The organism is Micromonospora sp. WMMD735, from assembly GCF_049178995.1.
GTDB classification, from domain to species: Bacteria; Actinomycetota; Actinomycetes; order Mycobacteriales; family Micromonosporaceae; genus Micromonospora; species Micromonospora wenchangensis.
The window spans coordinates 2,367,595-2,425,265 of the sequence record NZ_JBMHMJ010000002.1 but is presented as its reverse complement, the minus strand read 5'-3'; the positions used below and the strand labels follow the sequence as shown (position 1 = coordinate 2,425,265).

At 68.5% G+C, this 57,671-nt stretch carries 40 protein-coding genes and 4 pseudogenes (2 of these 44 only partly in view); 27 read left to right on the top strand and 17 right to left on the bottom strand.

Annotated features, from left to right (window positions below; translation table 11 throughout):
- Window positions 1-148, bottom strand: the 5' portion of a protein-coding gene (locus ACN268_RS10325) for an Imm1 family immunity protein (protein ID WP_421482951.1). Its footprint begins 263 nt before the window's first position; the window shows 148 of its 411 coding nt (coding positions 1-148); the start codon lies at window positions 146-148; its stop codon lies off the left edge, out of view.
- Window positions 149-224: 76 nt separating this feature from the next.
- The gene (locus ACN268_RS10320) at window positions 225-596 is read right to left on the bottom strand and encodes a DddA-like double-stranded DNA deaminase toxin (RefSeq protein ID WP_421482950.1); all 372 of its coding nucleotides are present in this window, start codon (window positions 594-596) and stop codon (window positions 225-227) included.
- A 39-nt stretch (window positions 597-635) separates the two neighbouring features.
- Between ACN268_RS10320 and ACN268_RS10315 the strand changes: the two are divergent.
- Window positions 636-1,280: pseudogene (locus ACN268_RS10315) on the top strand (WD40 repeat domain-containing protein); the annotation flags it as partial.
- On the opposite strand, the gene ACN268_RS10310 reads toward ACN268_RS10315, so the two are convergent.
- A complete protein-coding gene (locus tag ACN268_RS10310) occupies window positions 1,275-1,574 on the bottom strand; it encodes an NIPSNAP family containing protein (protein WP_421482949.1) in 300 nt (99 codons plus the stop codon). The pseudogene ACN268_RS10315 and the gene ACN268_RS10310 sit on opposite strands and share 6 nt — an antisense overlap.
- Before the next feature lie 381 nt (window positions 1,575-1,955).
- Here ACN268_RS10310 and ACN268_RS10305 point away from each other — a divergent pair, with 381 nt between their 5' ends.
- From ACN268_RS10305 to ACN268_RS10290, 4 genes are all read left to right on the top strand, one after another.
- Window positions 1,956-3,131: a hypothetical protein gene (locus tag ACN268_RS10305; protein ID WP_421482948.1), complete on the top strand. Its 1,176-nt coding sequence runs from the start codon at window positions 1,956-1,958 to the stop codon at window positions 3,129-3,131.
- 1,188 nt (window positions 3,132-4,319) lie between these two features.
- Complete coding sequence (locus ACN268_RS10300; RefSeq protein WP_421482947.1) at window positions 4,320-4,535, top strand: DUF6244 family protein; 216 nt, start codon at window positions 4,320-4,322, stop codon at window positions 4,533-4,535.
- 92 nt (window positions 4,536-4,627) lie between these two features.
- Entirely contained in the window at window positions 4,628-5,116 is a 489-nt protein-coding gene (locus tag ACN268_RS10295) for a DddA-like double-stranded DNA deaminase toxin (protein WP_421486851.1), read from the top strand.
- A complete protein-coding gene (locus tag ACN268_RS10290; protein ID WP_421482946.1) occupies window positions 5,113-5,526 on the top strand; it encodes an Imm1 family immunity protein in 414 nt (137 codons plus the stop codon). The genes ACN268_RS10295 and ACN268_RS10290 overlap by 4 nt, the downstream gene beginning before the upstream one ends.
- A gap of 124 nt (window positions 5,527-5,650) precedes the next feature.
- Here ACN268_RS10290 and ACN268_RS10285 read toward each other — a convergent pair whose 3' ends face one another.
- From ACN268_RS10285 to ACN268_RS10275, 3 genes are all read right to left on the bottom strand, one after another.
- On the bottom strand, window positions 5,651-5,887 hold the full coding sequence (locus ACN268_RS10285; protein WP_421482945.1) for a hypothetical protein: 237 nt from the start codon (window positions 5,885-5,887) through the stop codon (window positions 5,651-5,653).
- Window positions 5,888-6,045: 158 nt separating this feature from the next.
- Window positions 6,046-9,240, bottom strand: a complete 3,195-nt coding sequence (locus ACN268_RS10280) for a tetratricopeptide repeat protein (protein ID WP_421482943.1) — start codon at window positions 9,238-9,240, stop codon at window positions 6,046-6,048.
- Window positions 9,237-9,746 carry a hypothetical protein gene (locus tag ACN268_RS10275; protein ID WP_421482942.1) on the bottom strand — a complete coding sequence of 170 codons (510 nt, stop codon included), beginning with the start codon at window positions 9,744-9,746 and terminating at the stop codon, window positions 9,237-9,239. Before ACN268_RS10275 ends, ACN268_RS10280 begins: the two co-directional genes overlap by 4 nt.
- Before the next feature lie 301 nt (window positions 9,747-10,047).
- Between ACN268_RS10275 and ACN268_RS10270 the strand changes: the two genes are divergently transcribed.
- Window positions 10,048-13,401 carry a tetratricopeptide repeat protein gene (locus ACN268_RS10270; protein ID WP_421482941.1) on the top strand — a complete coding sequence of 1,118 codons (3,354 nt, stop codon included), beginning with the start codon at window positions 10,048-10,050 and terminating at the stop codon, window positions 13,399-13,401.
- A 106-nt stretch (window positions 13,402-13,507) separates the two neighbouring features.
- Window positions 13,508-14,074, top strand: a complete 567-nt coding sequence (locus ACN268_RS10265; RefSeq protein WP_377682128.1) for a GNAT family N-acetyltransferase — start codon at window positions 13,508-13,510, stop codon at window positions 14,072-14,074.
- Here ACN268_RS10265 and ACN268_RS10260 read toward each other — a convergent pair.
- Window positions 14,057-15,697, bottom strand: a complete 1,641-nt coding sequence (locus ACN268_RS10260) for a hypothetical protein (protein ID WP_421482940.1) — start codon at window positions 15,695-15,697, stop codon at window positions 14,057-14,059. The genes ACN268_RS10265 and ACN268_RS10260 overlap by 18 nt on opposite strands.
- A 261-nt stretch (window positions 15,698-15,958) precedes the next feature.
- On the opposite strand from ACN268_RS10260, the gene ACN268_RS10255 reads away from it, so the two are divergent.
- From ACN268_RS10255 to ACN268_RS10205, 11 genes and pseudogenes are all read left to right on the top strand, one after another.
- Window positions 15,959-17,191, top strand: a complete 1,233-nt coding sequence (locus ACN268_RS10255; protein ID WP_421482939.1) for an FAD-binding oxidoreductase — start codon at window positions 15,959-15,961, stop codon at window positions 17,189-17,191.
- Window positions 17,188-17,877, top strand: coding sequence for an N-acetyltransferase (locus ACN268_RS10250; RefSeq protein WP_421482938.1), 690 nt, complete (start codon window positions 17,188-17,190; stop codon window positions 17,875-17,877). Before ACN268_RS10255 ends, ACN268_RS10250 begins: the two co-directional genes overlap by 4 nt.
- A 231-nt stretch (window positions 17,878-18,108) precedes the next feature.
- Complete coding sequence (locus tag ACN268_RS10245) at window positions 18,109-18,384, top strand: hypothetical protein (protein WP_421482937.1); 276 nt, start codon at window positions 18,109-18,111, stop codon at window positions 18,382-18,384.
- A complete protein-coding gene (locus tag ACN268_RS10240) occupies window positions 18,381-19,838 on the top strand; it encodes an APC family permease (protein WP_421482935.1) in 1,458 nt (485 codons plus the stop codon). The genes ACN268_RS10245 and ACN268_RS10240 overlap by 4 nt, the downstream gene beginning before the upstream one ends.
- Before the next feature lie 21 nt (window positions 19,839-19,859).
- Complete coding sequence (locus tag ACN268_RS10235; protein ID WP_421482934.1) at window positions 19,860-20,873, top strand: hypothetical protein; 1,014 nt, start codon at window positions 19,860-19,862, stop codon at window positions 20,871-20,873.
- On the top strand, window positions 20,870-22,132 hold the full coding sequence (locus tag ACN268_RS10230; protein ID WP_421482933.1) for a histidine decarboxylase: 1,263 nt from the start codon (window positions 20,870-20,872) through the stop codon (window positions 22,130-22,132). Before ACN268_RS10235 ends, ACN268_RS10230 begins: the two co-directional genes overlap by 4 nt.
- Window positions 22,133-22,249: 117 nt before the next feature.
- Window positions 22,250-23,374 carry a class II histone deacetylase gene (locus tag ACN268_RS10225; protein ID WP_421482932.1) on the top strand — a complete coding sequence of 375 codons (1,125 nt, stop codon included), beginning with the start codon at window positions 22,250-22,252 and terminating at the stop codon, window positions 23,372-23,374.
- Between the two features lie 92 nt (window positions 23,375-23,466).
- The gene (locus ACN268_RS10220) at window positions 23,467-24,570 is read left to right on the top strand and encodes a hypothetical protein (protein WP_421482930.1); all 1,104 of its coding nucleotides are present in this window, start codon (window positions 23,467-23,469) and stop codon (window positions 24,568-24,570) included.
- A gap of 25 nt (window positions 24,571-24,595) precedes the next feature.
- The gene (locus tag ACN268_RS10215; RefSeq protein WP_421482928.1) at window positions 24,596-26,632 is read left to right on the top strand and encodes a Helicase associated domain protein; all 2,037 of its coding nucleotides are present in this window, start codon (window positions 24,596-24,598) and stop codon (window positions 26,630-26,632) included.
- Between the two features lie 2,069 nt (window positions 26,633-28,701).
- Window positions 28,702-29,138 (top strand): annotated as a pseudogene (locus ACN268_RS10210) (IS5 family transposase); the annotation flags it as partial.
- A gap of 263 nt (window positions 29,139-29,401) precedes the next feature.
- Window positions 29,402-30,802, top strand: a complete 1,401-nt coding sequence (locus tag ACN268_RS10205; RefSeq protein ID WP_421482927.1) for an IS1380 family transposase — start codon at window positions 29,402-29,404, stop codon at window positions 30,800-30,802.
- 321 nt (window positions 30,803-31,123) lie between these two features.
- Here the strand turns inward: ACN268_RS10205 and ACN268_RS10200 are convergent, their stop codons facing one another.
- Window positions 31,124-31,918: a DUF6338 family protein gene (locus tag ACN268_RS10200; protein WP_421482926.1), complete on the bottom strand. Its 795-nt coding sequence runs from the start codon at window positions 31,916-31,918 to the stop codon at window positions 31,124-31,126.
- A gap of 900 nt (window positions 31,919-32,818) precedes the next feature.
- Between ACN268_RS10200 and ACN268_RS10195 the strand changes: the two genes are divergently transcribed.
- Genes ACN268_RS10195 through ACN268_RS10185 form a run of 3 tightly spaced genes read left to right on the top strand, consistent with a single transcriptional unit; the run spans window position 32,819 to window position 42,870 of the window.
- Complete coding sequence (locus ACN268_RS10195; protein ID WP_421482925.1) at window positions 32,819-33,874, top strand: trypsin-like peptidase domain-containing protein; 1,056 nt, start codon at window positions 32,819-32,821, stop codon at window positions 33,872-33,874.
- Window positions 33,875-33,877: 3 nt separating this feature from the next.
- Window positions 33,878-34,963, top strand: a complete 1,086-nt coding sequence (locus ACN268_RS10190; RefSeq protein ID WP_421482924.1) for an effector-associated domain EAD1-containing protein — start codon at window positions 33,878-33,880, stop codon at window positions 34,961-34,963.
- Window positions 34,960-42,870, top strand: a complete 7,911-nt coding sequence (locus ACN268_RS10185) for a CHAT domain-containing protein (RefSeq protein ID WP_421482923.1) — start codon at window positions 34,960-34,962, stop codon at window positions 42,868-42,870. The genes ACN268_RS10190 and ACN268_RS10185 overlap by 4 nt, the downstream gene beginning before the upstream one ends.
- Window positions 42,871-43,248: 378 nt before the next feature.
- Here ACN268_RS10185 and ACN268_RS10180 read toward each other — a convergent pair.
- Window positions 43,249-44,417, bottom strand: a pseudogene (locus tag ACN268_RS10180) (IS3 family transposase).
- Window positions 44,418-44,482: 65 nt separating this feature from the next.
- On the opposite strand from ACN268_RS10180, the pseudogene ACN268_RS10175 reads away from it, so the two are divergent.
- Together ACN268_RS10175 and ACN268_RS10170 are read left to right on the top strand one after the other, a co-directional pair.
- Window positions 44,483-44,782, top strand: a pseudogene (locus ACN268_RS10175) (IS701 family transposase); the annotation flags it as partial.
- 222 nt (window positions 44,783-45,004) lie between these two features.
- Window positions 45,005-45,897, top strand: a protein-coding gene (locus tag ACN268_RS10170) for an IS5 family transposase (RefSeq protein WP_377683343.1) whose coding sequence is annotated in 2 segments (ribosomal slippage) — window positions 45,005-45,349 and window positions 45,352-45,897 — 891 coding nt in all. Because the reading frame shifts where the segments join, the coding sequence is not laid out codon by codon here.
- Here the strand turns inward: ACN268_RS10170 and ACN268_RS10165 are convergent.
- Window positions 45,894-46,823, bottom strand: a complete 930-nt coding sequence (locus ACN268_RS10165) for a hypothetical protein (protein ID WP_421482922.1) — start codon at window positions 46,821-46,823, stop codon at window positions 45,894-45,896. The genes ACN268_RS10170 and ACN268_RS10165 overlap by 4 nt on opposite strands.
- Window positions 46,824-46,942: 119 nt before the next feature.
- Here ACN268_RS10165 and ACN268_RS10160 point away from each other — a divergent pair, with 119 nt between their 5' ends.
- A complete protein-coding gene (locus tag ACN268_RS10160) occupies window positions 46,943-47,338 on the top strand; it encodes a transposase (RefSeq protein WP_421486850.1) in 396 nt (131 codons plus the stop codon).
- On the opposite strand, the gene ACN268_RS10155 is transcribed toward ACN268_RS10160, so the two are convergent.
- The 7 genes from ACN268_RS10155 to ACN268_RS10125 form a co-directional block, all read right to left on the bottom strand.
- Window positions 47,331-48,554 carry a beta-ketoacyl-[acyl-carrier-protein] synthase family protein gene (locus ACN268_RS10155; RefSeq protein ID WP_421482921.1) on the bottom strand — a complete coding sequence of 408 codons (1,224 nt, stop codon included), beginning with the start codon at window positions 48,552-48,554 and terminating at the stop codon, window positions 47,331-47,333. The genes ACN268_RS10160 and ACN268_RS10155 overlap by 8 nt on opposite strands.
- On the bottom strand, window positions 48,551-48,790 hold the full coding sequence (locus ACN268_RS10150; protein WP_421482920.1) for an acyl carrier protein: 240 nt from the start codon (window positions 48,788-48,790) through the stop codon (window positions 48,551-48,553). The genes ACN268_RS10155 and ACN268_RS10150 overlap by 4 nt, the downstream gene beginning before the upstream one ends.
- A gap of 96 nt (window positions 48,791-48,886) precedes the next feature.
- Window positions 48,887-49,294, bottom strand: a complete 408-nt coding sequence (locus ACN268_RS10145) for a nuclear transport factor 2 family protein (RefSeq protein WP_421408767.1) — start codon at window positions 49,292-49,294, stop codon at window positions 48,887-48,889.
- On the bottom strand, window positions 49,284-50,414 hold the full coding sequence (locus tag ACN268_RS10140; protein ID WP_421482919.1) for an SDR family oxidoreductase: 1,131 nt from the start codon (window positions 50,412-50,414) through the stop codon (window positions 49,284-49,286). The genes ACN268_RS10145 and ACN268_RS10140 overlap by 11 nt, the downstream gene beginning before the upstream one ends.
- 85 nt (window positions 50,415-50,499) lie before the next feature.
- Window positions 50,500-50,775, bottom strand: a complete 276-nt coding sequence (locus tag ACN268_RS10135) for an acyl carrier protein (protein WP_421482918.1) — start codon at window positions 50,773-50,775, stop codon at window positions 50,500-50,502.
- A 44-nt stretch (window positions 50,776-50,819) separates the two neighbouring features.
- Window positions 50,820-53,801: a cytochrome P450 gene (locus ACN268_RS10130; protein WP_421482917.1), complete on the bottom strand. Its 2,982-nt coding sequence runs from the start codon at window positions 53,799-53,801 to the stop codon at window positions 50,820-50,822.
- A gap of 40 nt (window positions 53,802-53,841) precedes the next feature.
- Entirely contained in the window at window positions 53,842-54,771 is a 930-nt protein-coding gene (locus tag ACN268_RS10125; RefSeq protein WP_421482916.1) for an LnmK family bifunctional acyltransferase/decarboxylase, read from the bottom strand.
- Window positions 54,772-54,980: 209 nt separating this feature from the next.
- On the opposite strand from ACN268_RS10125, the gene ACN268_RS10120 reads away from it, so the two are divergent.
- The 3 genes from ACN268_RS10120 to ACN268_RS10110 form a co-directional block, all read left to right on the top strand.
- Window positions 54,981-55,196, top strand: a complete 216-nt coding sequence (locus ACN268_RS10120; protein ID WP_421482915.1) for a hypothetical protein — start codon at window positions 54,981-54,983, stop codon at window positions 55,194-55,196.
- A 580-nt stretch (window positions 55,197-55,776) separates the two neighbouring features.
- Window positions 55,777-57,564, top strand: coding sequence for a putative bifunctional diguanylate cyclase/phosphodiesterase (locus tag ACN268_RS10115; RefSeq protein WP_421482913.1), 1,788 nt, complete (start codon window positions 55,777-55,779; stop codon window positions 57,562-57,564).
- Window positions 57,565-57,590: 26 nt separating this feature from the next.
- Window positions 57,591-57,671: the 5' portion of a VOC family protein gene (locus ACN268_RS10110; RefSeq protein ID WP_421482912.1), read on the top strand. 627 nt of this gene lie beyond the right edge of the window; 81 of the gene's 708 nt are visible here — the first part of the coding sequence; the start codon lies at window positions 57,591-57,593; its stop codon lies beyond the right edge, outside the window.

Genomic DNA, 57,671 nt, shown 5'->3' with positions numbered 1-57,671 from the left:
CGTCAGCCCCGCTCGGCGCGAACCAGAACGCGTGCGCCCGGGTGCCGTGCGGTCCGATCATCAGCGTCTGTTTGTCGAGGAACACCCGGGTGGCCTCCGCGTCAGGTAGCTCCTGCTTGCAGATGTCGAACACCACGCGGTACGTCATGACCTGACCCTCTCACCCGTGCCTGTGTAGGTCGTGGTCCACCAGGTTCGTCCGCCGTCCTGCGTCGCCCAGACAGTCAGGCGGGCACCGGCGGGCAGGACCGGGGGAGGAGTTTGTCGCAGGTCAGCGGCCAGTCCCGATCGAAATCCCGAGTCCCACATGTGGTCTTGTTCAGCACCAACTCACCTTCGTCGAGTTCGTCGCGACGCATCCGCGCCGCGACGTGGCTCTCGACGTGGCTGACCAGGACGCGTGGCCACCCGCCGCCGGCGAAACGGGTGCAGGTCCGCGACAGAGGCGTCATCGTCCCGGCTGACAATGGTTTCGCCGTTGAATACCCCAGCGGTCGGGTCCGTCCGCTTCTTGCGAACCGGCAGACTCCGACCGGTTGCTTCGACGTGTACGGGTGGCTGGGGTGACGACGATCCCTGCCCGGGTACGTCGCCACCCGCGGTCATTTTCCCGCGTCACCGGCTGCCCGCGCCTCGGCTGCAAGGACAACTCCGTGCGGGTGTGGGACATCCACACGCGCAGTTCGGCAGGCGTGCTGCGTGGCCACGCCGACTGGGTTAGCGTCCTGGCGTGGTCACCGAGCGGTCGTTATCTTGCCTCGGGCTCCGACGACCGAACCGTGCGTGTCTGGGACGTCGAACAACCCGGTGACAGCACCATCCACTCTGGGCACCCAAACTACGTCGACGGACTCAGTTGGGCACCGGACGGGCACTGGCTCGCCACCTGCTCTGCCGACTGGACGATCCGCGTCTGGGATCTCATCGGCACCGACCGGCCACTGGTGATCAGCGGCGATGAGAAACGGGTCCGTGCGGTGGCCTGGGCACCGGACGGCCAACGGTTGGCCTCCCGCTGCGACGACCGTACCGCTCAGGTCTGGGAGGTCGACCACAACCAGGGCGAGGTGATCGGTGTCCACCGCGACGGCGTAACCAGCCTGGCATGGCTACCCGACGCACGACACGTCGCTACCGGTTCGGCCGACGGCACCGCCCGCGTATGGGCCGACTCCATTGACCCGGACGAGCTGACCACCCGAGCCCGCACCCGCGTGTTCCGTGCACTCACCGACGACGAACGGCGAACCCACCTGCTCCCGGGCGGCGGGAACTCATAGCGTCTGCTCTACCTCACGGGTTTCCTCATCCACCAGATAGTCGCCCGGCTCCAGCCCCAGCGTCTTACGGCGATCCGAAGCCCAGTAAGCGGCATTGGCCTCCTCGAACGACTCGGGCCCGTCATGGGAGATCACCCAGATGTGCTGACTGCGCGCGGCGTCCTTCCAGGAACCGTGGATACCGAAACCGAGATCGAGCCGCAGCGGCACAACCAGGCGCTGCCACTTGTCCACCCACTCGTCCAGCAGCCCCGCCCGGACGGTGTAGATACGGATCTGTACCGTTCTCGCCACAACACCACCCCACATAGCCGTGCGAACCCTCCGTCGCCGACCATAACCAAACCATCGATCCGCTGGGGGTGACGGTCGATCCGGTGGCGGCGTCGAGGTGGCGGAACCTCGGCAGTCCGGCGAGGAGGTCGGTGACGCCGTGCTCGTGACGGCAAGTCCTCGACGGCCTCGGTCGACGTGGCACTGCCACTCGCGGGCACCAGTAGCTTCCGCGTCCGTACCTACCCTCGATGAAATTCAAGGAGGCATCCTGACTCGGCCGGGCCGCACCGAGGGCATGATGTTCGTCTATGACGGCGGCACTCTCGATGAGGTGGGCACGGCCGATACCTGGAAGAGGCCGCCGCCTTGGCCGGATTCTCCGCCTCGACGCTGAGTCGGATGGAAACCAAGCGCAACCGCCACTGGGACGTGCGCGACCTGCGTCGCCTCGCCGAAGTGTTCGCCATCCCGGCGCACCTGTTCGGGCTGTCGCGATCGACCATCGACACCAGCGCCGTTAGCCTGGGCGCTGATGTCGATGAGGATGGTGACCCGATGCGACGACGCGAGCTGATCGTGACGACCGCCGCCGCGGTGACGGCAACGATGGCTCTGCCTCTCGACCGGGCCACCGCCGCGCACGGCATGGCCGACACCGTCGAGGACGTGCTGTTCCGCCGGGTCAGCGTCGCACCGATTCCGGGCAATCAGCTCGCCGCCCAGCTGTCCGCCGCCCGCGCCGACTTCCGGGCCACCCGCTACAGCCAGCTCGCCCGCCGCCTGCCCCGGCTGCTGTCGCAGGCCATCGCCGGCCACGACACCGCCGCTGTCAACGAGGCGTCGCGGGCGGCCAACCGCCTGGCTCAGGCGTACAACGTGGCCACCCAGCTGCTGATCAAGCTGCACGACAACGGCATGGCCTGGGCCACCGCCGATCGTGCGGTGCAGGCCGCCCGCAGTGGCGACGACCCGATGGTGCTAGCTGAAGCGGGCAGGCTCGCCGCCACCGTCATGCGCCGCACCCAGCACCGCGACGGCACGCAGAAGCTCATGCTCGACACCGCCCGAGCGCTGCAGGCCGACACTGGCCTGTCCGATCCAGCCCACAGCTCACTGTATGGGCAGCTCCTGGCCGCAGCCTCCTACACCGCCGCGATACGCGACGACCGCGACAGCGCCTGGACCTTCCTCAGTGAGGCCGAAGACGCCGTCCGCCGAGCCGGCGCCACCAGATCCGACCACTTCAACATGCTCGACCTCGCCGTCTACAAGATCAGCGTGTCACGGGTACTCGGCGACTACGGCAGCGCCGTCGACTACGCGCGGCTGGTCGACCCGACCCGGATTATCTCGCCGGAACGCCGTGCCCGGTACTGGGAAGACACCGCCCTGGCACTGCACGGCCGCGGACGCCCACAGGCCACATTCCAGGCTCTGCTGGCAGCCGAACGTGACACCCCACAGGAAGTCCGGTTCCGGCCCTGGGCACAACAGCTCACCACCGACCTGCTCTCCCGCAACAGCCAGAGCCTGCCAGGCATACGCGACTTCGCCGGCCGCGTCGGGTTGCTCTGACCGACCCTGCCTTCCGCCATGACGTCCGTGTCGTACACGTCTCGACAGATCTGAGCGGCTGTGTCTCGGCGGCCTGCCACGCCCGCCGCCTCGTCCATACCTGCCCACCCTCGGCCAGGAACAAGCCACTGGGCAGGTACGGCAGACCGTCGAACGGCAACATCGATGCCCGACCATTAGGCCAGGCCAACACGGCTACGGTGCTCGCGCTACCGCAGTCGATCGACAGCCGCGCCCCCGGCCCCCACGCAGGTAGTCAAACATGAATAACCATTCAAGTCACCTTCGATCAATCAGGAGAGTCGATGACCTCTAGCGAATAGCCCGTTCCGGTAGGAGTCCTCAGTTGTGAGGCGGGGCTGATCCTCGCCAACGCCCCCGGAGCAGCTCGGCTAGAGCCTTGATGATGTTGGGCCTGTCCTTCGGGTTGGTGCCACGAAGGGCCAAGGCGGTGATGATGATTCTTCCTGCGGCTGGCACGGCGACGGCGATCACGAGCCACGGGCCGGCGCCGACGCACGGCTCAAGATACGTGAGTCCCACGGCTTCTCCTCCCACTACGGCCGAGTGAGGGTGCGCAGCACGGCTCAGCTCGACCAGTCGCAAATGACATGACTGGTTTTCGCTGAGTCCGCGCTACCGGCAGAGCGGGGTTCTCAGAGTGACCAACCAGGGTGGGTTGGTCGTGATCTTGAATCGTCTTTATTCGTCTTTGGCTTGCCGAGTTAGATGCCGGTGAAAAGGATCTAGCACCAGGCGTCATTAGTTCGAATTAGGCCTGGGTCCGCCGTGTGGCGGTACGCAAGAAGCGTACCCGACCGGAGCAATCGATGCGACGACCGCACATGGAGTGGCCTGATGCCGCCGCAGAGCCGCCATGCGAGGGCCATGATCGATTAGGTTGTGCTGTGCCGGTACCCGTCTTTACGCTGCCACGGTTCTCCCTAACCCCGGGCCGGAGGGTGGCGTGATGTCGCTGACCGACACCATTGGTGCCGACGTGCAGGCGATGGCGGCGGGTGTGGACCGGGCGCAGCAGGAGACTGCGGCTGTCGACCAGGCGATCGAGCAGATCAGCGCCCGGTCGGTGGCTTCCCGGCTTCGCCGGCATCGCGGTGGGCTTGGCTCGCGTTCGGGAAACCCTCGCGCAGGCCCGCTCTCGCCTGGCGCAGGTGGACGGGGTGCTGGGTGAAGCGTCGCGGTCGTTGGGGGTTGTGCCGCAGCAGTTCATCGCCGCAGGAGACGATCGCCGCGCTCACACCGGTCCTGGCTGCGCTGACCGCTCTCGACGGCCATGTCTCTGCGGCGGGGTCTGCGGTCGACGCCACGCGACGTCTGCTCGCGGCGGCGTTGCAGGGGGGACAACCCGGTCCCACGCTGGCGCGGTTGCAACACGTGCTGTAGCTCCTGACGACCCTACGGGCTCGCAGGATCGAAGCCGGGCAGCACGTCGAGGCGGCGTTGGCGCAGGCTCGGCAGGTTGGTGAGCTGGGAAACTGATCCCGGGCGGCGGTAGCGACAGCGGCCGACCGCCCGCCATACGTGACACGTCCGAGAGCGCAACGGAACCGCAGGCTCCCACGGGGCTGTCGCCCGAAGGGTTGGCGGAAGCCGCCCGCAGTCTGCCGCGACGGCGAGTAAAGGACCCGACGTCCGGTATGGCGTTCGTCGGCGGTGAGTGGATACCCATGAGGTCGGGCCGTGATCCGGCTGCCGCCGCCGACCTCAAGCCGGCCTACCAGCTCATCGTCACCACGACCGACCACCTGGAGGCCAAACTCGCCGCCCGGATGCGCCGCGACCACCTCACGGAGGCAACGGTGGTGACGAACAACCCACCCTGCGACTACACCCCCTACGGCTGCGAGAAGATCCTTTCCCGGCTGCTGCCAGCCGGCACGCAGCTGGCGGTCTACGTACGCGACGATGACGGGCAGGTCCGCCACTGGCGCACCTACACCGGGAACGGAAAGGCGATCGCATGAAGGTGACCTGGACCTACGACCGGGGCGACCAGCGCGACAACCACGAGGTCGAACTCAGCGACCCGGACGCCTTGGAGGCGCTCCTGCGCGAGATCCAACAGGCCGGCGAACCCGTCGTGCTGACCATCTTCAGCGACACCGCCGTCGACCCCGACGACCTGCCACCCGGCATCCAGATCGGCCTCGGCCACCCCACCCATGCCTTCGCGGTGCACATCGCTGACGACGGCGGCTACCTCACCGACCCCACCGCAGAAACCCCGGCCGCAGGGCTCCGATTCGACTTCGGCGGAGTACCCACGGAATACCCGGCCGAGCACCTGCAACTACGGCCAGAGACGGCCATCCAACTGGCGGTCGCCTTCCTCAGGACCGGCGGCGAGCCACCCCGCCTGACTACCGCAGACTGATCGCCCGCGCATAACAGTAGCCTCCTCGCTTGCCGTCCTGCTTCCCTCTCTGGTGACGTTCGAGCTGGGAGGACTCTGCTGTTGGCCTATTGTGTCGATGAGGTCGGCCACACCGTAGTGGTTCCTACGCACCCTGGTCGGCCAGCGCGTCAAGGGACCAGCATCCCAGACCGACCTGAACATCCGTGAGCGCGCTATGCACCCGGGCCAGGCGCGCCGTGACTCCGAGGAGGCCGGCGCTCGCGGCGTGCAGCGCTACCTCCTGCGCCTGCCGGTCGGCGGCGGCCGTTGACCCCTGCGGCCGTTCGACGCCGGCCACCAGGGCGCGACGTTCTCCGGTGATCTGCTCGGTGTGCGACACGGAGGCGGTATCCCATTCGATGACGGCGAACGGGTGTGTTCGACGGCATCCCGGCACCCCAAAGTCGCCAGAGACAGCAGCAGTAGCCGCGACACAACGCGGACAGGTGCGCCGGCTTGGCCGTCGGCGGTGAGGTCGCGCGTCATCATGCTTCCGGTCTACGGCCCACTGGTTACCTCGTCGAGCTGCCTGCGTAGATCTTCTGCCTCATCGCTTCGACCGAGTCCGTCGAGGACATCGGCGAGCGTCCGGTACGCCGAAAACAGTTGTCCACCGAACCTCTGTGGTAGCTGCTCGGCGAGGGGATGGTAAAGGTTGATGGCCTCGGTGATGGAGTCCAGGGCCTGCGGCAGGCTGGTCTGCACGTTCACACAGACCCAGGCGTACGCCCCTAGCGACATGGCGAGGTCGGGTAGGTAGGCGTCGGGGTTGGTTTCGGCGAGGCGGCGGTAGATGTTGGTGGCTTCGTCTGCTGGGGTGAGGGCTTGTTCGCGTTGGCCCAGTTCCGCCAGGTGGATGCCGAGGTTGTTCAACGATCCGGCGAGGTCGGGTAGGTAGGCGTCGGGGTTGGTTTCGGCGAGGCGGCGGTAGATGTTGGTGGCTTCGTCTGCTGGGGTGAGGGCTTGTTCGGGTCGGCCCAGTTCGGCCAGGTGGTTGCCGAGGTTGTTCAGCGATGTGGCGAGGTTGGGTAGGTAGGCGTCGGGGTTGGTTTCGGCGAGGTGGCGTCGGATGCGGACGGCTTCTTCTGCTGGGGTGAGGGCTTGTTCGGGTCGGCCCAGTTCCGCCAGGCGGGTGCCGAGGTTGTTCAGCGATGTGGCGAGGTTGGGTAGGTAGGCGTCGGGGTTGGTTTCGGCGAGGCGGCGGTAGATGTTGGTGGCTTCGTCTGCTGGGGTGAGGGCTTGTTCGCGTCGGCCCAGTTCCGCCAGGCGGGTGCCGAGGTTGTTCAGCGATGTGGCGAGGTTGGGTAGGTAGGCGTCGGGGTTGGTTTCGGCGAGGTGGCGTCGGATGCGGACGGCTTCTTCTGCTGGGGTGAGGGCTTGTTCGCGTCGGCCCAGTTCCGCCAGGTGGATGCCGAGGTTGTTCAGCGATCCGGCGAGGTTGGGTAGGTAGGCGTCGGGGTTGGTCTGGGCGAGGCGGCGGTAGATGTTGGTGGCTTCGTCTGCTGGGGTGAGGGCTTGTTCGCGTCGGCCCAGTTCCGCCAGGTGGCTGCCGAGGTTGTTCAGCGACATGGCGAGGTCGGGTAGGTAGGCGTCGGGGTTGGTCTCGGCGAGGCGGCGGTAGATGTTGGTGGCTTCGTCTGCTGGGGTGAGGGCTTGTTCGCGTCGGCCCAGTTCCGCCAGGCGGTTGCCGAGGTTGTTCAGCGACATGGCGAGGTCGGGTAGGTAGGCGTCGGGGTTGGTCTCGGCGAGGCGGCGGTAAATGTTGGTGGCTTCGTCTGCTGGGGTGAGGGCTTGTTCGCGTCGGCCCAGTTCCGCCAGGCGGTTGCCGAGGTTGTTCAGCGACATGGCGAGGTCGGGTAGGTAGGCGTCGGGGTTGGTCTCGGCGAGGCGGCGGTAAATGTTGGTGGCTTCGTCTGCTGGGGTGAGGGCTTGTTCGCGTCGGCCCAGTTCCGCCAGGTGGCTGCCGAGGTTGTTCAGCGATCCGGCGAGGTCGGGTAGGTAGGCGTCGGGGTTGGTCTGGGCGAGGCGGCGGTAGATGTTGGTGGCTTCGTCTGCCGGTGTGAGGGCCTGTTCCCGTTGACCGGCGTTGGCGAGGCGCCAGGCGTGGGTGGCGTGCAGGTGGGCTCGTTGGGCGGGGTCGGTGGTGTGGGTGAGGCGGTGTCGGGTGAGCGTGTCGATGATGGCGGCGGCGGCGATGTCGAGGTCGATGTGCCGGCCAGTGGGAAGCAGGGGTTCGAGGGTTTCCAGGATCGTGAGGTCGATGCCGGGGATGCTGGCCAGGCGGGTCAGGGTTGCTCCGCCTGCGGTGATCGTCAGTTGTGGATGCGTCTGGATGAGTGGGTAGAGCACGGTGGTGGCCAGGTGCGGCCAGCGGTGTGCGGCCTCGACCAGCACGGTGATCGCGGACCTGGTCCAGACCGGTGGTGTCGTGCTGGTGGTGAGTAGGGCGGTGACCGCCTCGGAGGTCCAGTCCCGCTCCAAGCGGGTGCTGCTGTCGTGGCCGGGTGTAGACAGGGCGATGAGGTCTTCACCGAGCCGGTCAGGATGCAGCGACTCGAACACAGTACAGGCGTCCAACGGTGGATAGCAGGTGCTGTGGTCGTCGATGAGCCGATCCGCGGCCGGGCCGGTGTCGGCGAAGCCGGCGTCGGTCAGGGCGTGGCGGGCCTCGCTGCGGGGTCGGGCTCCGGTCAGGGTCGCTGCGACGACAACCCGGTGCATCACCTCGGGCGGGGTCTGCACCGGCGCCTCAGCCCGGGTGTGCAGCTGCTGCCAGTACGCCTGTTCCCGGCCCAGCAGATACGACGACACCGCATCCGGGCCGCCGGGCAGCACCTCGCCGCGCCGGGCTGCGTCCACCTCGGCCAGGGCCGCCATGTGTACGGCCAGAACCTGCCCGAACCTGCCTCCGGTCAGATCCGGCACCGGCCAACCCTCGGCCGGAGTGGCGACATCCAGGACAGCCGCGAACCGGCTCGCGGCGGCGGCAAACAGACCCGGCCGGTCATCGACACTGTCAGCAGACAGGGCGGGCAACGGGAACTGGTCTACCTCGATGCGAAGGGTGCTGTCGGCCCGGTCGGCCAGTGCTGGCCACCAGTAGCCGTCCGAGCGGGCCAGCATCAACACCCGCACCCGGGCCCCCGCTCGTACGTGCAGATCCCGCAACTGGGTGAGCAGCGCCAGCAGCGCGGAGGCCGGCCACCGGTCGGCGTAGTCCACGACCGCCAGCACCGCACCACCGGGCAACGCGGCCCGCGATACCTGCGTGGACCCGGCGATCGGGGTCGGCGTATAGGTAACCTGCCATGCCGCCCACCCCACCGCCGAGCACGAGGCACTGACCTGCGCGGCGAGGCGAGTTTTGCCCTGACCACCCGCACCGTGCACCAGCAACGCCGCCACCGGCTCATCCCCACCGACCCAGGCGGCGAGCCGGTCCAGGGTGCGGTCACGACCGGTGAACGGCACGATCTGGTGACGGGCCAGCAGCAGTCGGCTCGGCTGTGCCCGCGCCCGCGCCGCACTCAACGGCACCGGTGCGTCGTCGGCGGTCGTGACCTGGTAGGGCGGTCGGTCCAGGCTGACGGTCACGTCTCCGTCGACGCCGGCGATCTGCACGGTGTCGCCGAAGACCACGCTGCCGGTCACCGCCTGTCCGGCCACCGGGGGCGGCCCCCACCAGCGGGTCACCGGTCAAGCTCGACGTCGCCGCCGACCCCGTCGATCTGCCGTACCGGACCCGCCGTCGACGACCCCTCCACCACCTGCCCACCACCCTGCGAAGGAGACGACATCTGTGGCGAGGACCCGGGCGGCACCGGCAGCACGGGCGGCGCAGAGGCCGGGCCGATGCGCACACTGCCGCCCACCCCACGTACCTGGGTCACCCCACCGCCGATCGTCGAACCGGTCACCGACTGCCCACCGGCCTGTCGGCGAGCCCCGACCGCACCAGCCACCGCCAGACCCAGGCCCGCCAAGCCGACGAACAACCCGAGCACGCTGCCCCACTTGTCCGCCTTGTCGAGACCCTGGATCGCCAAGAACGTGCCCAGCCCTGCGACCAGAACCCCGACGGCGAATGCCACCGCCCATCCGCGAAGCCGACTACCAAGCGTCATCACGCCATCATGGACCGGTGCGGCAACGGCGGCATCACCGCCCCGGCCATCGCCGCGCTCATGATCGGCGTTCATCGGTTACCACGATCAGTCGGCCTTCACGCCCCTTCTGGATCCGCGTCGCCTGTACGGCGAGGTCAGGCCCTATCTGAGCCCTCGCCTTCGACCTCGGCGGCTGCGCCGGTTGATGACTGCCAGCTCCTGCTGAGTGTCGGGTAGGCGACCCGGCGCGAGGGTGCCGTGACGGGTGTGGCGGTCGATGATGGGCGGGTGACGGGTGGGAACTGGGTGAGGGTGTTCGGCGGGGTCGGAGTGACGTGCACATCAGTTCGTGACTGCGCCCGTGTGGCCGTCGCCGGGGTCGGTGCCTGAGCCGGTGGGCGGGTTTCGGTCGGCGGGTGGTCAGCGGCTGGACAATGTGGTCGCGTTCAGTGATGTGATCATGGTGTCGGGGGTAGGTGGCGACGTCACGATCACCACCGCTCGGCCGCCGTACCGGGTGGAGGCTTTCCCCACAGTGGTGGAGACGGTGGCCGTGGAGCAGGCGCGGCAGCGTCCGAGCCAGCTGTTGTTGGCCCAGCACCGGGTGGTGCCGTTCGTCGGGCGTGACGGCGACCTCGCCGAGGTGGCGCAGTGGATGGGCCGGCCGGGTGGGGTGCTGGTGCGGCTGATCCACGCCGCCGGGGGGCAGGGAAAGACCCGACTGGCGGGACATGTCGCCGACGCGTGCGCGAAGTCCGGGTGGACGGTGTGGCGAGTGCTGCACGAGCCGGAGTTCACCGGCGGCTACCGGATGGACCTGCCTGCCGGCGGTGGGCTGCTGGTCGTCGTCGACTACGCCGACCGGTGGCCGGTATCCCATCTACAGAGCCTGCTGACCCACCTGACGAGCATGAACGTGCAGGCCGGTGTCACGGTGCGGGTGTTGCTGCTGGCCCGCTCCACCACGGCATGGTGGCCGGCGTTACGTACCCGGCTGCGCAGTGACCACCAGGTCGAGGCTACCAGCCAGCCGCTGCCGCCGTTGGGGGAGCAGGTCGACCGGGGGGTGTTGTTCCGGCAGGCCCGTGACCGGTTCGCCACCGCGATGGACGTCGCCGACGCCGACCGGCTCCGACCGCCGCCGAACCTGACCGACGACGCGTTCCGGCAGGTGCTGTCCGTGCACATGGCGGCCCTGGTCGCCGTCGACGCCCACCGCCGCAACACGGCAGCGCCGACCGGCCCGCACGCGTTGTCGTCGTATCTGTTGGAACGCGAGCGTGACCACTGGTACGCGCTGCACCACCGTTCGGTCGAGCCGCGTCAGACCCCACCGGAGGTGATGGGTCGTACGGTGTATCTGGCCACGCTCACCGCCGCCGTGCCCCGCGACACCGCCACCGACCTGCTGCACCGCGTCGGGCTCACCGCACCCGCCGCCACCACGATCATCGACGACCACCGGTTCTGCTACCCACCCGAGGACCCCCGCACGGTATTTCAGGCGTTGCAGCCCGACCGGCTCGGCGAAGACCTGATCGCCCTGTCCACCCCCGGCCACCGGCACGCCGGAGACGAGGACGGGTGGGACAGCGACGACTGGGCCGTTACCGCCGTCGGGCAGTTGCTGCGCTTCGACACCGAACCGCCGCCGTGGGCAGCGCACGCCGTGACAGTGCTGGTGGAGACTGCCCGCCGTTGGGACCACGTGGCCACCGACATCCTGTACCCCGTCCTGCGTACGCATCCGCACCTGGCTCTGGCCGCCGGCGGCACCACCATCACCCGCCTGGCCACCATCCCGTGCATCGATCCCGATGTCCTCGACGCCATCGACGCCGTCCTGCCCACCCACCGGCACGTCGACCTCGACATCGCCGCCGCCACCATCACCACCGCCCTCACCCCACACCGACTGGCCGCCACCACCGACCCCGCCGACCACGCCCGCCTGCACACCATCCACGCTCGGCGATTGGCCAATGCCGGTCTCCGCGACCGAGCCCTACCTCTCGCTGAGGAATCGGCCGGTATCTACCGGCGGTTGGCCGGGGCGAATCCGGCTGTTTACCTGCCCGCCCTCGCGTCGTCGTTGAACGACCTGGGCATCTGGCTGTGGGGGTTGGGTCGGCGGGAGGAGGCGCTGGCCCCGAGTGAGGAGGCCGTCGCCATCTACCGGCGGTTGGTGGAGGCCGATCCCGCTGTTTACCTGCCCGCCCTCGCGATGTCGTTGACCAACCTGGGCATCTGGCTGTCGGGGTTGGGTCGGCGGGAGGAGGCGCTGGCCCCGAGTGAGGAGGCCGCCGCCATCTACCGGCGGCTGGTGGAGGCCAGTCCCGCTGCTTTCCTCCCCGACCTCGCGATGTCGTTGAACAACCTCGGCGCGGTGCTGTCCGAGTTGCGTCGGTGGGAGGAAGCCCTACCTTCCACCGAGGAAGCCCTCATGATCCGCCGGCGGTTGGTGGAGGCCGATCCCGCTGCTTACCTGCCCGCCCTCGCGATGTCGTTGCACGAAGTGGGCGTCTGCCTGTCGGGGTTGGGCCGGCGCGAGGAAGCCCTACCTTCCACCGAGGAAGCCCTCATGATCCGCCGGCGGTTGGTGGAGGCCAATCCGGCTGCTTATCTACCCGACCTCGCGATGTCGTTGAACAATCTCGGTGACGTGCTGTCGGGGCTGGGTCGGCGGGAGGAGGCGCTGGCCCCGAGTGAGGAGGCCGCCGCCATCTACCGGCGGTTGGTGGAGGCTAACCCCGCTGCTTACCTGCCCTACCTCGCGGGGTCGTTGAACAACCTGGGCATTCGGCTGTCCGAGTTGGGTCGGCGGGGTGAGGCGCTGGCCCCGAGCGTGGAAGCCGTCGGTATCTACCGGCGGTTGGGGGAAGCTAACCCTGCCGCCTACCTACCCGACCTCGCGATGTCGGTGAACAACCTCGGCGTCCGGCTGTCCGAGTTGGGTCGGCGGGAGGAGGCGCTGGCCCCGAGCGTGGAAGCCGCCGCCATCTACCGGCGGTTGGTGGAGCCTGATTCCGCTGCATACCTGCCCGACCTTGCGAGGTCGGTGAACAACCTCGGCGTCCGGCTGTCCGAGTTGGGTCGGCGGGAGGAAGCGCTGGCCCTCAGCCTGGAAGCCGCCGGTATCTACCGGCGGTTGGTGGAGGCTAACCCCGCTGCCTACCTGCCCGACCTCGCGGCGTCGTTGAACAACCTCGGGATCATGCTGTCGGGGTTGGGTCGGCGGGAGGAGGCGCTGGCCCCGAGCGCGGAGGGCACCGGAATCTACCGTCGGTTGGTGGAGGTTAACCCGGCTGCTTACCTGCCCAACCTCGCGATGTCGTTGAACAACCTCGGTATCTGGTTGTCCGAGTTGGGTCGGTGGGATGAGGCGCTGGTCCTAAGCAAGGAAGCCGTCACGATCCGCTGGCGGTTGGTGGAGGCTAACCCCGCCGTTTACCTACCCGACTTCGCGGCGTCGTCGTTGGCGTACGCGCGGGTGTGTGTGAACATGCAGGCCAACTTCGCCGAGGCCCTGGAAGCGGTCACTGAGGCGGTCACCATCTACAAGCGTCTGACCGAACAGTTGCCGGCCGTGTTCGCCGAGCGGCTGTTCGCCGCCCACCAGACTCTCGCCGATGTCCTCGACGGACTGGGACGGGCCGACGAGGCCGCAGAACTGCGCCGGCAGCTCGACGAGGCTACGGCGGCGGCACGGACCCAGGGTGACGGTTGCCTCAGGAAAGGTCCTGAATAGCCTGGCACGGCGCTGAAGCTCGGCGAGAGTCGTCGGTGCTTGCTCAGCGTAGTTCCCCGTGGCACGGGGAAGGGTGGGGCGTGGGGGCGTCCGTAGGGTGGTGGGCGTGAGTGATGTGACGTACGCCCGCCTTGGTGCTGAGGCTGCTGGCGGGTTGATGGACGAGTTGTGTGAGGTCTATGCGGACGCCTACGGGCAGGTTCCCGGCGAGGATGCGACGGTCAAGGTCGACGCGTTCCGGGGGCGGGCCACGGCGGCTTTGGGTGCGCGGAACTATGAGCTTGTCGTTGCCCGGGTAGGGGATGAGCTGGTGGGGTTCGTCTTCGGGTACAGCCTGCGGCAGGACCGGGACTGGTTCGCGGGGCTTCAGCCGGCTCCGGAGGAGGGGTTCACCGACGAACGGGGTGGTGAACGCACGGTGGTCCTGGCCGAGATTGAGGTACGCAAGGCGTGGCAGGGGCGGGGGATCGGGCGCGGCCTGCACGATTCGTTCCTGAGGGGACGCCGTGAGGAGCGCGCGACCTTGACGGCCAACCCGGTTGCCACCTCAACCCATGCTCTGTATCAGGGGTGGGGCTGGCAGCGGGTAGGCAGTATTCCCGGCCGACCGGGGGCGTACTACCGGGAGTACGCGATGTTCGTGCGCCCGCTTCCACTAACTGACGGGCGTTGAGGACCGGTAGGCAGCGATTGCCTGGTCGAGCTGTTTGACAGCGCGAGTGCGCTTCCACGGATCGAGCCCTCGGCGCATCTCCTGCAAACGCTGCTCGATGCGGCGAGTCGAGTTCACGGACGTCAGTTCCACGACTTCGATGGTGGTTTGGCAGGCCAGGCCGATGTTCTGCTGACGCACGAAGGCATCCGCGCGGTAGAGAAGGCGGAACGACCGCTCATGAATGTTGCCGTTGTCGCTGAGCCTCAACGCCCTCTCTGAGGCTGCCATGATTCGGTCGACGCCGTCGAACTTCAACGCGTTCTGTGCGTTGGTGCTCCAGTAGAAGGATTCGTCGTAGAAGTACCACCAGGACTTGCTGGGGCTCTGGTCGGCTAGCGCTGCATGTAGGGCGGCGTACTCGCGGTCGAGGGCTTGTTTGGATTGATGGTTCTGGTTGTCGGCGGTGAGGGCGCGGACGGCTACGTCGGCGGCGTAGGCGCGGGCGTAGGGGCTGCCGCTTTGGTCGGCCCAGGCGGAGGCTGCGGCGGCGTGGTCGATGCCGATGCGGGGTTTGCCTTGCCAGGTGGCGAGGTGGCTCATGGTGCAGAGGATGTAGGTGACGAGTTCGACGGCGCGGGCGTCGTGGGCGGCGGTGCGTGCGTCGTCGTAGAGGCGTTGGGCGGAGTGGTAGTCGCCCATGTTGAAGCAGAGCCAGCCGGCGAGTTGGGTGAGTTCGGCGTAGGTGGCGATGGCGCGGTCGCGGTGTGGACCGTGGGGTGCGGCTTTGGCCTGTTGTTCGGCGATGCGCCGGTAGGCCAGGGCGGTGGGCAGGGTGGCGGCAGCGCCGAGGACATCGCCCTGCTTACGCAGGTTGGGCATCATGGCTTCGCAGTGCGCGAGGGTGGCCGGCTCGAACCGTGCGGGATCGGTGAGCGTGGGTGCGGCGGTGGCGCTGTCGGTGAAGCCTGCGAGATCGGTCAGTGGTGCTGTTGCGGCGACGGCGAGTGCGGCGGTCAGCTTGGTCAGCATGTCGCGTCGGGTCTGGGGGTGGGGTACTCGTTGCATCCACATGGTGATGACCTGCGCCAACTCTGCGAAGTTGACCTCCTCAGGTCGGCGGTACAGGCCGGCGGTTTCCGCTTGTGGCGGGGCGTCCGCGTCGGCGCCGGGACGTCGACCGAGCAGGTCACGAAGCAGGATCTCTGCCTCGCTCGGCACCATGATTTCACCTTGCAGGCCGGGTTTCACCCCCTCGGGCGTGACGGGGGTCGATGCGGTGGCGGAGTCGAGGTGGCGGAAGCTCGGTAGGTCGGCCAGGAGGTCGGCGACGCTGCATTCGTAGAGTTCGGCGAGGCGGGCCAGGTTGTCCTGGGAGGGTGAGTAGCCACCCTTGCCGGGCCAGATCTCCCAGTACGAGAAGCTCTTGAACGACTTGGGTTCGTTGGGCCAGCGCTGGTTCCATTCCTCGGCGGCCTTCGCCTGGCTCCATCCGCGCACGACACGCAGCGCGACGCGGGGGTTGAGGCGGAACCTGTCGCGGAAGACCTCGGCGGTCTCGACCCAGGTTCTTCCCGCTGACCGTAGTTCGGCGGCGAGGCGCGTTTGTTGCTGCCGCAGGCTCTCGGGATTCCCGTCGGTCATGTGCGGCCCTTCCCCGTCAGCCGTGCCCATCGATGGTGCTGCACCACCGTACGCAATTCGGGCCGTCTATGTAACTTCCCCGCGACACGGGGAATTGCGGGGAAGGAAACCTCCCAATGATCACAGGTGGCGGTGTCCGTGCCGCGTCAATGATCGTGGACGCAGTTGCCGGGCGACCGCGTTCCTGCGCCTTCTTCGCATTGCGAAGGATGTGGACCAGTGATGCCCGGAAGGCGTTGTCCGATGGCGGTGTCGAGAGGGGTGGACGTGACGATCCACCGGAGGAAGTGGTTCATGTCCGCGCCTGATCTTGAGCAGTCGCTGACCCCTGCTATCGCTGATCATGAACGGGCGGCGGCGTACTTCTGGTCGTTCATGGTGGATCGGAGTGTGCGGTTTCTGCCGGAGCGGCTTGCGCCGGTGTTCTTCTCGACGTTGGTGGAGGCGATCGCGCACGGGGCTGATCCTGCTGCTTATCGGGCTGGTCTGGTGGTGTTGGGTCGGTTGTACCGGCGGTTCGACCTGTTTCCGTATCACGGGACGGTGATTGCGGCGGCCGTGGTGGACACGGTGCGGCGGTTCGCGGGGGAGTCGTGGGGGCCGGAGCTGGTCCGGGTGTGGGAGCAGGGTTGTTTGCGGGTGTTGCGTCTGGCCGAGCAGTGCGCCGAGATGCTGGGCGATGGTCCGCGGGTGTCGTTTGGTGTGGTGGAGTCGGTGGTGTCGGCGTCGGGGTGCGTTGCGGTGGTGACGGTGCGTCCGGTGCGGCGTCTGGTTTATGTGCCGGGTGATGCTGTGCCGGTGTGTTCGCCTCGGTTGCCGGGGCGGTGGCGGTGGTTGTCGCCGGCGAATGCTCCGCGTCCGGACGGGACGGTGGAGTTCCATGTCAGTGTGGTTCCTGGTGGTGTCGTCTCGCCTGTGCTGGTGAGGCATGTGGTGGCGGGGGAGTTGCTGTGGTTGGGGCCGCCGTGTGAGGTGGGGTTGTCGTTGGCGGCGGCCGGTGATGCCGATCTGTTGCTTGTTGCTGGGGGTACGGGGCTTGCGCCGTTGCGGGCGTTGGTGGAGCAGGTTGCGGCCTCGCCGGGTGGGCGGCGGGTGACGTTGGTGGTGGGTGTTCGCAGGTTGGGGGTTCTGTATGACGCGGCGGCGTTGGACGAGTTGCAGCGGGAGCATGGTGAGTGGTTGACGGTGGTGGTGGTGCTCTCGGGCGACGGTGGTGCCGATCCGGTTGCTCGGGGGAGTTTGCTGGGGTCGGTGCTGCACCACTACGAGGCGGGGCAGGCGGTGTTGGTGTGTGGTCCGCCGGAGTTCGTCCGGGAAGCGCGGACGTGGCTGCCGATCGGCGGTGTCGAGCCTGACGACCTGCACGTGGCGGTGACGTTCCAGCGGGGGTTCGACGTGGATGCGTGGGCGTCGCGACAACGTCACACCGACACCGCGGTTGTCGAGACGTCCGAGGACAGCGGCGCTGACGGTGGGTCGGGGGTGGCGTCGTGACGCGGACGGAGGTGGTACGTCGCGCCTCGGGTACGGACCTCGACGCGCTGTCGGTGGTCGTCGCGGAGGCGTTGTCGGATGGTGCGGTGGGTGGCTGGTTGGTGCCGGATGCCGCCGAACGACCCGAGGTGCTGCGCCGGTATGCGCGGCTGCTGATGTCATGGGGGCTGGAGCGCGGCCAGGTCGACACGACCGGGGACCGGTCGGCGGTGGCGGTGTGGCTGCGACGGCCGGAGGTGCCGGTGCCGTCGGCGGCGTGGATGTACGACCTGCACCAGGCCCTCGGCCCGCACGCGTCCCGGTTCGCCCTGTGGCACGCCTACCTCGACGCCGTGGTCCCGCACGTCCCCCACGCGTACCTCGCGCATCTCGCCGCGCGTCCCGGCCGTGACGACACCGCGCGGGCGTTGCTGGCCGCCCACCATCGGGTCCTCGACGCCGAGGGTCTTCCGGCGTACGCGGAGGTGCCGGGTGGTCGTCCCCGGGAGGGCCTGCTGGCGGCGCTGGGGTATGAGCCGAGGTCACCGATCCTGCTGGAGCCGGGCGGTCCCGCGCTGTGGCGGATGTGGCGGCCCGGCCCCGGCAGCGGCCGGTCGTGTGGCGGGCTTCCGCCACGGGCCCGGTTGCGGCGTGGGGTGACCCCGTCGCGTGGCCGGCTCGTCCCGGCACCGCCGCGTTCTCCCTGACCGTTCTTTCTGACCGGGCCCGGTTGGGCGTCACCCCTGATCAGTAGCTGGCGGAGGCCGTGTGGCCCGCCAGTCACCCCCGTGCACCCACTTTCCGAAGAAAGGGCTTGTCTCATGTTGACCGTTGTCGAGCGTCCGTTGGTTATGGTTCCGCCGCGCAGGCGTACGGCGGGTTGGTGGTTGCCGCCCTGGCTGACTCCCACCCGTACCCGCCCCACCACCCCCGGCCGCGTGGACGACGCGGGCACCGCACCGCAGGTGCACCTGTGGGGGTATGCGCTCCGCCGGGAGTGGCCGGACGGCACGCACGACCTGTTCGGGTTCACCCCGCGCGCGGATGTGGCGTTGCGGCGGCTCGACCGCGACCGCAGCTACTGGCGCACCGGCCCGGTACGACCGACGGCGGTGTATCTGGTGCCGGTGCACGCCGCCGACGTCACCACCCATCCGGTACGGGACTGCCGCAGGCCGTCGTGCCCGGATGCCCCGCAGCGGGGGCAGCGATGAGCATCCACACGCAGGTGGCTCTTGCCCGCCGGACGATGACCCCGACTGGCCTGTCGATCTTCGGTGCGGCGGCGTCCGCGCCGATGGTGGTTCTCGCCGGTGGTCTGGTCACCACCTACGCCACGACCCGGGTGACTGCCCTGCCCCTCACCTTCGTCCTGGTGACCGCAGTGGTGGCGTTGCTGATGGTCGGCTACACGGCGCTTTCCCGGCAGGTCGGGCATCCGGCGGCCTATTACGGCATCCTCGCCCACGGCGTCGGCCGTGGTTGGGGTGTCGCCGCCGGCCTGGTCGCGCTGGTCGCGTATACGGCGATCCAGACCAGCCTGTACGGGCTGTTCGGGGCGACCCTCGCCGCCCAGCTCGGCGGCACCTGGTGGGTGTGGGCCGGTATCGCCTGGGCCGTCGTCGGCGCGCTCGGAGTGCGGGCGATCGCCCTGTCGACCTGGGTCCTCGGTGGGGTCCTCGCGGTGTCGCTGCTGATCGTCGGCCTGTTTGTCGCCGCCGGCCTCGGCTCCCCGGCCGGCGGGACGGTGTCGTGGGAGGGATTCGATGCCTCCGGTCTGGCGGTCGGGGGGATCGGTGGGGCGGTGGCGTTGTGCGTGGCCGCGTTCATGGGCGTCGACGCACCCGGTTCGTTCGTGGAGGAAGCCGTCGACCGGCGGTCGATCGGCCGGGCCACCATCACCGCCGTCCTGGTCCTGGGTGGCGTGTATGCCGTCGCCGCGTGGGCGATGGGCGTGGCCGTCGGCCCGGACACGGTCGCTGTCCGCGCGGCCGATCCGTCCTCCGGCCTGCCGTTCACGATCCTCGAACCCGCCGGCCAAGTGTGGGTGGGTGTTGCCGGGGTGGTGCTGGTGTTCGCGATCGTCACGTCGATGTTGGCGTTCCACAACGTCATCGCCCGGTACGTGTTCGCCATGGCCCGCGAAGGTGTCCTCCCCACCGGCCTCGCCCGCACCGACAGCACGACCCGGGTCAGCGCCCCGCGCGGCGGCTCCCTCACCCAAACCGGGACGGCGGCACTCGTCGTCGCCGCGTTCGCCGTCGTCGGGGTCGACCCGGTGGCGGTGATGTTCACCTGGCTGTCGACCCTCGGCGCGTTGGGCCTGCTCTGCCTGCTCCTCGCCGCCTCGATCGCCGCGCTGACCGCCCCAACCGCCGTGCGAGGTCAACATCCCGGAATCTGGCAGTGGAGGTTCGCACCGGTGCTGGGGGTGCTCGGCGGGTCGGTGGTCCTCGTCGCGATGGTCGGCAACGTCGGCTCGCTACTCGGGGCCGCACCGGGATCGCCGTATCCGCTGCTGCTTCCGGCGATCCTCGCCGCGACCGCCACCGCAGGTGGCATGTGGGCTGCGCACCTGCGTCGCACTCGACCCGATGTGTACGCGGGCATCGGTCATGGCACCCCGAAGACGCATGCCGTGCCCGATGCCCTGCACATCTCCATCTGAACCCCGAGGAACACCCCGATCATGAAGACCTACACCGCCCAGACGCCAGCGGCACCGGGCTACCGCAACAGCAGTGATCCGCTGGACCCGGCCTGGCGACCCGAACCCCGGCCGACGCCACCACCGCCCGGCCCCCGCCGACCGGCGGACCACCAACCCCCACCGGGTCCCCGCCTGATCCAACCGCCGCCACCGGACTACCAGATGCCCGACGAGCGACCGTACCGCCGGGACGTCCCCGTCCATGCGGCCCCGCCCGAGCACATTCCGTCGCCCCCGCAGCCGGGGGAGTCCGACGGTGGGGTGTCGGTCGAGGCCCGGTGGTGGGCCGACCTGCGGCAGCAGATCGTCTACCGGGCGAAGCGCCTGAACACCGGCCACATGATCGAAGCCGACCAGCGCTACGGGCAACGTGACGCGCTCGGCCCGCACGGGGTGATGCTGTTCTTCGTCTCCGAGGCTGCGGCCCAACCCCACGGCTACCAGTTGCACACCGCCTACCGGTTGTGGCTGGCCTCCCCGGAATCCCAGCACCTACCCCGCCTTCTGGCCGACCTGACCGAGGTCGTGGGGGACAGCATCACCCGGGCCGGGGCGGCGGGCCGCCGGTGGCATCCCCTCGGCCCGCAGGGGTCGATGGTCAACGGCGGCGACATGACCCTGCCCGCCGGGGCCGTCTACGTGGGAGTGGGGGTGACCACCCTCGACTCCGACCAGGGCCGCTGGCAGCAACTCGCCCGGACCCTACGCGCCTCGGGCGACGACCGTCGCCGTTCGGTGTTCGACCTCAAGGGCCAGTGCTTCGTCCTACTCACCGACGGCACCGCCCTGCACGTCGACCGCGACCCCCACGCCCCGATCGGCGCGGACGGCGTCCGCTGCACCAAACCCCTCGACCCCGACCGGGTCATCCACTACAACCCCCACGCACACCTCACCGAACAGGGCGACACCGTCACCCGCGACACCTGGACCCAGCTCACCCGACTGCACCACACCCTCGCCGGGCACCTCCTCGCGGGGCGTCCGGCATGACCCACACCCCCGCGCCCGCTCAGCGGTGTGGTCTGGCGGAGGCCGCGGACCTCGGCCGTACCCCGGTCGACGTCACCGCGGTCCTGGACCACCTGGCCGCCGAGGCCGACACGGCCGCACCGACGAGCATCGGCTTCCCCGGGGCGGTCGACCTGGACCATCGGGAGGTGATGGCCCGCCTCGGTCACCGCCTGTGGAACAACATCGGCGACCCCACCGACACCGGCGGCACCCCGCACACCCGCATCCTCGAACAAGCCGTCATCGCCTGGCTCGCCGACACCCTCCACATGCCCGCCGACGACCGGTGGGGCTACGTCACCACCGGCGGCACCGAAGGCAACCTCTCCGCCCTGCACGCCGCCCGCCGCCGCCTCCCCACCGCCCGCATCTACTACTCCACCGCCGCCCACTACTCCATCCCGAAGATCATCGAGATGCTCGGAGCACGCGGCGTGGTCGTCAACGCGGGCGCGGACGGGGAGATGGACTACGACCACCTCGCCCTCCGCATACGCCGGCACCGGCGGTGGCCGGCGATCGTGGTGGCCACCGCTGGGACCACCATGACCGAAGCCGTCGACGACACCACCCGTATCCGGGCCGTCCTCGATGCCCATCAGGTGCAGGGCCGGCACCTGCACGTCGATGCGGCCCTGTCCGGGATTCCCCTGGCCCTCGACGGGCGGCTCCGCCTGGACGACGACAGCGGCATCGGCAGCGTCACGGTGTCGGGTCACAAGTTCCTCGGGGTACCGACACCCTGCGGCGTGGTCCTCATCCGCGACAGCCTCCGCCGCGAAGGCACCCCGGTCACCTACACCGCAACCCTCGACACCACCGTCACCGGATCCCGCTGCGGACTCGCCGCCGCTCTGCTCTGGCACGCCATCGCCACCCACGGCCGGGAAGGACACCGATGGCGGGTCAGCGAAGCACGCCGTCTCGCCGCCTACACCGTCGACCAGCTCACCACCGCCGGCTGGCCCGCCTGGCGACACCCCCACGCCTTCACCGTCGTCCTACCCACCCCACCCACCGCAGTACGGGCGAAGTGGCTCCTGGCGACCGACGCCGAAGTCAGTCACCTCATCTGCATGCCCGGCATCACCCACGGGCAGATCGACGCCTTCGTCGCCGACCTCACCGAAGCCACCGCGCCGGGTTCAGACCCAGGCCCGGATCACCCACATCTGCCGAGGTCGATCCCTCGTCCCCGGCGAGCGTCTTCACCCACCGCTGGCGTCGGCACCCCCTGACGGGCTGCTTGCCGCCCCGCCGCCCTGGCTTCCCAAGCGCCTGCTTGCCCGCGTCGCGGCGCACCTGCTCACCGCTGCCCGAACCCTGTCTGCCAACCCCCCTGCGAGGCGATCACCGTGACCACCGGCTACGTCTTCCACCCCGAGTACCTGTGGCACGACACCGGCACCAGCGCCGGCCTGCTACCCGCCGACCCCACCGCAGGCGTGCAGCCCGCCGTGCACATCGAGAACCCCGAGGCGAAACGCCGCACCCACGAACTCATCCACGTCTCCGGGCTCCTGGCCGAGCTGCTGGTCATCGAACCCCGGCGAGCCACCATGACCGAACTGCTCCGCGTGCACACCCCCGCACACGTCCAACACATCCGCGCGCAGAGCGACCGGCGCGGGGGAGGGGACGCAGGCGACGGGTACTCCCCGGTCGGGCACGGCAGCTACGACATCGCCCGCCTCGCCGCCGGCGGCCTACTCGCCCTCGTCACCGCCGCCGCCGACGGCGACATCACCAACGGGTACGCCCTGACCCGCCCACCCGGACACCACGCCACCGCCGACACCGGCATGGGCTTCTGCCTGTTCAACAACCTCGCCATCGCCGCCCGCCACGCCCAAACCCTCCACGGCATGACCCGCATCGCGATCGTCGACTGGGACGCCCACCACGGCAACGGCACCCAAACCATCTTCTACCCCGACCCCACCGTCCTGACCATCTCCCTACACCAAGCCAACTGCTTCCCACCCGACTCCGGATGGACCCACGAAAACGGCATCGCCGACGGCACCGGACACGCCCTCAACGTGCCCCTACCCCCTGGCAGCGGCCACGCCGCCTACCTCCACACCATGCGGCAGGTCGTCATCCCCGCCCTCGACCGCTTCCGCCCCGACCTGATCCTGCTCGCCAACGGCGTCGACGCCAACGTCTTCGACCCCATGGCCCGACAGATGCTCACCACCAGCACCTACCGCGCCATGACCCGCCTACTCGTCGACGCCGCCGACCGGCTCTGCCACGGACGACTCATCGCCGCCCACGAAGGCGGCTACAGCCCCTTCTACACCCCCTACTGCGTCCTCGCCGTCCTCGAAGAACTCACCGGCACCACCACCCGGGTCGCCGACCCCTTCGCCACGGTCGTCGCCGGCTATACGGCCGAACCGCTGCGCCCCCACCAGCAGGACATCATCGACGCCGCCGCCGCACTCGTGCCCCGCATCACCGCGCCCACGCCCTGACCACCAGCCGGCCTGGTGATCGCTGCGGCCGGCCCGCCAACGCCCTGCTTGCTTCCCTGCCCGTTCGTCTTGCCGAGGGACTGACCTTCCTGATGGCCCTGCCCCGCACCTACACCTCCGACGTCATCACCGACGCCGTACGCCAGGTCGAAGCCGCCCGCGCCGCCGGACGACGCGGCCCGATCAGCGCCGTCGCCCGGGAACTCCACCTCGACCGCCGCCTCCTCCAAACCTGGGTCACCACAGCCCGCACCCACGCCACCGCCGCAGCACCACCGCCCAACGCATCGAGCACCCACACCGGCGTCGACCCGGTCCTGCTGCCCGACGGGCTGCTGCACTGCCGGTTCTGCCAACACCCCATGACGGCGGTGTTCACCTGGGCCGGTCTCGTGTATGACTGCCCACCACCGTGCCGCCGACCCGTACTGAACGCGGCAGCAGTCGCCAGCGCCGTCGGCGTGGTGGTCCTGCGGCACGCCGCGCACCTCGTACCCGCGCTCACCCAACCGAAGGCGGCGAGTATCGCCGCCGGCCACGCCGACCGGCTGATCACCCGGATCACCGCCGGCACCCACCCCACCGACCTGCGCATCACCTGGCCCACCACCCGACCACCCCGACCGGTTCCGCCCGGACACCTCCACCTCGCCCGCAACCTAACCGGCACCGATCCGCAGCGTGCCCGCACCATCCTGCGGAACATCCTCGCCGGCATCGACCCCACCACCACCGCCACCGATGTCGTTCACGCCGATGCCGCGCACCTGCTCGCCCCACTACTGCACGGCCAGGCAGCGGCCCGCTGGGCGGACTACGCCCACCGCAGCCTCGCCTGCCTCCACGGCCCCACCCACCCGCACACCCTCGCCGCCGCCCATACCCTCGCCACCGCGCACCGCCAGGTAGGCCACCCCCAACGCGCCTACCACCTCCTGCGGGAACTCGCCGATCACCTGGCCGCCACCGCCGGACCCGACGCGCACCCCACCCTCGCCGTCCGCGCCACCTCCGCCCTCGTCCTGCACGACCTCGGTCACCACGACGCCGCCCGCACCCTCCTGACCGACACCATCGACCGCCACCACCGCGCCCACCCCGGGCATCCCGCCACCGCCCGTATGACCGCACACCTCAACCAGTTGCGGCACCACCACACCACCCACCACGACAACAGCAGCCAGGAGCAGCCGTGAACCCTCCCGTCCCGGTGGTGCGGGCGTGACCGCCCCGGACTTGGCCGCAAGCGGCAATGCGGGCGGACAACGACCCGACGCCCCCGACCGGCGATCCCTGCCGGCGGAGGCGTTGCCGCCGCTGCGCGGATATCAACAGGAAGCAGTCGAAGCGATCGTCCAGGGTGCCGCCCGCGACGGCAGGGGACAGGTCATCGCCGCCTGCGGGACCGGAAAGACACTGATCGCCGCACACGCGGCAGTACGGTGCTGCCCCCGGGGCCTGGTGGTGATCGTGTGTCCGTCACTGGCCCTGGTCGGTCAGACCCTGCGGGTGTGGCGGCCCCTCGCCGCCTACACGGCGGCGGTGTGCAGCGACGACTCCGTCGCCGACGTCGCCGGCCACACCGACCCGACGAACTGCCCGGTGCTGACCGACCCCGACGAGATCACCGCCTGGCTCCACCACGCCCCGCACGGGCGGATGCGGCTGCTCGCGGTCACCAACTCCTCCGCCGACCGCGTCGGCACAGCACTCCTGGCCGCCGGTATGACCGCCGACCTGCTGATCATCGACGAGGCACACCGCACCGCCGGTCTCGTCGGCAAGACGTTCGCCCGCGTCCACGACGACACCCACCTGCCCGCCACCATCCGGGTGAACATGACCGCCACACCCCGCATCATCACCACCCACCACCGCAAGGGACAGCCGCACGAGGTGCTGTCGATGGACGACCCGAGCGTGTTCGGACCCGTGTGGCACCGGTACCCGTTCGGCCAGGCCATCACCGACGGCTGGCTCGACGACTTCCGCATCGTCGTCGTCGGCATCCGCACCCACGACGCGCTGCGTGTGCTTCAAGACGTCGACGACGACCGTGTCACCGCCATCGGCGAGGCCCCACTGCGCACCGCCGTCGTCCAGACCGCCCTGCTGCGGGCCGCCGCCGAATTCGGACTACGCCGGGTCCTCGTCTTCACCCCCCGCGTGGCAGACAGCAGAGAATTCGCCTCCACCCTCGCCCGAACAGCAGCCCGCCTCCCCGCCAGGCAGCAGCCGAAAGGCCGGCTGACCACCGGCCACGTCGACGGCCAGCAAAACCTACGCCAACGACAGATCCACCTCGACCGCCTCGCCGAACCCCCCGACGACGGATGGACCGTCATCTCCTCCGCCCGCGCCCTCACCGAAGGCATCGACGTCCCCGCCGTCGACGCCGTCGTGTTGACCCGACCGATGCGCTCCACGGTGCAGGTCGTGCAGACCGTCGGACGGGCCCTCCGCCGCAACCCCCACGGCACCGGCATCGCGACCATCCTGGTTCCTCTGCTGCTGCCCGACGACCCCACCCGGCTACCGCACGCCGACGACGAGTGGATGGCCGCCCTGCAGGTGCTGTGGGCGATGCGCGCCCACGACGACACCCTCGCCACCGACCTCGACACCCGCCACCACCACGCCCGCACCAGTGCCGGCAGCCGGCAACCACGACTCCCCGAACGGGTCCTGCTGCGGATGCCCGACGGGTACCTCACCGACAGCCTCCTGCGGGATATCACCATCCGCATCCTCAACCACGCCACCACCGGCAGAACACCCACCCAACCCACCGCCGACTGGACCGCAGGCATCACCGCCGCCCGCACCTTCCGACACCGCGAAGGCCACCTCGACGTACCCCGCCACCACCGCGAAAGCGACATCGACCTCGGCAGTTTCATCCACAACTGCCGAGGCCGCCACCGACGCAGCGAGCTGACCCCCGACCAGATCCTCACCCTCGAACAGCTCGGCATCACCTGGCGAGTCTTCGACGCCCGCTGGCAACGACACCTCGCCGCATTCACCACCTTCCACCACCGCGAAGGACACCTGCGCATACCCCGCCACCACCGCGAAGGCGACATCAACCTCGGAAGCATCGCCCACAACCTCCGCAACCAACGCAAACGCGACCTCGTCCCCCGCGACCGCATCGACGCCCTCGACGCCCTGGGCTTCCCCTGGACGCACTCCACAGTGATGCCGCCGGCATCACCAGCCACCGCCCGAAACACCGCACTCGGGAGCAGCCGATGAGCGTGGAACTCGACCTGTCCCTGTTCAACTTCGAAGCCGGCGGACTCCAACCCGACGGCACCTACAACTTCGTCCCCCTGGCCCGTGCCTTCCTCGACGGACCCCACCCCGACCTACTGATGCTCTGCGAAGCGAAGTTCTGGCATGCCCGGGGCAGACGACCCCTGCACACCGCGATAGCACATCTCGCCGAGGTGACCGGCCGCCCCTACGTCGGCGAGCTGCACACCGGAGTACTCGCCACCGTGGTCATCTACGACCCGCGTTACGCCTTGACGCCGCAGAAGAACCCGAGTTCCCCGACAAACGCAACCTCGCCCGATTCAGCCTCCGCGCCGACCCCACCTACCGCCTCCACGTCTACACCGAACACTGGCCCTACGCCGACCCAGAACAACGCCTGGCCCGCGCCCGCCTCCTCGCCACCTCCGGCACCAGCCCCACACCCACTCTCATCGCCGGAGACCTCAACTCCACCAGCTCCGGCCCCCACCTACCCACACCCGACTGGACCCACATCCCCACCAGCACCCGCGACCACAAAGCCCACCACCACAACGGAACCTGGCACGCCGACACCCGCGCCATCGACCGACTCATCGGCACCTGGGACACCACCACCAACCACCGCGTCAACAGCTCCGGGTTCCACCACCTCGCCGAGATCGACCCCTACACACCCACCCCACTCCCACCCACCACCAACGGCCCCCACGGCCTACACATCGACTACATCCTCGCCAACCACGCCCTCCTCACCACCGCCACCGTCGTCCCCGGCACCTACCAAATCCACATCCCACCCGACAACGACCCCGCCACCTGGCCATCGGACCACCGCCGCATCAGCTGCACCCTACGCATACACCCCACCTCACAGCACAACCCGCAGGAGCAGGCATGACTGATATCCCGCACTTCGGCGGAGGTGGGATGCTGAATCCCAGAGGCAAGCTTCAAAGCGAGGGAGCCTGACCAACTGTCGACGCCGGCTGAACCACCTCGAACCGCAGAAGACCCCCGCGCGTGCTGGGACGACAGGGCCGTCCAGGCTCGGGTGCCGACCTCCCGCGGAAGACCCCCGCGCGTGCGAGGACGACACGGTCTGCCAGTGCTCGGCCAGGCCGTTGCGGGGAAGACCCCGGCGCGTGCGGGGACGACGCGGCGCCGGGCGGCGAGGTCGTCGTCGGCGGGGGAAGACCCCCGCGCCTGCAGGGACGACTCCGTGGTGGTCACGTACTCGTCGTACGTGTTGGGAAGACCCCCGCGCGTGCGGGGACGACATGATCTACGGGGCCGCCGCCCTGGTGCAGTTGGGAAGACCCCCGCGCGTGCGGGGACGACGTGGCGGTAGGGGTCACCCGTCACCCTACCCACGGAAGACCCCCGCGCGTGCGGGGACGACGGCTGGCCCCGCTGGAGTAGAGGGGTCAGGGTGGGAAGACCCCCGCGCGTGCGGGGACGACGTCCTCGGGTCGAACGCGATCGGCACCCGGATGGGAAGACCCCCGCGCGTGCGGGGACGACACTTGCTGACCTGGGGATTTATCGCATGGGCATCGCAGAATCATTCAGTTGGTTCATCGGTTAGCTTTGTGGGTCTCGGTGTCATGGTGGTGGGCTGGGCCTTCTCGATCGTCGTGTGGCTCAATCCTACGGAGCACTCGGAGCACTGGTCACCAGCGGACGCGACGCAGGGTCTTGTCCCTCGGTGTCGTACGGCTGGTTCGCTGGACGGGGATTTCGCGAGCACGGAAATGAATCCGGGTGGGTCAAAGTCGACTTGTGTCGGGAAGGCGACTCAACAGGTGCAGACGGTGAGGATTTGTCGGTGGTGGCTTCTACAGTCGCCGCCATGTCGTCGGACCATGCCCGTGCACTTGCCGCCTTGTGGGGGAAGTCGAATGCTGGCGGGTATCCCAACCTGCTGCTGCAGCATCGGGCCTGTGTCGAAGTCGGTGTCGGGGCTTGAGCTGGTTTAAGGATCTTCGCGTGTCGGAGATCGCAAAGGAGTGAGGTCTCCGGTAGATGGTTCAGCGACCAAGCAGAACCTGAAAACCGGAGACCTCGTGGACACCCTAGCGGTGACGAGGCGGTTCGACCTGACCGACGTGCAGTGGGCGGTGCTGGAACCGTTGCTACCAGCGCCGAAGCGGCCAGGTCGACCGTCGTCATGGACCAGGCGGCAGTTGATCGATGGGATTCGGTGGCGGATTCGGGTGGGTGCCCCGTGGCGGGATGTGCCGCCGCAGTACGGGTCCTGGTCGGTGGTGTATGCCCTGTTCCGCCGCTGGCAGCGCGATGGCACCTGGCAGCAGGTCCTGACAGGGTTGCAGGCTCTCGCCGATGCGGCCGGCAGGATCACCTGGGACGTGTCCGTGGACTCCACCAGCGCCCGCGCTCACCAGCATGCGGCCGGGGCGTGGAAAAGGGGGATCTGCAGGCCGAACCACCCGGCGGCGTCACCGTCGAACCGGCCGACCACGCGCTCGGCCGTTCCCGCGGAAGCTCGATGAAAGCGGGGGTGGCTCAGGCCGATGAAGTCGCTGTGTCGTGGCCAGGGCTGGCCATCGTCGGCGTTCGGCTACCGATTAGCGGAATCACAACAGGCGCTTCTGCTACTCGGACGCAACAGAACGCCTAGTTAGCCTCGGCCCTTCGTTAAGGGCTGTCCAAGGTATGGCCGGAGAACGAAGAAGTGCCTTCTGATCAGGGACGATAGGGCTTGTCGAAGGTCCTGATCATCCCGTCACGGAAGGCACTTGCTGGGTGAAGGCTACCGCAACACGTCCGAAGATCGTGGTGACTGGCAATGGGCGAGGCGTGGTCGGTCACGCCGGTGCGCGGCTGCTCGCCGATCTCGCCGACGTGACCGGGTTGACCAGCGCATTCAGCCTTGCTCTCGCCGGGTTGCGGCAGCGGCGGGGCGGCCACGACCCGGGCCGGATCGCCGTCGATCTGGCGGTGATGCTGGCCGACGGCGGTGAGGCGATCGCCGATCTCGCGGTGCTGCGGGATCAGGCCGCCCTGTTCGGGCCGGTCGCTTCCGATCCAACGGCGTGGCGGCTGTTGTCGCAACTGGACGAAACCCTGCTGGCCCAGGTGCGGGCGGCACGGGCTCAGGCCCGCGAGGTGGCCTGGGCCCAGCACGCCGAGATCCACGGCCAAGCGTTCCCACAGGTCAGCGTGGCCGGGCAGACGGTCGAGGGCTTGGTCCTGGACATGGACGCGACGATCGTCATCTGCCACTCGGAGAAGGAAGCGGCGACCCGAACCTGGAAGAAGACGTTCGGGTATCACCCATTGTTCTGCTTCCTGGACAACACCGGCGAAGCCCTGTCCGGCGTGCTGCGTGAGGGCAGGGCCGGGTCGAACACCACCACCGACCACATCGCCGTCCTCGATCAGGCCTTGGCCCAGATCCCCGATGAGCACCGCCACGGCACCCCGATCCTGATCCGCTCCGACTCCGCTGGCTCCAGCCACGGCTTCCTCGCCCACATCCGCGGCCTGCGCGCCCAGCACCTCGACGTCCGATTCTCCGTCGGCGCCGCGATCACCGAACCGGTACGCCAGGCCATCACCGCCGCCACCGGCTGGGCCCCCGCCCTCGACACCGACGGGGACCTGCGCGAGCACGCCGAGATCTGCGAGATCACCGGCCTGCTCGCCGCCACCGGCTGGCCCGACGGAACCCGGTTCATCGTCCGCCGCGAACGCCCACACCCCGGCGCCCAACTGTCGCTGTTCGACACCATCGAAGGCTGGCGGCACCAGTTGATCGCTACCGACACCCCACCCGGGCAGGGCAGCATCCAGCACCTGGAGGCACGCCACCGCGCTCATGCCCGCGTCGAGGACCGCATCCGCTGCGGCAAGAACACCGGCTTCGGCCGGTTCCCGTCCCGCGTGTTCGCGATCAACCAGGCCTGGCTCCACCTCGCGCTGACCGGCATCGACCTACTCGCCTGGACCCAAGCCCTGCTCCTCGACGGCGACCTCGCCCACGCGGAGCCGAAGAAGCTGCGCTACCGGCTGCTGCACGTCGCCGCCCGCCTCACCCGCACCGCCCGACAGACCCACCTCGCCATCGCCGCCGGCTGGCCCTGGACGAACCAGCTACTCAACGCGTTCGGCCGCCTCGCCGCACTACCACGCCCCGCCAGCTGAACCTCAACCTCGACGCCCCCCACATCAGCACACGGAGGAACCCGGCCCCCGCGCCGGGTCATCACCATGCCCACCCCGAGCATGAGCACCCTCAAACCAAACTCATAGAGACACGCCTATCAACGCGGACCGAGATGAAAGACGGAGGTTAGCTGGCTCAGCGTCGGCACCAGTCTTCCGTAGGTCTCGATCTCCGACAGGCGATGCTCGACAAGAGGTCGTCGTGGGTTCAAGTTGCTTCGTCTCAAGAGTCGACAACACAGCCGTCGAACAGCAAACAGCCAGGGGGCATGAGGCCGTAGGAGGTGGAGGCCCATCTGCTCACGGTACGCCACCTGCCGGAGACACCTGCCTCTGCGACGCTGGAGCGGCACCGGCCGACGCGGTAGCCCCAGCCTCCGGAGTGGACTTTTGTTGCGGCGCGCCCTCGGGCAGTAGGTGGGTTACGTCGAGGCGCACGATGTTACGGGCTGCGATCACTATCATGTGCACCGGCAGTTCGTGAGTCACTCCATCAGCCGTCACATAAATCAGTGGGGCAGTGAGGATCAATTCGCGTTTGTCGTAGTCTACGGTTCCGGTACTCCATGACAGGAGCGTTCCTTGCACGTAGGAGTCGTTGTCCTGCAGTACACCGACGATAGTCTTGCCGTCGGTCTTCTTCTGCTCGAAGAACGCCCGCCACCAGGTGGAGACTTCGGTGATGTCGGTGGGCTCTTTGCCGGTGATCCATCGTAACGGCGCCGTCGATTCGAGGTTCTGCGATAAGCGGACTAAGCGCGGGTCAGCCGCAACCCAGGCGAGTACGGTGGCGAACACCATCAGTCCGAAGGCCCACCAGGCGAGCTGGACGTGATGCCCGCGGGCGAAGGGTACGGGATTACGAACCAGCGCCCTAATGTTGACCGTGTGCTCTGGCATGATCCATCGGACGATAGCGGCGAGCGCCATGGTCACCGACAGGCTCGCGACACTGACGAACACGACCCGCAAGGTCTCCCGGAACGCCGAGCGGGGGCCGGATGGCACTGCCTTCTCATGGCGCAGGACGAAGACCAGGCCTGGCGCAAGCAGCACGACGAAAAGGACCAGCCCAAGCAATGAGGACGGAACCATCGTTAGTCCTTCGGCGTCGCTCCCGAGGGCGGCGGAGGCGGCGGCGGAGCGCTCGATGCCGGCGGCGGCACCGAGGCCACTCCGGCCCCGTCCAGCTTCTGGCCGCGTTCCGACTCGTTGTTTGAGCGCCCTGACGTCATGCGGCCCTGCGGGCCGCCGCTCGGTTCGGTAGTACGAGGCATGTTGCTCCTTCAGCGTCGGCGCCAGACTACCCGTCCACGGCGGTGCTGAGGGTCATGCCTCCCGGTCGGGTGAAGCGCGGCAACCGTGTCCAGCGCCGCGAAGTGCTCGACCCGCAGCAACTACCAGCAGCTGTCCCCGAGACTGCGAGCTTCGATGAACTGATCGAGGTTTCGTCGCCTGTACCAACGCCGGCCATCGGCCGTCAATGGTGTCGGCGCTGGTCAGTGTCGATGAGAATCAAAATCCCGCCTTACTGCCGGGTCTACTTTTGCCACGCTGTATGGCGTCGCGACGATCCTCTGCCTTCTCCAGCAAGACCACCTGGCACCGGCTCGACCACGGCGATGACCCACGCACCCGACTACCATGTGCTGAAGCAAGGCTATCATCCGCTCGACATTGGGCTCGTGCGCGCGTCGCGCAGCCCAGGCAGTGCCGCGACGACAAGATCCCCTTCTCATGGGGCTCGCCGACAAAGGCAGCTGAGGTGCCCTAATAACTATCGCCGACGCAACGTTCCTACATGGAAGCAGTCCTGCCGTGAGGCGCCGATCGGCTGCTCGCCTGCGCGGCATCGGTCCGACGGGTGACGTGCGGGTCGGGTGATCGCGGGAGGAGATCAGCCGGTCGTGTCGGGTATCATGTATGTCCTCGCGTCCAATCAACCGGTGATGGTGCATAGATGACAGACGACCTCTACATCGACCGAATTGCTGGATGACCTTGCTTCTTAACTCCTATCCAGTCCCTTGGGACATGCCGGCCTTTCGGGAGTTGCGCGACGCTCTCGCCGCCAGTGTCTATCGGGACCGGGACATCGAGTTGATAACCGTGGACGCGGGTCTCTCGCCTGGCAATATCGCATGGGACCGGTCGGCACGGAATCTCTGGTTTCAGGTGATCAACGAGGCAGCCGGGTGTCAGCTTCTTCCTGCTTTGCTGGATCGTGTTCTGGCCCGTCAGCCGGCCCTGTGGACGAGGATCGAGGAGTTGTCTCGGGAGGAGCCCGTTGTCACCGCGCCCCTGCCGGCGGGCGCGGATGGAGTTCTCGGGCCGTCCGACCCGGGATGGAAGAACTTCGGCGGGGAAAGGCAGATCGTCAAAGGGCAGGAGACGCTGCTCGACATCGCCTTCCTGGAGCACGGGCTTCGATGCGCTCCGGCGGTGTGCCGGCTCCTGGTCACGATGGGTGGCGCCCACTATTACGGGACCGCCTTCCGCATTGGTCAGCGCACGCTGCTGACCAACCATCATGTTTTGCACAACTGGGACAACGATGACGCTCCTGCTGCGTCCGTTCAGGCGGCGTTCGGCTATGAACTGGACGTCCGGGGTGTGCTGCGAAAGCCGATGACGATCGGCTGTGACCCCGGTACGATCCGCGGGGACCGGACGCATGACTTCGCGGTGATCGATGTTGCCGAGCCGCTGTCCGATGACATTCCGATCCTGCCGATCGAGGCGGGCGCCTCGGTCTCGGTCGACGACCGAGTCTACATAGTGCAGCACCCGCAGGGATTACCGAAGAAGATCGCTATGCACCACAACGTCGTGCGTCACGTCGACGCCGACGTGGTGCAGTACTGGACTGATACCGAGGCGGGGTCCTCGGGGTCGCCGGTCTTTGACGAGAAGTGGCAGGTGGTGGCCCTGCACCATCAGTGGGTGGAGGCGCCCGGCGACGACGGTCAGGCTTTCCGAAACCAGGGTCGGTCGATCGGCAAAGTCGTCGACCGGATGGGCGCCCTCGGCATCGACTCGTGGCGGAGTTGACGTTTGGTTCTCTGGATTCATCAACCTGACTGGTCGGACACCAACACGACCACGATTCTTCACGATGCCTTGACCAAGGCATTCTGGGACCTGCGAGAACTGCAGGAGATCTGGCAGACGATCGGGCTGTCTCCGGGTGAGATCGAATGGAGTGGACCGGCGGTTATCGTGTGGCGGACGTTGACCAGGGAGGCCGCCCAAAAACACAAGCTCGAGGAACTCGTCCGGTTGGTACGGTCGCGTAAGCCGGCCGTCGCGGTCGACTTGGACGTCGTTCTCGCTGCCCGTCTTTCCAACTCGGCTTGGTATCGGTGCGCCGACCGTTACCAAGCGCGGCTGGTCGGGCCTGGATCCCGTCGGCCCCTAGTGGATCGCTCGCAGCTCTCCGCCGCACTGAGGAGTGTAGATAAGGAAAAATATCCCGTCCTCTCCATCAGCGGTGATCCGGGATCGGGTAAATCGCACAGCCGCTATCTGATCCAGCACGTCGCTGGGAGCATCGACGTCGACGCAACGCTGATCCTGGTCGATATCGCGGACGAATGGCAGGAGGGGAACGATATTGACGCGGTGGATTTTGTTGCCCGGCTAGCGCGGCGGCTCGGCATGCCCGCCGACTTCCATCCCGACTTATACACCGAGTGCCATCGCACCGCCAAGGAGCTCAGCAGCGATTTCGTCGGTCGCTTCCGTACCCTGCCCCAGATTTACCGCTGGATATTCATTGACGGCCTGGATCGTCCAAACGTGACTACTGCGGTGCACGGCTTCGTTCGCAATCTTGCGAAAGAGGTCGATAATAATCAGCTTGGCCAGACCCGCCTGATCGTGACAGGTCACCCTGGCGATTTCCCGCCCACAGTGCAAGACGTCCTGCAGATCGAGCAAATCGAGCCAATCGACACGAGTCACATAGCAGGTTTTTTTTATGACATAGCCCAGCATATCGGCGCAGATCTAGACGATGCTGCGCTGGACCGGCTCGTGAAGGACGTTCTCGCCGAGGCGAGCCTGGTCGATCTGCGTAGTCTCGGGCGCCGGGCCAGCCAGATCGCCCACCATCACTTCGCAGGGGTGAGCCCAGGATGACCGACTTAGGATCGGACCTACTCGAGCTCAAGCGGCGTGCCGCTGTGCTGTCCCACTTCGAGATGAGCTGGCTGGGTGCCGACGACACGCCGATCTCGGTGGTCGACAGCCTGCTGGCGGATTCCGACCGAGTCGTCGGCCCGGACGGCAAGCGGCATTGGGTCGTGGACGATTCCGTACGCCGCGGTGTAGTTGCCGTGAGCACGTTCGAGCAGCTCCGCGCGGCCTGGAGTGCGCTTCCGCACCGTCCCAGTGACGAGCGGCAGGCGCTGATCGACGAGTATCTGGGTGAGGATGACCCGCGGCCGGTCGGGCAATTGAGCGGGCCGGAGCTTCGGACGCTGCATTGGTTGTCGGGTTGGCTGGGTGGTGCCGGGCCCCAAGTGCCGGGGCCCGACCAGACACGCAAGGCTCTCGGTCGGCACGAGCTCATGGCGTCCTTGCGGAAGATGACCGGCAAGGGCTTCGTCGGGCGCGACGCGGAACTCGAGCTGCTGGACGGCCGGGACGGCAGCGAGGCGCTACTCATCCGCGGGGTCGGGGGCATCGGCAAGTCGGCACTGGCGGCGCGGCACCTCTTGCGTACGGCCGATGCCGGACGCAGCCTCATCGGTTACGTGTCCTTTGAAAGCAGCGCGGTCGACCCCGCCCGTCCTGCGAGCATCGTCGTCGTCCTGGCCCGTCAGCTTGCAGTGCAGGTCGAGGATGCCCTCGAACCGGCGGTGACGCAGCTGAGCGCGGCCGCTGCCGACCTCACCCGCGACACCGCTCAGCCGTACGCATTTATGGGCCGGCAGTGGACCGTCACCGCCCCGGATATAGCGTCGCTCGCCGCCCGCCTGCACGAGCTGATCGGCGATCACCGGTATGTCGTCGTCCTTGACGCCTTAGAGGAGGTGCAGCGCCGCGACCGTTCCGCCATCGTACGGCTCGGCGATCTGCTGGCCCGGCTCACCGAAGCCCTTCCGCGGCTGTCCATCGTCCTCGCCAGCCGGGCACCTGCTCCCCAGATCACCTCCGATGAGCTCGAGATCACCGGCTTGCCGTGGGCCGAAGCGCGAACGCTCCTGCGGCATGAGCTCGGCGAGTCCGCCGCCGACCTGGATTTAGAGGTGGTGCTCCACCAAGTCGGCACCAGCCCGCTGCGAATTCGCTTGGCCGCCGGCATCCTGCGGCACACCCCGGACGACGAGGCGCTTCGGGCACTCGCCCTGAGTCGGGGGACGGTCGAGGGTGAGCTCTACCGTCGGCTACTGGGGCACATCGAGGATCCAGCGGTCCGCCGTATCGCGCATCCGGGCCTCACGCTGAGGCGGGTGACCGCCGACCTAATCCGTGCAGTCCTGGCCAAGCCCTGCGGTGTGGACGTCCCGGACGATGCGACCGCGCGGCGCATGTTCGACGGACTGGCCCGGGAGGCGATGCTGGTGGAGCTCGACCCGGCCGAGAATGCGCTGGTCCACCGTACCGACGTGCGCCAGATGATGCTGCAACCGCTCGCCGCCGAGGAGAGCACCGCCGTACGCCGGATTCACGAGGCCGCAGTGCGGTACTACCGCGCGCGGGGTGGCGTTCGCGCCCGCGCCGAGGAGCTCTACCACCGGCTGATGCTGCGGCAGACACGCCGTACCCTCGACCGCTTCTGGGACGACGCGGCGCTGCCGGAGCTGCTCCCGTCGCTGGAGGAACTGCCACCACCATCCAAGGCCTACCTGGCCTGGAAGTCGGCGGCGGTGGCGGTCTCCGAAGATGACTTGGCGGCAGCCGACCGCGACGTACGCCGCGCGCTGATCCTGCGCCGGGCGCGCAACGATATCGCCGCCGGACAGGTAGCCACGGCCCTGGACGGGATCCGCGAGCACCGGTCGAGCAGCCGCGACGATGCGCTGGAGCTGCTCGACCTCGAAGTACAGGCACTTGAGCTGCTGGGTCGGCTCCAGTCGGCGGCCGAGATCGCCGAGAATGGCCTCCGACGTGCCGCCGGCGCCGGTCGCGTCTCTGACTTCCTTAGGTTGTCGGCGCACGCCGCGCGGTGCACGGAAGGTCTGGGGCGGCTTGGCCGGGCTGATGAGTTGATCACCACCGCACTCGACTACGCCCGTGACCTGCCACCCGACGAATCGAATCTGATCAACCATCTGACCCTCGTCGTCTATCGGCTGCGACTCATCCGCAAGGGTGTCGCCGTCGCACCGGAGACGGTCGAGGACCTGTTTCAGGAGGCCGCCAAGCTCTACGATACGCTTCCGGCCCGGGCGGTCGCACGCGCGCCAGGAGTACTGCGCGACCTTGCCGCCGAACTTGGCGACCGCTTCCCGAGGATCCAGCGGACCGCGTTGCGCTCAGTGGGACTTTCGGCCGATCGAGCACTGCTCGCCGTAGCCGTGGGAGAGCTCGACGAACGGACGCCGTCCGGCACCCATGCCAACGCGTCGGCTGCGGACGCCGTCAGCACTGCCGAGGGACGCGCCGAACTGGGCGACCGGCTGACGGACGTCCTCGATACGCATCGCGACCAGTGGTCTGGAGTTGCTTCGGAGCTCATCTCCGACGCCTACCGGGAGGAGTCCGACGCGGCTCACCGTCAAATCGTGCGTTCGGCTCGTGTGGTCGCGGTCCAGTGTCGCGGCACCGTCGGGTCGGGCTATCTGATCGCGTCCGGACTGGTGGCGACGTCAGCCGATCTGGGTGGAGCGGTCGGTGACTGGATCGAAGTTAGCGACGTCATTGGGCGCCACCACGGCACGGTCGTGTGGCGGGGCGCACTCGCTCTCGTCGAGTTTTCCGGTGCCGGTCCGTCCTACACCGACGGTGGCGGCACGCCGTGGGGCCGCATCGTGACGAGCACGATCGACGTACCGGCCGAGATTTGGGGCAGGCCGTCGGCGGCGCCGAGCCGCGACGCGGTTCATCTGGTCGGAAAGCTGCGAGCCGGCGACGGCGACCGGCCAATGGTCGAGCTGCCGCGCGCCGCCGAACCAGGCCTCGCAGGGGCGCCGGTCTTCTGCGAGGGCCTGTTGACCGGTCTCGTCGTCGCAGCGGGCGGGCGGCGGCTGGCTATCGTGCCTGTCGGCGCGATGATCGAGGACGGAGCCGCCCGGCAGATCGTCAGTCGGCATCTCGTCCCCGCATTCCGGCCTGTCGGACTACCGGCGCTAGCCGAGGCGGAGCCGGCCTCGAGATTGCGCCCGACTGACCTGTTACGGGCGAGCCTGCGCGTAGCGCCGTTCCGCGGCCGACAGGACGTGATGGAAGGGCTACGAACCTGGTGCCAGGGCAGCGGACCGGAGGTACTGTTGCTGCACGCTCCGGGCGGACACGGCAAGACGCGAATCGCGTGGGAACTAGGACTTCAGCTGGAGTCCGAGGCATGGTTGGTGCTGCGCCTGCGACCAGAAGCCGAACCCGTCCACTTAGGCGTGCTTGATGGGGTGAACGTTCCATTGCTGGTCGTCATCGACTACGCGGAACTGCGCTCCGAGCAGGTCCGGGCGGTGCTGGCGGCCTTTCAGAGACATCAAGGTCGCACCTTGGTTCGGCTGCTACTGCTGGCGAGATCGGCCGGCGACTGGTGGGACGACCTGGCGGAAACCGTTCCGTCGCTGCGAAGCGCTGTAATGACCAAGCTGCCTGACTGGCAGCCCGATCCGGACGGTCGACGTGCAGCCTATCTCGATGCCTCTCGCGCGTTCGCTGAGGCGCTGGGCGGCTATCTCGACAAGAACTGGCCGGCTATCGCCGACCGGCTGAGTGTGCCGGAACTGCCCGCCGGCACGTCGCCCCTGGCGATGCAGATGGCCGCGCTTGTCCACCTTCTCGACGAGGCACCAGGGGGACCGGCGCTAGATACCCTGGTCGAGGACCGGCTGCTGCTGTTCGAGCGCCGCTACTGGCGACAAGCCGCCAGCAACGCGGGCCTGCTGGCGAGACTGGACGAGCCGGACTTGGTCGACGCACTGACTGTGGCCTTGCTGTTCGGCGCGGACGACCACGGGCAAGGCCAGCGGCTGCTCGGCAGCCTCGACGCTATCGCCGGTTCGGGACTCGGCGAAGAAGTGCGCGACTGGATCGCCACACTCTACCCGCCGGTAGACGAGACCCATCCGTGGGGATCGATGCTACCCGATCGGCTCGCTGAGCACTTCTTCGCCGACCGCCTTGCGATCGGCGACGACCTCGTCCGTCGAGCGCTCCCGGCAGCTACATCCGCGCAGCTTGAGCGCATGCTCGTCCACTACGCCCGTGCGGTGCCCCATCATTCGCGCGGCGACGTGCTCAGCCGGCGACTCGTCGCCCTCAGCGTCGAACATCCCAACATCCTCGCCGCGCCCGCACTGGAGGTCGTCACCAAGGTCGAGTCGCCGGAACCGCTGCTGGCGGCGCTGAACGGGATTGTCCAAGCACCGGACACCCCGGAACCGATTCTCGCCCAGCTCGCCGAACGACTTCCCAATCGTAGCCTACGACTGTCGAAGATCGCCGTCGCGCTGCTCCGACGCGTCATCGAGCACTATCGGCGGCACGATCGCCGGCCCGACCTTGCCAGATCCTTGAACAATCTGGGGATCAGATTAGCCGAGTACGGCCGGCCGGAGGAGGCGCTTCCGGCCGCGGAGGAGGCTTTGCGGCTCTACCGCAGCCTCAGCGAGACGAACCGGTACACGTCGCGGCCTGAGCTGGCGATGGCGCTCAACAACATCGGTGTCATGCTCGCTGAGCTGGGGCGACGGGAGGAAGCGCTGGCATATAACCTAGAAGCGGTGGTGATCCGCAGACAGCTGGCGGACGCCAACCCGGAAGCGTTCCGGCCGGACTTGGCCGCTTCGCTAAACAACGTCGGCGTCGCACTGTCGGAAATGGGCCGGAATGAAGACGCGCTCGCCGCGAGCGGCGAAGCGGTGACGATCCTGCGCATGTTGGCCCACATGAATCCCGCCACCTACCTACCCGACCTGGCACGGTCGCTGAACAACCTATCGACCGACCTGAACGAGCTGGGCCGGCACGCAGAGGCACTGAGCACCCTCGCGGAAACAGTATCGATCCGGCGACGGTTGGCCGATGTCCAGCCGGACGCCTTTATGCCCGGACTGGCTGCATCGCTGCGCAAACTCGGCCTCTACCTGTCCGAGCAGGACCGATGGGCGGAAGCGTCCTCCGCCCTCGAGGAGGCGGTGGCTCTGTATCGGGAGCTCGCCGCAACGGACCCCGCGACCTACCAAGACGGGCTCGCCAGGTCGCTGGACAGCCTAAGCGCCGTTCTGGCGGAGCCAGAGCGCGCTGCCGACGCATGCTCGGAGGCCCTGAAGCTCTATCAGGTGTTGGTTCAGGCCGACCCGGAAAAGTACCTACCCAACTTACTCAGGCTAGTGAGCAGGCTTCCGCTTGGTCCCGGCGGCAATCCGTCGTTGGAACGGACACGAGAGCTCACCTCCCACGTAGCCGCAGCCCTCGCTGGGGAGGCAGCGATCAAGGAGGTCGTCGGCAAGCTCTTGGTGACTCCGGTGAGCGGTCCAGTGCGCGCCGTCCTCGCTGCGGTCCTGACCTGGGGGCTCCTCACCCGTGACGGGAACCACATTGTCGCGCTGCGCCGCGAGCTGCGCGTGTTGACCGAGCTGGTCGATGGCGAGGCGCTTTCGGTCACGATGTGGCGCCGGATGCGTGCGCTGGTCCGCATGATGGTGACTGTCGCGGACGCTGCCGCAGACGATGTGGCCGATCCGGTCGAGGCTTTCGCCGAGGTGGACCGGCTGGCCGCCGACCTCGATTCAGGTGACCGGCGGACCGTGCCTATGGTCGAATTCGTTCGAGCGATCCTGGCCCTAAAATCAGATTCGATCGTCCGGGATAACGCGGTCCGCATCGAGGGCTCCGCTTACCTGGCTACATCTGTGGCCGAAGCCGACGTGTCCATAAAATCGATGCTGGAAACCCTTTCGGTGCTGCAGGAGATGACGGCGGATCCGCTCGATGATCTGGCCGGCAAGGTCGAGCGGCTGCGGAGCAGCCGGGACCGGCTGGACGCAGACTCCCCACTACGTCCTGGAATCGATAATCTTCTCGCCGTAATGGACGCGTTGGGCGGGCGGCTCTTGCGTCCCGATGCGGCCGACACGAATGAACTTGCGCTGACCCACGCTGCCGCAGCCACGTACCTCATTGACCCAGCCCGCGATCCCGACCATATAGACAAGGGTGTCGAGCACATGCGTGATGCCTTGGCGGCGAGCGGCTTCAACGATCCGCAGCGGACCATTTACCTATCCGGCCTCGCGCTCGGCCTGCTCCGGCGCTCCGAGCACACCGACAGCCTCGCTGACCTGCCAGAGGCCGAGGGTCTGCTGCGGGAAGCACGGGCGTTGTTGAAAGGTCCGCAGGACACCGCCTGGTCGATGGTGCACGGAATGCTCGCTGCGGTTCGCCTCCGGCTCGGTGCCGTTGAGGACAGCCATCTCGATGCGGCCGAAGGACTGCGCGGGTACATTTGGCGGCTTCTCGAGCAACCAGATGCGTCGGGTATCGCCCGAGTCGCGCGGGAAGCCGTCGAAGCGGCGACCACGGTTGCTCAGCGGTGCTTGCAAGGTGGCGACGCGAAGGGAGCGGTACTGGCGCTGGAAGCCGGCCGGGGCCTGACCCTCTTCGCGGCCACCGAACATTCATCGATGTTCGAACGGCTGCGCTCCATCGGCCGTCCCGACCTCGCGGACGAGTGGCGGCGGACAACCATCGAGGGTGGCGTTTCGCCAGCCTTGCGGCGCCGGATAATGGACAGCCTGGCCGAGGCAACTCCGCACGGCAGCATTTTCGATGCTCCGTCGCCGGAAGAAATTCGCGAAGCGCTGGCCGGGCTTGACCTAGACGTGTTGATCTACCTCGTCCCGGGCGGCGGAGGCTGGCCCGGCTTCGTGGTGGCGGTGCCCGCGCAGGACATGGAAGCTCTGATCACTCTTCCCCTACTTCATCTGCGAGACAAGCCCGACGAGTCGCACCAGGTCGGCGACTGGGCCTGGCGCGTCGCCATCGGCCCGATCGTCGATCAGCTCCTGCCGAGGCTGACCCGCCGGCTAGCGAACCGGGTGCCCCGGCTCGCACTGGTGCCGATCGGCGAGCTCGGCCTGGTTCCATGGCAGGCGGCACGGCGTGCCGACGGTGAGCCGGCCATTCGTACGGTCGCGTTTTCCTTTCCGGTGTCGGCCCGCATGCTGTGCCGTAGCGCGGCACTCCCACCGGTCCTACCGTCGGGGTCCGGTCTGATCGTGGGTGACCCGGACGGCTCGCTGCCCGGCGCTACCGTCGAGGCGTACGGGATCTGGCAGAGTTTCTATCCTCGCGGCGTCTACATGGGTAGGTTGCCTCAGGGTGGGATCAGCGAGTCGGGTGCCGGCACAGCTGACGAGCTGCGCGCATGGCTTACGACGCCCGGCGCAGCCCCAGGTGACGTTGTGCACATCGCCGGCCACGGCGTCGTCACGGCTGACGGATCATACCTGCTACTCGCGCGCGAGTCGCGGCTATTCGGCGAGGATCTCGTCCGGCTGACGGCCGCTGCGCCCGACCGCGAACTCGGTGTAGTGGTGCTGGCGGCGAGCAACACCAGTGTGGTCGCCGGAAGCTATGAAGAGGCCTACACCCTCGGCGCCGCCTTCCTAGCGGCCGGGGCACGCTCGGTGCTGTCTGCCCTGGGACCGGTGACAGACCGTGCTACCTCGTTGCTGCTGTTCATGTTCCACCACTACCTGACCGCCGAGAGCCGACCTGTGTGGGAGGCCCTACACCTTGCCCAGCTCTGGATGCTCGATCCGGCTCGCATACTGCCTGCATCCATGCCCGAATCACTTCGCAGCTTTCACCACGGAGTCTCAGCTGACGCCAGCGCTTGGGCCAACTTCGTTCATGGCGGCCGCTGAATGGCCGGGCGAAGACGTTGCAGGGATTCCATGGTAGACGCGTCAGGTCGGGTTTTCCAACCAACAGGATGGCTCTGCTGCGTCGGATCGGCGAAGGTGAGATGGTCGTCGCCAGGTTGGTTACTGAGAACGCGCGTCCGGCCAACACGGTGACCTGCTGCCGGTGGTCAGCCATGTGCTGGCGTCATATGCATGTGCCCCCGTTTACCCCCCGAAAATCCCCGCAAAGGGTCGACCTTCAGTGATAACTGTGGACCAGTCGATAACCGGATGTGAGCAGGTCAGAGTTAGTATCTGACGACCAGTGACAACTCTTATTCGTGACGCTCGGTAAGCGTAGGTTGTCGGGTCTGCTGCAGCGGCAGGTGACAGGTGTAGTCACGCGGCCTGACTGGCCGGTGGGTGCATGATGGTCTCGAATTCCACGGGGGTCAACCGGGACAGTGATCGTTGGCGTCGGCGGCGGTGGTAGGTCCGTTCGATCCAGGTCACGATCGCGATCCGTAGTTGCTGGCGGGTGGCCCATGATCGCCGGTTGAGGACGTTGTTCTGCAGGAGTCCGAAGAAGGATTCCATGGCGGCGTTGTCGCCGGCGGCGCCGACGCGGCCCATCGATCCCGGTCATGTGGTGGCGGTGGAGGGCTCGGACGAATTTCCTGGACCGGAATTGGGATCCGCGGTCGGTGTGCAGGATGCAGCCGGCCAGGTCACCGCGTCTGGCGGCGGCGTTGTCCAGTGCGGTGACGGCCAAGCGGGACTTCATCCGTGAGTCGTGCAGTAGCCGACGATCCGGTGGGACCAGACGTCCTTGATCGCGCACAGGTAGAGCTTGCCTTCGGCGGTGTGGTGTTCGGTGATATCGGCCAGCCACAACTGGTTGGGCCGCTGGGCGGTGAAGTCCCGGCGCACGAGATCGTCATGCACCGGCGGGCCGACCTTGCGGCCCTTGCCGCGACGCTTGCGCTTGCCGAAGGCGCTCCACCAGCCGTTACCGGAGCAGATCCGCCACGCGGTGCGGTCGGCCATCGGCTGCCCGGCGTCGCGGGCCTCGTCGACGAGGAACCGGTAGCCGAACTCCGGATCGTCGCGGTGGGCGTCGAACAACGCGTTGGCCCGGTACGCCGCTACCTGCTCGGCGCTGGTGACGGGTCGGGCCAGCCACCGGTAGTACGGCTGACGAGCGATCTTCAACACCCGACACGTCACCGCCACGCCGATCCCGTCGGCGGCCAGCTCGCTCACGAGCGGGTAGAGCCTTTTCCCGGCAGATGCGTCTGCGACAAGTAGGCAGCGGCCCGGCGCAGGACCTCGTTCTCCTGCTCCAACAACCTGATCCGCTTACGCGCCTCCCGCAGCTCGGCCGACTCACTGCCGGCCGTCCCGGCCGCGGCGCCGGCGTCGACGTCGGCTTGGCGCAGCCACTTGAACAAAGTCATCGGGTGCACGCCGAAGTCCTTGGCGATCTGCTCGACCGTCACGCCTGGCTCGCGGTCACGAGCGACACGCACGACGTCATCGCGGAACTCTCGGGGGTACGGCTTGGGCACAGCAACATCCTTCCAGCCCGCCCGCAGGGCAAGCCATCTCAGATGTCACCTATCGGTGCAGCAGACCCGGCCGCGGACACTGGCTCCTGGCCCGTCGCAGCATCACCACCGGCGAGATCGCCTACTACGTCTGCTACGGACCACGCCGCACCCGTCTGATCGACCTCGCCCGTGTCGCGGGCGCGAGGTGGGCGATCGAGGAGTGCTTCCAGCAGGCCAAGAACGAAGCCGGGCTCGACGAGTACCAGGTCCGCGACTGACGGGCCTGGTACGCCCACATCACCCTCGCGATGGCCGCCCACGCCTGGCTGTCCGCAGCCAGATCCCTTGCGGCAAAAGGGGAACCAGCGCCGGCGACGGCATGATGATCGGCTACACGGTACCGGAGATCCGAAGACTCCTCACCGCACTCGCAGTGCGATCAACCCACCCACCAGAGCACGTCTGGGCATGGTCTCGATGGCGCAGACGACGCCAACACCAAGCCCGAACCTGCCACTACCGACGACGCGGCTACCCCTAAACAACTGCCGTAGCAGTACTAGGTTCTGTCTTGCGGATCATGAGTGTCGCTCGTTAAGCCTGGTATGGCGCGAGGTGATCTCACGAACCACGAGTGGGCTGTGCTGGCACCGTTGTTGCCGGCGCAGCCCGTTCGGGGTGGACGGTGGCGGGACCATCGGCAGATCATCAACGCGATCTGCTGGGTGAAACGCACCGGGTCGCCATGGCGGGACCTTCCCGAACGGTACGGGTCATGGAAGACCGCCCACGGACGGTTCTCCCGGTGGGCGGCCGATGGGACGTGGGCCCGGTTGAAGGCCCACGTCATCGCCCTGGCCGAACTCGACGACGGCATCGTCTGGAACGTGCAGGTCGATGCCACCATCGTGCGTGCCCACCAGCACGCCGCCGGTGCCCGTAAAGGGGGCTGAGCCGGGAGGAGTCGCGGGCAGCGCAGGCCATCGGCCGGTCGCGGGGTGGTCTCACCACGAAGATCCACACCCTGGCCGATGGACGTGGCCGTTCCCTGGCCACCCGGATCACCCCTGGTCAGGCAGCCGACACCCGCCAACTGATCCCGCTGCTGGGCCAGGTCCGGGTGCCCCGTCCCGGTGGGGTGGGCCGGCCACGTACGAGGCCTGACTCGTTGACCGGTGACAAGGCGTACTCCTCTCGCGCGAACCGGACCGCCTTGCGGGGCAAGGGCATCACCACGGTCATCCCCGAGCCCAACGACCAAATCGCCAACCGGAAGCGGCGGGGGCGACGCGGCGGCCGACCACCGACGTTCGACCCGGTCGCCTACCGGCGCCGCAACCAGGTCGAACGTGGTTTCAACCGGCGTAAGCACTGGCGAGGACTCGCCACCCGCTACGACAAGTTGGCCGCCAACTTCCAGGCCACCCTCGATCTGGTCGAAACCCTCGACTGGCTACGCGCCGTCCCCGACAACCAAGATCCGCGAGACAGAACCTAGTCGCGTCCGTAACGGCCTGGCGACAGCTCGTATACGCATTGAATGTTCTGTGCGCGCAGGAGGGCCAGCAGGTCGTCCCCCGGTTGAGCCGGCAGGAGGACGGCACGCTCAGGCAGGCCGGGAATGTGTCGGCTGTAGTCCAGTAGTTGCCCGACCGCCATACGAATAGCGTCGCGGGTAACGACTCCCTTCGCCTCGTACAACACACCGGCAGTCTGATCGAACAGGTCGGTGTAGAGGTCGTACGGCTCGCCGGGCGGCCTAATGCGGTACCGCGCGCAGGTGTGTCCCAAGGTCTCGAGGTGCTCCTGGTAGCGGGCCACGAGGTCGGCCTCCCGCTTGACGGCCACGGCACTTTCCGAGCTGGGAAGCGAGTACGTACTTCTGCCGATCTTCTCGATCGGTACCGCCTCCGCGCTTCCGGCAGGTGTGACGGCCGCGGAAACCGGGACAGGTTCGGCTGTTAAACCGGCTGGTGAAGCACGCAGGACGGCGAGGTGGGACCACCAGAGCCGTTCGAGTTGCTCATCGGACGGCGGGTACAGACGCTGCCCCGACCCGAGAACATGATTCCAGTGGTGTGTCGGCACGCCTGCCAGCAGCTTCTCGACCGACAGGCGGTCCTCCACCGGCAGCACGGTGTCCCAGCGCACGGTGATGTACCACGCCTGGCGGGTCGGAGCCTCCCAGTGGGCGTCGGCGAAGACACTGCTCCCGGTCACGGCTCCGCTTGCGACGATGCCGCGCTCCCGGTTCTGCCGGAACAGGAAGACTCGGTCCCCGCGACCCAGCCCACCCCGGCGCGACCCGACACTCCAACGACAGGAGACCGCCTTACCACCCGCTGTACGTCTCACATCCCGCGCATAGAGATCAGACGGATAGCCGGATTCCCCAGCGTCCCAGGTCAGAATGACGGTGATCACGATGTGAGCATCACGGGACGCGGACGGTGGCGGTATCAGGCGATCGGACGCCGGCGGTGCGGTGACGGGGTGACTCTGACCATAGGGATAGGCGGCCCGGAGGTGGGCCTGCCCCCGTTCTGACGGACATCCAAGATCAGGGGACCTGGGGTCTCCGGGAGGATGTCCATCATCATGGAGAGCATGGGGAAGAAGCGGTCGCGGCCTCGGCGTTCGTTCAGCCGGAGTTCAAGGCCGAGATCGTCGAGTTGTGCCAGCGTGGTGACCGCACGCTTCGACAGGTCAGCCAGGATTTCGACCTGACCGAGACCGCGGTGCGTGACTGGGTCAAGCAGGCCGACCTCGATGCCGGTGCCCGCACCGACGGGCTGACAAGCAACGAACGAGACGAGCTCGCGCAGCTGAGGCGGGAGAACCGCAGGCTGCGCGAAGACGTGGACATTCTCAAGCGGGCGACGGCACGCCCCCATCACCTGGCACGATCGCCGGTTGGTCTGGCCGCCGGCGTCAGGTGACGGCGATGACGAGGGCGGTGTTGTGTCCGCCGAAGCCGAAGGAGTTGGAGACCGCGGCAGTGCCCTGGTTCTTCCGGGGCGCGTCGACGACGACGTCCAGGTCGACGGCGGGTTCCACCGCCTGCACGTTGGCGGTGGGCGGTACGAGGCCGTGCCGCAGGGCGAGAACGGTGTATACCGCCTCGATGGCGCCAGCGGCACCGAGGGGGTGGCCGGTCACCCCCTTGGTCGAGGTGATGACGGTGTCCCGACCGAGTACCCGCCGCACGGCGGCGGCCTCGGTCACGTCGTTGAGCGGAGTGGACGTGCCGTGCGCGTTCACGTGGCCGATGTCGTCGCTACCCAGCCCAGCGTCGGCCAGGGCGGCGCGCATGGCGCGCTCGACGCCGGCACCGTCGGGCGCAGGGGTGGTGGCGTGGTAGGCGTCGGTGGACGCACCGTAGCCGAGCAGATGGGTTCGTGGCCGGACACCCCGGCCGTGGGCGTGTTGTTCGGTTTCGAGCACCACGACGCCCGCGCCTTCCGCCATCACGAAGCCGTCGCGCTCGACGTCGAACGGGCGGGAGGCACCGGCCGGGTCGTGCCTGCGGGTGGACAGTGCCTTCATCCGGGCAAACGCGGCGGCGAAGTACGGGGTGACGGCGGCATCGGTGCCGCCGGCAACCGCCACGTCGGCGACGCCGAAGCGCAGCAGGTCCCGGGCGAGACCGATGGCGGTGGCACCGGATGCGCACGCCGTCGCGACGGACATGCTGGGGCCGTGTGCGCCGAGATCGATGGCCACCTGAGCGGTCGCCATGTTGGGCAGCGCCATCGGCAGGGTGAGCGCCGAGATCCGGGCGGCACCGGTCTCCAGAAGTTTGCGGTGTTGGGTCTCGGCGGTGATGGTGCCGCCTGCGCCGGTGCCGATGATGACGGCGACGCGGTTCGGGTCGCAGTCGGCGATGTCCAGGCCGGCGTCGCCGACCGCCTCGCGGGCCGCGACGACGGCGAACTGGGCGTGGCGGTCCAGCATCCAGGTTTTCCGACGGCCGAGCAGTATGTCGGCGTCGAAGTCGGGAACCACACAGGCGAAATCGACCGGTAGCCCCGCCAGCTGCGGCGGCCGCACCGCCGTCGACCGGCCGGCGAGGACACGGTCCCAGTTGGCAGGCACGCCGACGCCGGCGGGGGTGACCAGCCCGAGACCGCTGATGACGACGGGCGCGGGTGTCACCGGGGCGCGCCCATGGCGGTGAGCAGGGCGGCTATGTCGTCGACGGAGGCTGTCTGGGAGATGTCGTCGTCGGAGATCGTCACGCCGAACTCCGACTGGAGGACCTCGGCGAATTCGACCAGGGCGAGGGAGTCGAGGTGAAGCTCGTCGAGTGTGGAATCCGGTCGGATGGTGCCGGGTTCGACGCCGAACCGGGTGGTTAGCAACTCGCCTATGCGATGGTGCAGCGGGTTCATCGTGACTCCGGGGTGAGATGTGGGGATGCCGGGGGAGCGGGGCTGCCCGGCGGTGCGGTGCGTCGGGCAGCCGGACGTCCGATGGATCTCGGTGAGTCAGCCGTCGAGCTTCTGGTCCTTGACCCACGGCCACCGGGTGCGGTCCAGGTAGGTGTGATCGGTGACGATCGTGCCGTCGTGGAAGGTCAGGATGGCGCACCACGGGGTTTCCCAGGTGGTGCCGGAGTCGGTGTCGGTGCCGAACAGGACCGCTTCGACGATCACGTGGTCATCGGCCGCGATCAGGTTCTCGATGCGGGCCCTGCGGTCCGGTGCGGCGTCGAGCACCGACTGCTCGATCTCGTGGAACTGGGCGCGGTCGGTGATGTCGATGAGCCCCGGGCACACGACGTTGATGTCGGGGGCGTAGCTGTCGTCGATCATGCGGTGGACGTCGGTGTTGTAGTACTCGATCCAGCGGTGGACGGCGGCGACGTTCCGTTCCTGGCGGGTGTCAGCGGACATCGAGGGTGCTCCTGACTCGGGTCAGCGGCCGGGGCCGCGGCTGGTGGCGGGCGAGTAGTTCTCCGATGACGGGGCGGGGCGCCGCGAAGGCGGTGGCCGACGCGCCCGTCAGGCCTGTGGTGTGGGTGTTGTCGAAGGTCTTCGGTGAGCAGGTGTAGGACAGGTGGAAGGCCAGGGCGTTGGCCAGCAGCCGGTCCAGGGCGTCGAGTTCGCGGGGATCGTCGACGAACACCGGTGCGGGGAGTCCCGCACGGGTGAACACGACGTCATACATTTCCTGGGCGCTCGGCGCGGTGGAGTTGGTCAGGTGGTAGACGGTGCCGCTGGCACCGTGGAGTCCGGCGCGCACGCCGTGTTCGACGACGTGGTCGAGGGGCACGAGGTTGATCTCGCCCCGGCCGTCGCCGCAGAGCCTCGACGGCTGGCCGAACAGGCGGTCGCCGTGGCGTTTCTCGTACTGCCGGCGGAACCGGGCAACCCGGGTGGCCAGGTCGTAGAGGCCGGAGAAGGCGCTGGTGCGCAGCGTGCGACTGTCGGCGACCACCGCGCTGGGGCGCAGGATCCGCCAGGTGAGCCCGGAGGCCGCGACCAGCCGCTCGGCGGCGACCTTGGTGCGTTCGTACTGGTTGTTGACGGGCTGGTCGGACGGGGGGAGTGTCTCGGCTTGCGGGCCGCGACGGCGGCCGGCGACGTAGGCGGTGCTGATGTGGACGAGTTCCGCGTCGTGTTCCTGCGCGAGGGCGACGACCTGCTCGGTGCCGACGACGTTGGCCTGCTGCGTCTGAGCGGAGTAGCCCGGTTCGTAGGCCAGCGACGCGGCGCTGTGCCACAGCAGGACCCGACCCGGAGGAAACCGCAGCGCGGTCGCCACCACGGACAGGTCGGTGATGTCGCCGGGTACCGCCCGGAGCCGGTCACGGCGGATCAGGTCCGGTGACCGGCCCTGTTCCTGCGCGGTACGGACCAGCTGTGTGTGCAGCCGCGCCTGTGCCTGCTGCTGGGTGGGGGCGCGCACCAGGCACCAGACCGGATCGTCGGTGCGGGCCAGCAGGTCGAGTACGAATGCGCTGCCCAGCATGCCGGTGGCGCCGGTCACGACGTGGGTGGTCGGTCTGCTCATCGGTGTCGTCGTCCTCCTTCCCGGGCGGGCCCGGTGGGTCGCGGGGTGCGTGGGGTTGAACGGCGAGGCGGTTGATGCCGCGTCGTCAGCCGTCGACCGGGCGACGGCCGACGGCCTGCCGTAGGTCCTCGGCCAGTTCGCCGACGGTCGCCGGCACCCACGTGTCCTCGGCCATCAGGACGACGCCGTAGTGCGCTTCGAGGCGTCCCAGCAGGTGCAGCATCCGGATGGAGTCGGCGCCCTCGATGTCCATCAGCACCGTCGTCTCGTCCACCTCGGCGGTAGGTGCGTGGAAAACGTCGCGGGCCCACTGCGTCACCCGCGACACGATCTCGGAACGGGTGGCGTCGACAGTTGTCATGACATCTCCTATCGGTGTCGTTCTCGACGGAATCCGGGAGGGGGTCACGGTGATGCCACCGTGGGCATCCGGGTGCCGGCGAGCAGGTCGCGGGCTGCGCCGCGCTGCCACTTCCCGCTGGTGGTGCGGGGCAACGTGCCCCGCCGTACGACGTGCACCTGCACTGCGCTGACGCCGAGTTCGCCCTGCAGCCGGCGGCGGATGTCCGCCGCGAGGTGAGCGGCGCGGCCCATGTCTAGGCTCTCGGCGACCACGACGAGGTGTTCCTCGTCCAGACCGAGCTGCCCGGCGGCCTGCGCTGCGGCGAACGCGACACACCGGCCCTGATGCACCCCGGGAACCGTGTGGGTGACCAGCTCGGCGTCCTCGGCGAAGATGTTCCGACCGGCCACGATGATCATGTCCTTGTCGCGGCCGGCGATGAACAGGTCACCGTCGAGGCGTACCCCCAGGTCACCGGTGCGTAGCCAGCCTCCGTCGAAGGCCGCAGCGGTGGCGTCGGGATCGAACAGGTAGCCGGGGGTGACCGAGTCACCGATGATCTGCACCTCACCGACCCGGCCGTCGTGCACCTCGACGCCGGACGGGTCGACCAGCCGCAACCGCAGACCCTGCACCGGCCGGCCGACGGACACCAGCGGGCGCGCCCCGTCGGCGTCGGCTGCAACGTGGCGGACGTGTCCGCGGGCGGCAAGAACCTGACGGTCGACGTGGACTATGCGCGGCAGGCTGCCCGGTGGCGGGAACGCCGCGCACAGTGTCGCCTCCGCCAGGCCGTACACCGGATACATCACCCCGGCGGCGGCCCCGTACCGGGCCATGGTCGCGGTGAAGCGGTGGACCGTTTCGGGACGCACCGGCTCGGCCCCGTTGTACGCCAGCCGCCACCGGCTCAGATCCAGCCCGCGAGGATCGGACCGGTCGACCGCCTCGGTCATCAGTGCGTACCCGTGGTCGGGGCCGGTGGTGGCGGTGACCTGCTGCCGGGACAGGTATTCCAGGAACGCGACAGGTCGGCGGATGAAGTCGGTGGAGGTGAGCATGTGGACCGGCAGTCCGGCCAGCCCGTACCCGAGGGCGGTGAAGAACCCCATGTCGTGGTGGTGGGGAACCCACTGGACGAGGCTGTCGCGGCCGGTCACCGCCGACGAGGCGAGCAGGGCCCGTAACCCGGCCAGCACGGTGGCGTGGGGCAGCGTCACCCCCTTGGGGAACGCGGTGCTGCCGGAGGTGTACTGCACCACCGCCAGGTCGTCCGGGGTGATGTCGGGCAGCCGGTCGCAGCGGTCACCGGCCACCGGCAGGGGCACGCAGCGCAGCCCCGGCCTGAGCTGGCGCACCGCCCGGACCAGCCGCTCGTACCGTGGGTGGGCCACGATGAGGCGCATCCCGGCGGCGTCGACGATGCGGGTGATGCGGGCCGCCGCCGCCTGCGGCGACTCGCCCATCGGACGCATCGGCAACGCGGACACGCTGCCGGCGGCCAGCATGATGCCGAACGCGCCGAGCCACAGGTCGGGGCCGGTGGGCGTGAGCAGCCCGACCCGGTCCCCGGGACGGACACCGGCGGCGACCAGGCCACGTCCGGCGGCGACGGCCCCGCGATACAGCTGCGCTGCGGTCAGCCGCTGCGACACACCCGGGAACACCCAGCCGGTGTCCGGTGCCGCGACGGCCAACCGACCCAGGGCGTCGGGCAGCGTCGCGCCCTCGATCCGCGCGGGTTGCGGCGGGTTGACCGGCCCGTGCACCGGTGCCGGGATGGCCACCGGCAGCCGGTCCCAGCCGTGCACCACCATGCCTGCGGCCCGCACCACCGGACCGGCGACCCTCAGGCCGGCGCAGACGCGGGCGACGAGCGGAAAGACGATCTCCCCGGTGAGTTGTGCCAGCGTCGACCCGACGCAGTAGTGCGGGCCGACACCGAGGGTCAGCGACCGGGGCGGCTCCTGGGCGACGCCGTCGGCGCTGACCGGGGCGAACCGGAACGGGTCGAAACGATCAGGATCGGGGTACTGGCGCGGATCGCGGCCCGCCGCGGCCACCTGCACGACCACCATGCACCCCTGCGGCAGGCGCACCCCGCCGAGGGTGGTGGGTCGGGTCACCCACCGGCCGGTCATCTTGGCCGGCGGGTCGTAACGCAGCACCTCGCGGGTGAACGCCGCCGCCAGGTCCGGCCGGTCGCGCAGCAGGGCGGCGAGGTACGGCTGTTCGGCTAGCAGGAACACCCCCGTGCCCAGCATCGCCGCCGACGTCTCGTTGCCGGCGCCCAGCAGGAAGGTGACGTTGTCGACGAGCCCCTCGACGTCCTCCGCCGGCCACCCTCCGACCAGGTCGACGGTGAGGTCCGCCCGCGGTCCGGCCGTGGCCCCGAGCAGGCGGTCCCGCAGATAGTCGCGCAGCTCGTGGACAGCGGCGTCGGCTGCCGTGAGATCCGTTCCCGGCGGGTTGAAGTCGTTGGCGTCCATCACCGCCGTCGACCAGTCCCGCAGCTGCGGCAGGTCGGACTCGGGAAAGCCGAGGAGGGTGGCGAGCAGCGCCATCGGCAGGTGCAGCAGGTCGTCGGTGACGTCCACCCGCCCGTCGCGTGCGGCCCCACCGAGCCTGCGTACGTACCGTTGGCAGAGCTGTTCCATCTGCGGGCGGTGCCGGGTCAGCTGTTTCGGCCCGAACAGCTTCACCAGCAGCCGGCGGGCCGGCTGGTTGTTCGGCGCCTCCTGGTGGTTGAGCCCGTTGTAGATGGAGGAGACCGAGGGATGGTCGCGCCAGGTGGGCCATGACTGGTCCGCCCACACCGTGTCGCACACCCGGAACACGTCCGGGTTCCTGAGGACCTGCTCGCATTCGGGGTAGCCGAGCACGACGGCGCGGCGCGGACCGATCGGCAGGACCGGGGCGTGGGCCAGCAGGGTCCGTACGTGCGGAAAAGGATCACGACGCCCGCCGTCGGACCACAGCGCCTCCAGCGCGGCCAGCGCCTGCGCGCGCCCGACGGTCCCGGCCCTGGGCACATCCTCGGCCATCGACACTGCTCCCTCGGTTGGGTTCCGGCGGAACCTGGGCTCACCTGCTGTCGTCGGTGAGAATTTCCAGCGTGCTGACGACGAGCCTCCGCTGCCCGTCACGCAGCACGACCTCCACGAACTCCGAATGGGGGCGGGGTCCCGTCATCGGCCGCCACGCCCGGACGTCGGCGCTGATCGTCACGCCCCCGTCCACATTCGCCAGATAACACATCTGCTGGTCGACGACGACCCTGCCGAGGAACGTCTCGTCGGTGCGGCGTTGCTGCCGCCACCACCGCAACAACGCCCAGTCCACGATCGAGAAATAGGAGGCGAAATACAGCAAACCGACGCCGTTGAGGTCACGCGACGGGTCGATCTGATAATCCAACCGCAGGCCCTCCCCGGACGGCACCGCTGCGGCCGGGCGCAGGGTGTACGCCATCCGTGCCCGACGCATCGTGGGAAGGGGACAGTGCGACGGCGGAATCTCCGGCAAGCTGTCGAGCGCAAAGCCCGTCGGCAGTGCCCGGAGTAACGCCCGGTTCGAACCCTCCCGGCTGCGGGCCACCCACCTGTTGAGCGTCTGCACGTACAGGCGGTCCGCGTCACTGGCCGTCACGAACTCGTGCAGGTCGAAACCGTCACCGTGCCGGCGCGGCGACCGGCCGATACGGTGCAGCGCCAGCACCGACTGGCCCCTCGTCCGGTACAGCGCCGTGTCCACATGAAGCCGGTCCCCGAACGTCGGCGTCCGCAGGTGGAAACGTCGACCACCGCGGATCCGGAAGTAGCAGAACGACAGATAGGCCGGCCGGCCCTGCGAATCATGGGTGTTCATCACGTCGATGCCGCACGCCGCCCCGACGGCGTCCCAGGTCCAGTCGCCGATCCGGCCGACGAACAGCGAGTTGTGCCCACACATGCTGGGCCACACCACCTCGGTACGCGCCTGAACCACCGCAGCGAGCACAGTCACGGTCACCATCACCCTTCGCCGAGGCGCACCACGTTGCCGGTTGTCGAAAACAGCACCGACCGCGCGGAAACCACCGCGCCGCGACCCCTCAACGGGGCGTCACGCTGCCGACGATAGGCGGACCGAAACCACTGCCCGCGACACCACGTGGGCCGCAAAAAGCGGCAGCTACTTGCAGCCAAAAAAGCTGGCACCGCACCCGGAGGAAACGCTCGGACATGCGCGACCCGGATGTGCGGCACCATGTCGCGACCGACGAGGCACGATCAACGGGTGGGGCGGTGCCGCCGGTCCACGCGGCCTCAGAGCCGGTGCGCAGCGAGGACTCGCGCGAGAAGGCCGTCGTGTTCCTGGAAGACCGGGGTCGCCGCGCCAGCGCGCGCGTGGGCTGCTCACCCTCGCGCGGCCTGGGCCGGGGTGTGGCCGGCGGGTGATGCCGAGCTTCGGAGGCGACGTCGTCATCCGTCGCGACGATCTCGGCGCCGGCCAACGCAGCGGCACCACGGTCGATGACCGGTTCCCCCACCGCCTTGCCGTCAGAACGTGCGAACAGACGTTGCCGCGCCGTGTCGCCCGCCGCCGGCTGCCGGGGTGCATGCGCCGCACCGGCCAGCTTCAATCCGACACCACGAGCTCGATCGGCCAGCATCGCGACCGGTCCCGCCGCTCTCGCCGCCGACGCCCTGAGCGGACCGTCCGGACGGCCGCTAGACTGCCCGTCGCGACAGGATGACCGTCTGTCAGCCGTGGCTGTGCTGCGCCCTGCTCGGCGAAGGGAAGTGGTGGCCCCAGGTGAGCACGCTGCCGGGACTCGCGGCGGACACCGCCTCCATTGCCTTGGCGATAATGGCCCCGGACGGCCGCTTTCTCTGGTGCAACCCGGCCGGTCACCGGCTGGGTGTCGGGCTGGCAGAGTTGCCGCTGGGGCAGATCGGGCCCGACGGGCCCGCGGTGGACCACCCGGTGCAAGGTGCCGACGGGGCCACCAGGTGGTTACGGGTGCGATGTCACGGCATGGAGCACGAGGGGCAACCGCTGCGTCTGTACGAGCTGCGTGACGTCAGCGCCGAGCGGCAGGAACGCGACCGTGGGCGCAACTACCGGTGGCGGCTGGCCCACCTCGAGCAACTCGCCAAGGTGGGCACCTGGGAGTGGAACGTACTGACCGGTGAGGTCGTCTGGAGCGACGTGCTGCTGCAGATGTTCGGTCTGCCCGCTGATGCACACCTCGACTACGAATCCTACCGGCAGATGTTGTACCCGGACGACGTCGCGATGATCGAACGGACGTTGGAGAAGGCCCTGCGCGACGGCGGCTCGTTCTCCTACACGCATCGGATGTACCTCGCCGACGGCGCGACACTGCGCGTCTTCGAGTGCTACGGCGAGGTCTTCCCCGATGCCGCTGGGGCGCCGGCGCGCGTCCTGGGCACCGCCCACGACATCACCGCGATGCGGCGGGTGCAGGACGAGCTCACCAAGCTGGCCGAACGCGACCCGCTGACCGATCTGCCGAACCGCCGTGCCCTGCTGGCCCGCCTCGACGACCTGATCGCCGAGCTGCGGGAACGGTCCGCGGCGTTGCTGCTGATCGACATCGACAACTTCAAGGACATCAACGACGTGCACGGGCACGCGGTCGGCGACGACGTGCTGCGCGTCCTGGCCCGGCGGCTGCTGTATGAGCTGCCCGACGGCACGGTGCTGGGCCGCCTGGGCGGCGACGAGTTCGCGGTCGTCCTGCCGGGGGCGTACGCCGAGGACGCCCTCGCCGTCGCCGAGCGGCTCTGCGACGTCAGTGTCCGCACGCCCGTGCCGTTGGCCGGCACCGGGCTGCGGGTGACCCTGAGCATCGGCGCCGCCTCGCTGGAACCGGGCGACACCCGCGACACCGTGCTCGCCCACGCCGACCTTGCCCTGTACGAGGCGAAGAACGCCGGCCGCAACCGGGCCAGGCTCTACCTTCCGGAGCAGTACCGGCACGCCGTGCAGCGCGTCAACGTGGTGACCCGGGTCCGCAAGGCCCTCGACGAGAACCGGATGCGGTTGGACGCCCAGCCGATCATCGACCTGTCGACCGGGGAAGTGGTCAGCCGCGAGCTGCTCATCCGGCTGCGCGACGGCGGCGAGCCCAACCTGTCACCGGCGGAGTTCCTGCCGACGGTGGAACGTGACGACCTCATCGGTGAGCTCGACCGGTGGGTGGTGTCCACCGCCACCCAGGCGCTGGCCCACCCCAAGGCCATGACGGCGGGAATGTGCTTCGACATCAACATCTCGGCTCGATCCCTGGAATCGCCGGGCTTCGGTGACTGGGTGGTGCGCACCCTGCGCGCGGCCGGCATCGACGCGAGCCGGCTCGGTCTGGAAATCACCGAGACCGCGGCGATCACCAATGTCGCCGCGGTGCGGCACCTCGCCAGCACCCTGCGCGACGCCGGTTGCCGGCTGAGCCTGGACGACTTCGGCGCCGGGTTCGGCTCGTTCGCCTATCTCAAGCACCTGCCCTTCAGCACGGTCAAGATCGCGGGCGACTTCGTCCGCCAGGCGGATCACGGCGGCGCCGATCCCGTGCTCATCGACGCGGTCGTCCGCGCCGCGCACGGCCTGGGCATGCGAACCGTCGCCGAGTCGGTGGAGCGCGCCGCGCTGGTGCCGGCGCTGCGGATGCTGGGCGTGGACGCCGGCCAGGGCTACCACCTGGGCCGACCGGCCCCATTGGACGAACTACTCGGTCGAACGTTCGACTCGTGGCAGGGCGGCGGGGCGGCCGGGACAGTCGTGGGGCATCCTGAACCCTGATCAACCGCCCCGGTTTGGAGACTCAGGTGAACGCACCCCGGACGAGGCCGTTCCCCACCGGCGCCGAACTCGTCACGAGCGACCTCGACGCTGCCCGTAGCTTCTAC

Coding starts and splice junctions, on each gene's coding strand:
- ACN268_RS10275 (WP_421482942.1), bottom strand. CDS start 9,746: ATGAACGCCGATCATGAGCGCGGCGATGGCCGGGGCGGTGATGCCGCC.
- ACN268_RS10290 (WP_421482946.1), top strand. CDS start 5,113: ATGAAGGTGACCTGGACCTACGACCGGGGCGACCAGCGCGACAACCAC.
- ACN268_RS10145 (WP_421408767.1), bottom strand. CDS start 49,294: ATGTCCGCTGACACCCGCCAGGAACGGAACGTCGCCGCCGTCCACCGC.
- ACN268_RS10235 (WP_421482934.1), top strand. CDS start 19,860: ATGAAGACCTACACCGCCCAGACGCCAGCGGCACCGGGCTACCGCAAC.
- ACN268_RS10140 (WP_421482919.1), bottom strand. CDS start 50,414: ATGAGCAGACCGACCACCCACGTCGTGACCGGCGCCACCGGCATGCTG.
- ACN268_RS10230 (WP_421482933.1), top strand. CDS start 20,870: ATGACCCACACCCCCGCGCCCGCTCAGCGGTGTGGTCTGGCGGAGGCC.
- ACN268_RS10135 (WP_421482918.1), bottom strand. CDS start 50,775: ATGACAACTGTCGACGCCACCCGTTCCGAGATCGTGTCGCGGGTGACG.
- ACN268_RS10115 (WP_421482913.1), top strand. CDS start 55,777: ATGGAGCACGAGGGGCAACCGCTGCGTCTGTACGAGCTGCGTGACGTC.
- ACN268_RS10200 (WP_421482926.1), bottom strand. CDS start 31,918: ATGGTTCCGTCCTCATTGCTTGGGCTGGTCCTTTTCGTCGTGCTGCTT.
- ACN268_RS10150 (WP_421482920.1), bottom strand. CDS start 48,790: ATGAACCCGCTGCACCATCGCATAGGCGAGTTGCTAACCACCCGGTTC.
- ACN268_RS10260 (WP_421482940.1), bottom strand. CDS start 15,697: ATGACCGACGGGAATCCCGAGAGCCTGCGGCAGCAACAAACGCGCCTC.
- ACN268_RS10305 (WP_421482948.1), top strand. CDS start 1,956: ATGGAAACCAAGCGCAACCGCCACTGGGACGTGCGCGACCTGCGTCGC.
- ACN268_RS10130 (WP_421482917.1), bottom strand. CDS start 53,801: ATGGCCGAGGATGTGCCCAGGGCCGGGACCGTCGGGCGCGCGCAGGCG.
- ACN268_RS10120 (WP_421482915.1), top strand. CDS start 54,981: ATGCGCGACCCGGATGTGCGGCACCATGTCGCGACCGACGAGGCACGA.
- ACN268_RS10125 (WP_421482916.1), bottom strand. CDS start 54,771: ATGGTGACCGTGACTGTGCTCGCTGCGGTGGTTCAGGCGCGTACCGAG.
- ACN268_RS10220 (WP_421482930.1), top strand. CDS start 23,467: ATGGCCCTGCCCCGCACCTACACCTCCGACGTCATCACCGACGCCGTA.
- ACN268_RS10240 (WP_421482935.1), top strand. CDS start 18,381: ATGAGCATCCACACGCAGGTGGCTCTTGCCCGCCGGACGATGACCCCG.
- ACN268_RS10195 (WP_421482925.1), top strand. CDS start 32,819: ATGACCTTGCTTCTTAACTCCTATCCAGTCCCTTGGGACATGCCGGCC.
- ACN268_RS10185 (WP_421482923.1), top strand. CDS start 34,960: ATGACCGACTTAGGATCGGACCTACTCGAGCTCAAGCGGCGTGCCGCT.